The 57,671-nt window shown below is 68.9% G+C and carries 50 protein-coding genes and 1 tRNA gene (2 of these 51 cut by a window edge); 31 read left to right on the top strand and 20 right to left on the bottom strand.

The window, feature by feature from the left end; genetic code table 11:
• Both htpG and ACFXK0_RS03945 read right to left on the bottom strand, forming a co-directional pair.
• A protein-coding gene (htpG, locus tag ACFXK0_RS03950) for a molecular chaperone HtpG (protein WP_379408219.1) crosses the window boundary here: on the bottom strand, positions 1–1,412 show its 5' portion. It extends 547 nt beyond the left edge of the window; only the first 1,412 of its 1,959 coding nucleotides appear in the window; its start codon is at positions 1,410–1,412; the stop codon falls past the left edge of the window.
• A 13-nt stretch (positions 1,413–1,425) separates the two neighbouring features.
• Positions 1,426–3,099: a TM0106 family RecB-like putative nuclease gene (locus ACFXK0_RS03945; RefSeq protein ID WP_379408472.1), complete on the bottom strand. Its 1,674-nt coding sequence runs from the start codon at positions 3,097–3,099 to the stop codon at positions 1,426–1,428.
• A 239-nt stretch (positions 3,100–3,338) separates the two neighbouring features.
• Between ACFXK0_RS03945 and ACFXK0_RS03940 the strand changes: the two genes are divergently transcribed.
• From ACFXK0_RS03940 to rraA, 7 genes are all read left to right on the top strand, one after another.
• Entirely contained in the window at positions 3,339–4,013 is a 675-nt protein-coding gene (locus ACFXK0_RS03940) for a DUF6474 family protein (protein WP_379408217.1), read from the top strand.
• A gap of 8 nt (positions 4,014–4,021) precedes the next feature.
• Positions 4,022–4,576 carry a hypothetical protein gene (locus tag ACFXK0_RS03935; RefSeq protein WP_379408215.1) on the top strand — a complete coding sequence of 185 codons (555 nt, stop codon included), beginning with the start codon at positions 4,022–4,024 and terminating at the stop codon, positions 4,574–4,576.
• A gap of 40 nt (positions 4,577–4,616) precedes the next feature.
• The gene (locus ACFXK0_RS03930) at positions 4,617–5,267 is read left to right on the top strand and encodes a YcnI family protein (protein WP_379408214.1); all 651 of its coding nucleotides are present in this window, start codon (positions 4,617–4,619) and stop codon (positions 5,265–5,267) included.
• Between the two features lie 149 nt (positions 5,268–5,416).
• A complete protein-coding gene (locus tag ACFXK0_RS03925) occupies positions 5,417–5,920 on the top strand; it encodes a copper resistance protein CopC (RefSeq protein ID WP_379408471.1) in 504 nt (167 codons plus the stop codon).
• Positions 5,921–5,926: 6 nt separating this feature from the next.
• Complete coding sequence (locus ACFXK0_RS03920) at positions 5,927–6,871, top strand: CopD family protein (protein WP_379408213.1); 945 nt, start codon at positions 5,927–5,929, stop codon at positions 6,869–6,871.
• Positions 6,872–6,936: 65 nt separating this feature from the next.
• Positions 6,937–7,392: an SRPBCC family protein gene (locus tag ACFXK0_RS03915; protein WP_379408212.1), complete on the top strand. Its 456-nt coding sequence runs from the start codon at positions 6,937–6,939 to the stop codon at positions 7,390–7,392.
• 37 nt (positions 7,393–7,429) lie between these two features.
• Positions 7,430–7,918 (top strand): ribonuclease E activity regulator RraA, encoded by a 489-nt coding sequence (rraA, locus tag ACFXK0_RS03910; RefSeq protein WP_379408211.1) that lies wholly within the window; start codon positions 7,430–7,432, stop codon positions 7,916–7,918.
• A gap of 46 nt (positions 7,919–7,964) precedes the next feature.
• Here rraA and ACFXK0_RS03905 read toward each other — a convergent pair whose 3' ends face one another.
• Positions 7,965–8,186 carry an RNA-binding S4 domain-containing protein gene (locus ACFXK0_RS03905; RefSeq protein ID WP_379408210.1) on the bottom strand — a complete coding sequence of 74 codons (222 nt, stop codon included), beginning with the start codon at positions 8,184–8,186 and terminating at the stop codon, positions 7,965–7,967.
• Positions 8,187–8,301: 115 nt separating this feature from the next.
• Between ACFXK0_RS03905 and lysX the strand changes: the two genes are divergently transcribed.
• The 3 genes from lysX to ACFXK0_RS03890 all read left to right on the top strand — a co-directional run bounded on the left by lysX (position 8,302) and on the right by ACFXK0_RS03890 (position 13,220).
• On the top strand, positions 8,302–11,628 hold the full coding sequence (gene lysX, locus ACFXK0_RS03900; protein ID WP_379408470.1) for a bifunctional lysylphosphatidylglycerol synthetase/lysine--tRNA ligase LysX: 3,327 nt from the start codon (positions 8,302–8,304) through the stop codon (positions 11,626–11,628).
• Positions 11,629–11,790: 162 nt separating this feature from the next.
• On the top strand, positions 11,791–12,405 hold the full coding sequence (locus ACFXK0_RS03895; protein WP_379408209.1) for a hypothetical protein: 615 nt from the start codon (positions 11,791–11,793) through the stop codon (positions 12,403–12,405).
• 200 nt (positions 12,406–12,605) lie between these two features.
• Positions 12,606–13,220 (top strand): histidine phosphatase family protein, encoded by a 615-nt coding sequence (locus ACFXK0_RS03890; protein WP_379408208.1) that lies wholly within the window; start codon positions 12,606–12,608, stop codon positions 13,218–13,220.
• 49 nt (positions 13,221–13,269) lie between these two features.
• Here ACFXK0_RS03890 and ACFXK0_RS03885 read toward each other — a convergent pair whose 3' ends face one another.
• The 8 genes from ACFXK0_RS03885 to gltB form a co-directional block, all read right to left on the bottom strand.
• On the bottom strand, positions 13,270–14,169 hold the full coding sequence (locus tag ACFXK0_RS03885; protein WP_379408207.1) for a cutinase family protein: 900 nt from the start codon (positions 14,167–14,169) through the stop codon (positions 13,270–13,272).
• Between the two features lie 194 nt (positions 14,170–14,363).
• Positions 14,364–14,735 (bottom strand): hypothetical protein, encoded by a 372-nt coding sequence (locus ACFXK0_RS03880; RefSeq protein ID WP_379408206.1) that lies wholly within the window; start codon positions 14,733–14,735, stop codon positions 14,364–14,366.
• A gap of 10 nt (positions 14,736–14,745) precedes the next feature.
• A complete protein-coding gene (locus tag ACFXK0_RS03875) occupies positions 14,746–15,216 on the bottom strand; it encodes a roadblock/LC7 domain-containing protein (protein WP_379408205.1) in 471 nt (156 codons plus the stop codon).
• A complete protein-coding gene (locus ACFXK0_RS03870; RefSeq protein ID WP_379408204.1) occupies positions 15,213–16,130 on the bottom strand; it encodes a hypothetical protein in 918 nt (305 codons plus the stop codon). Before ACFXK0_RS03870 ends, ACFXK0_RS03875 begins: the two co-directional genes overlap by 4 nt.
• On the bottom strand, positions 16,127–16,513 hold the full coding sequence (locus ACFXK0_RS03865) for a hypothetical protein (protein WP_379408203.1): 387 nt from the start codon (positions 16,511–16,513) through the stop codon (positions 16,127–16,129). The genes ACFXK0_RS03870 and ACFXK0_RS03865 overlap by 4 nt, the downstream gene beginning before the upstream one ends.
• A gap of 262 nt (positions 16,514–16,775) precedes the next feature.
• Positions 16,776–17,420 (bottom strand): tetratricopeptide repeat protein, encoded by a 645-nt coding sequence (locus ACFXK0_RS03860; protein WP_379408202.1) that lies wholly within the window; start codon positions 17,418–17,420, stop codon positions 16,776–16,778.
• A gap of 278 nt (positions 17,421–17,698) precedes the next feature.
• Positions 17,699–19,168, bottom strand: coding sequence for a glutamate synthase subunit beta (locus tag ACFXK0_RS03855; protein WP_379408201.1), 1,470 nt, complete (start codon positions 19,166–19,168; stop codon positions 17,699–17,701).
• 56 nt (positions 19,169–19,224) lie between these two features.
• Positions 19,225–23,877: a glutamate synthase large subunit gene (gene gltB / locus ACFXK0_RS03850; protein WP_379408200.1), complete on the bottom strand. Its 4,653-nt coding sequence runs from the start codon at positions 23,875–23,877 to the stop codon at positions 19,225–19,227.
• A gap of 937 nt (positions 23,878–24,814) precedes the next feature.
• Between gltB and ACFXK0_RS03845 the strand changes: the two genes are divergently transcribed.
• On the top strand, positions 24,815–26,956 hold the full coding sequence (locus ACFXK0_RS03845; protein ID WP_379408199.1) for a DUF4407 domain-containing protein: 2,142 nt from the start codon (positions 24,815–24,817) through the stop codon (positions 26,954–26,956).
• Positions 26,957–27,303: 347 nt separating this feature from the next.
• Here ACFXK0_RS03845 and ACFXK0_RS03840 read toward each other — a convergent pair whose 3' ends face one another.
• Positions 27,304–28,815, bottom strand: a complete 1,512-nt coding sequence (locus ACFXK0_RS03840) for an MFS transporter (RefSeq protein WP_379408198.1) — start codon at positions 28,813–28,815, stop codon at positions 27,304–27,306.
• Between the two features lie 83 nt (positions 28,816–28,898).
• Between ACFXK0_RS03840 and ACFXK0_RS03835 the strand changes: the two genes are divergently transcribed.
• The 6 genes from ACFXK0_RS03835 to ACFXK0_RS03810 all read left to right on the top strand — a co-directional run bounded on the left by ACFXK0_RS03835 (position 28,899) and on the right by ACFXK0_RS03810 (position 36,220).
• Complete coding sequence (locus ACFXK0_RS03835) at positions 28,899–29,444, top strand: TetR/AcrR family transcriptional regulator (protein ID WP_379408197.1); 546 nt, start codon at positions 28,899–28,901, stop codon at positions 29,442–29,444.
• A 171-nt stretch (positions 29,445–29,615) separates the two neighbouring features.
• Complete coding sequence (locus ACFXK0_RS03830; protein ID WP_379408196.1) at positions 29,616–31,172, top strand: adenylate/guanylate cyclase domain-containing protein; 1,557 nt, start codon at positions 29,616–29,618, stop codon at positions 31,170–31,172.
• Between the two features lie 849 nt (positions 31,173–32,021).
• Complete coding sequence (locus ACFXK0_RS03825; protein ID WP_379408195.1) at positions 32,022–32,882, top strand: hypothetical protein; 861 nt, start codon at positions 32,022–32,024, stop codon at positions 32,880–32,882.
• The gene (locus ACFXK0_RS03820) at positions 32,879–33,928 is read left to right on the top strand and encodes a DUF4129 domain-containing protein (protein WP_379408194.1); all 1,050 of its coding nucleotides are present in this window, start codon (positions 32,879–32,881) and stop codon (positions 33,926–33,928) included. The genes ACFXK0_RS03825 and ACFXK0_RS03820 overlap by 4 nt, the downstream gene beginning before the upstream one ends.
• Positions 33,925–34,920, top strand: coding sequence for an AAA family ATPase (locus ACFXK0_RS03815; RefSeq protein ID WP_379408193.1), 996 nt, complete (start codon positions 33,925–33,927; stop codon positions 34,918–34,920). Before ACFXK0_RS03820 ends, ACFXK0_RS03815 begins: the two co-directional genes overlap by 4 nt.
• A 4-nt stretch (positions 34,921–34,924) precedes the next feature.
• Positions 34,925–36,220: a DUF58 domain-containing protein gene (locus tag ACFXK0_RS03810; protein WP_379408192.1), complete on the top strand. Its 1,296-nt coding sequence runs from the start codon at positions 34,925–34,927 to the stop codon at positions 36,218–36,220.
• Between the two features lie 90 nt (positions 36,221–36,310).
• Here the strand turns inward: ACFXK0_RS03810 and ACFXK0_RS03805 are convergent, their stop codons facing one another.
• A complete protein-coding gene (locus ACFXK0_RS03805) occupies positions 36,311–37,057 on the bottom strand; it encodes an RDD family protein (protein WP_379408191.1) in 747 nt (248 codons plus the stop codon).
• 18 nt (positions 37,058–37,075) lie between these two features.
• Between ACFXK0_RS03805 and ACFXK0_RS03800 the strand changes: the two genes are divergently transcribed.
• Positions 37,076–38,110 (top strand): stage II sporulation protein M, encoded by a 1,035-nt coding sequence (locus ACFXK0_RS03800; protein WP_379408190.1) that lies wholly within the window; start codon positions 37,076–37,078, stop codon positions 38,108–38,110.
• Positions 38,111–38,830: 720 nt separating this feature from the next.
• Positions 38,831–39,469: a methyltransferase domain-containing protein gene (locus tag ACFXK0_RS03795; RefSeq protein ID WP_379408189.1), complete on the top strand. Its 639-nt coding sequence runs from the start codon at positions 38,831–38,833 to the stop codon at positions 39,467–39,469.
• A gap of 54 nt (positions 39,470–39,523) precedes the next feature.
• Here ACFXK0_RS03795 and ACFXK0_RS03790 read toward each other — a convergent pair.
• Positions 39,524–39,609: transfer RNA gene (locus tag ACFXK0_RS03790), tRNA-Leu, on the bottom strand.
• Positions 39,610–39,827: 218 nt separating this feature from the next.
• Here ACFXK0_RS03790 and ACFXK0_RS03785 point away from each other — a divergent pair.
• The 8 genes from ACFXK0_RS03785 (at position 39,828) to ACFXK0_RS03750 (ending at position 50,243) form a co-directional block, all read left to right on the top strand.
• On the top strand, positions 39,828–41,255 hold the full coding sequence (locus ACFXK0_RS03785; RefSeq protein ID WP_379408188.1) for a DUF3662 and FHA domain-containing protein: 1,428 nt from the start codon (positions 39,828–39,830) through the stop codon (positions 41,253–41,255).
• 168 nt (positions 41,256–41,423) lie between these two features.
• Entirely contained in the window at positions 41,424–41,891 is a 468-nt protein-coding gene (locus ACFXK0_RS03780) for an FHA domain-containing protein (RefSeq protein WP_110037970.1), read from the top strand.
• Positions 41,888–43,339, top strand: coding sequence for a PP2C family protein-serine/threonine phosphatase (locus ACFXK0_RS03775; protein WP_379408187.1), 1,452 nt, complete (start codon positions 41,888–41,890; stop codon positions 43,337–43,339). The genes ACFXK0_RS03780 and ACFXK0_RS03775 overlap by 4 nt, the downstream gene beginning before the upstream one ends.
• On the top strand, positions 43,339–44,811 hold the full coding sequence (locus ACFXK0_RS03770) for an FtsW/RodA/SpoVE family cell cycle protein (protein WP_379408186.1): 1,473 nt from the start codon (positions 43,339–43,341) through the stop codon (positions 44,809–44,811). Before ACFXK0_RS03775 ends, ACFXK0_RS03770 begins: the two co-directional genes overlap by 1 nt.
• Positions 44,808–46,274: a peptidoglycan D,D-transpeptidase FtsI family protein gene (locus ACFXK0_RS03765; RefSeq protein ID WP_379408185.1), complete on the top strand. Its 1,467-nt coding sequence runs from the start codon at positions 44,808–44,810 to the stop codon at positions 46,272–46,274. Before ACFXK0_RS03770 ends, ACFXK0_RS03765 begins: the two co-directional genes overlap by 4 nt.
• A gap of 37 nt (positions 46,275–46,311) precedes the next feature.
• A complete protein-coding gene (locus ACFXK0_RS03760; protein ID WP_379408184.1) occupies positions 46,312–47,820 on the top strand; it encodes a protein kinase in 1,509 nt (502 codons plus the stop codon).
• Positions 47,817–49,721 carry a Stk1 family PASTA domain-containing Ser/Thr kinase gene (gene pknB, locus ACFXK0_RS03755; protein WP_379408183.1) on the top strand — a complete coding sequence of 635 codons (1,905 nt, stop codon included), beginning with the start codon at positions 47,817–47,819 and terminating at the stop codon, positions 49,719–49,721. The genes ACFXK0_RS03760 and pknB overlap by 4 nt, the downstream gene beginning before the upstream one ends.
• Positions 49,722–49,823: 102 nt before the next feature.
• Positions 49,824–50,243: a CBS domain-containing protein gene (locus ACFXK0_RS03750; RefSeq protein ID WP_379408182.1), complete on the top strand. Its 420-nt coding sequence runs from the start codon at positions 49,824–49,826 to the stop codon at positions 50,241–50,243.
• 3 nt (positions 50,244–50,246) lie between these two features.
• On the opposite strand, the gene ACFXK0_RS03745 is transcribed toward ACFXK0_RS03750, so the two are convergent.
• From ACFXK0_RS03745 to ACFXK0_RS03735, 3 genes are all read right to left on the bottom strand, one after another.
• A complete protein-coding gene (locus tag ACFXK0_RS03745; RefSeq protein WP_379408181.1) occupies positions 50,247–50,714 on the bottom strand; it encodes a deaminase in 468 nt (155 codons plus the stop codon).
• A gap of 143 nt (positions 50,715–50,857) precedes the next feature.
• Positions 50,858–51,547, bottom strand: a complete 690-nt coding sequence (locus tag ACFXK0_RS03740) for a RibD family protein (RefSeq protein ID WP_379408180.1) — start codon at positions 51,545–51,547, stop codon at positions 50,858–50,860.
• A gap of 92 nt (positions 51,548–51,639) precedes the next feature.
• Entirely contained in the window at positions 51,640–52,302 is a 663-nt protein-coding gene (locus tag ACFXK0_RS03735; RefSeq protein ID WP_379408179.1) for an aminodeoxychorismate/anthranilate synthase component II, read from the bottom strand.
• A 93-nt stretch (positions 52,303–52,395) separates the two neighbouring features.
• Between ACFXK0_RS03735 and crgA the strand changes: the two genes are divergently transcribed.
• Both crgA and ACFXK0_RS03725 read left to right on the top strand, forming a co-directional pair.
• Entirely contained in the window at positions 52,396–52,662 is a 267-nt protein-coding gene (crgA, locus tag ACFXK0_RS03730; protein WP_379408178.1) for a cell division protein CrgA, read from the top strand.
• Positions 52,663–52,756: 94 nt separating this feature from the next.
• Positions 52,757–53,212, top strand: a complete 456-nt coding sequence (locus ACFXK0_RS03725) for a PH domain-containing protein (protein WP_379408177.1) — start codon at positions 52,757–52,759, stop codon at positions 53,210–53,212.
• 194 nt (positions 53,213–53,406) lie between these two features.
• Here ACFXK0_RS03725 and ACFXK0_RS03720 read toward each other — a convergent pair whose 3' ends face one another.
• On the bottom strand, positions 53,407–53,937 hold the full coding sequence (locus ACFXK0_RS03720) for a peptidylprolyl isomerase (RefSeq protein ID WP_379408176.1): 531 nt from the start codon (positions 53,935–53,937) through the stop codon (positions 53,407–53,409).
• A 68-nt stretch (positions 53,938–54,005) separates the two neighbouring features.
• Between ACFXK0_RS03720 and ACFXK0_RS03715 the strand changes: the two genes are divergently transcribed.
• Positions 54,006–54,179, top strand: a complete 174-nt coding sequence (locus ACFXK0_RS03715) for a hypothetical protein (protein WP_379408175.1) — start codon at positions 54,006–54,008, stop codon at positions 54,177–54,179.
• A gap of 4 nt (positions 54,180–54,183) precedes the next feature.
• On the opposite strand, the gene ACFXK0_RS03710 is transcribed toward ACFXK0_RS03715, so the two are convergent.
• Together ACFXK0_RS03710 and ACFXK0_RS03705 are read right to left on the bottom strand one after the other, a co-directional pair.
• Positions 54,184–54,978 carry an ABC transporter permease gene (locus ACFXK0_RS03710; protein WP_379408469.1) on the bottom strand — a complete coding sequence of 265 codons (795 nt, stop codon included), beginning with the start codon at positions 54,976–54,978 and terminating at the stop codon, positions 54,184–54,186.
• Between the two features lie 56 nt (positions 54,979–55,034).
• Entirely contained in the window at positions 55,035–56,036 is a 1,002-nt protein-coding gene (locus tag ACFXK0_RS03705; RefSeq protein WP_379408174.1) for an ATP-binding cassette domain-containing protein, read from the bottom strand.
• 613 nt (positions 56,037–56,649) lie between these two features.
• Here ACFXK0_RS03705 and ACFXK0_RS03700 point away from each other — a divergent pair.
• On the top strand, positions 56,650–57,671 hold the 5' portion of the coding sequence (locus ACFXK0_RS03700) for a serine hydrolase (protein ID WP_379408173.1). 544 nt of this gene lie beyond the right edge of the window; only the first 1,022 of its 1,566 coding nucleotides appear in the window; the start codon lies at positions 56,650–56,652; its stop codon lies beyond the right edge, outside the window.

Here is a 57,671-nt window from a genome sequence, read left to right as displayed (position 1 = left end):
ACCTCGAGACCCTTGGCCGTGAAGGCTTCCAGGTGCGGCGAGTTCTCCACCTGCGCACGGCTTTCGCCGGTCATGTAGTAGATCGCGTCCTGGCCGTCGCGCATCCGCTCCACATACTGAGCCAGGGTGGTGAGCTCGGAGTCCGAGGCGGTGGAGGCGAAAGACGAGACGGTGAGCAGGGTTTCGCGATTGTCGGTGTCGGAGAGCAAGCCCTCCTTGAGAACCCGGCCGAACTCGGTCCAGAACGTCTGGTACTTCGTCTGGTCTTCGGCGCCCTGCATGTCCTTGACCGTGGACAGCACCTTCTTGACCAGACGCTTGCGGATCATCTGGATCTGGCGGTCCTGCTGCAGGATCTCACGCGACACATTGAGCGAGAGGTCCTGGGCGTCCACCACACCCTTGACGAACCGCAGGTACTCCGGCATCAGCTCTTCGCAGTTGTCCATGATGAACACCCGGCGCACATACAGCTGCACGCCGCGCTTGTGCTCACGGGTGAACAGGTCGAACGGCGCGGTCGACGGAATGAACAGCAGCGCCTGATATTCGAAGGTGCCCTCCGCCTTCATCGGGATGATCTCGAGCGGGGCATCCCAGGCATGGCTGACGTGGTGGTAGAACTCCTTGTACTCCTCGTCGGTCACCTCACTGCGCGGCCGCGTCCACAGCGCCTTCTGCGAATTGAGGGTCTGATCCTCGACAACGGTCTTCTCGACCTTGTCCTCGCCCTCACCCTCGGTCACCGTGCGCTCGACCTGCATACGGATCGGCCAGGCGATGAAGTCGGAGTACTTGCGGACGATCTCGCGCAGCTTCCATTCCTGCGTGTAATCGAAAAGGTGATCGTCCTCGTCGGCGGGCTTGAGCTCGAGGGTGACCGAGGTGCCCTGCGGCGCGTCGGCGAGGGTGTCGATTTCGTAGGTGGAACTGCCCGCCGCCGCGATCCAGCGGGTGCCCTCGGTCTCGCCTGCCTTACGGGTGGTCAGGGTGACCTTGTCCGCGACCATGAACGTGGAATAGAAACCGATACCGAACTGGCCGATCAGTTCCTCGGCGGCGGCATCGGACTTGGCCTCGGTGAGCTTGCGGCGCAGCTCGGCGGTGCCGGACTTGGCGAGGGTGCCGATCAGATCGATCACCTCGGCGCGGGACATGCCGATGCCGTTGTCGCGGACGGTCAGGATGCGCTTGTCGGTATCGACCTCCAGCTCGATATGCAGATCGGCGGTGTCGGCGACAAGATCCTTGTCCTGGAACGTGGCCAGTTTCAGCTTGTCCAGTGCGTCGGAAGCGTTCGAGATCAGCTCCCGCAGGAACGTGTCTTTGTTGGAGTAGACCGAATGGATCATCAGCTCCAGGAGCTGATGGGTTTCGGCCTGGAACTCGAGGGTTTCGACGTGCTGAGTCACGCGGCCAATCGTATTACCGTCCGAAATCGGTGAGTGCGGGAACCTCGTCCACGGCCTTGTGGGTCATCCAGTCGCGCAGGACCTGGGTGGCGCGCACATCGTCCTCGTTGTATTCGAGCAGGCGGGTGCGCTGGGTCAGGTCGCTGTCGGCGTCGTAGCCGACCGCGCGGCGGTACCAGCCCATCGACGCCTCACCGCTGGCTTCCGCGTCGCGCCAGTGGAAGCCGGCCACCGGGGCGATCTTCTTCAAGCCTTTGCCGTTGGGACAGATGAACTGTTCGGTGACGGCCTGGAACATGTCGACCCATTCGATCGAATCGACGAAGGCGCGCACTTCCTCGTGCGTCGGGACGCCCGGCTCACCGGCGAAGCGGCGGGCCGACTCGTAGAGCCATTTGTCCTCGGCGGTCCGCGAATAGCAGTAGGCGGCGAAGGTTTTGCCCGCGGCGTGCGCGTCGGCGCGCACCTGCATCAGCCAGGTCCAGAACTCACCGAAGGAGCGGCCCTCGTCGACGGTGGGCAGCGGTACCCAGGTGACGAACGGGCGGTAGACCCCGTCGAGCAGGGTGCCCCACAGGTAGGCGCCGTCCTCCTGGTAGCTCTCCAGGTCGACGTCGACTTCCACATCGGCGCGCCGCACACTCACCTGCTCGAACCGGCGCACCAGCGGCGCACCCGCGATCCAGGCCCTCGCCGTGACGACCGCCTCGGTGAACGGGCCGTGCTGCCAGTCCTCGGGATCGTCACCGGCCCAGGCGGCCAGCTCGTCGATGGTCTGCACGCCGTGCCCGCGCAGCACCTCGGCGCGCGAACCCGGTGCGACCAGACTCACATCCCGCAGCACCGCCAGCTGCCCCTCGCAGCTCGGTTTGGCTGTGTTCGACTGCTCCGCTCCCGAGTGCCCTGCGTGGTCACGCTCCGCTACCTCCTCCGGGCCCGCCGGTCGCTGCGCGGGGGCCCCGCGCACCCACCACGGGCACTGCCTGCATTCGGGCACCTTGGACGGCTGGGTCGGCAGGTCGCCGCGCACCACCGCGATGCGGTCGGCGTAGCGCTGGTCGTAGTCGGCGAGCACGGTGGTCAGATCGTGGATGAGGATGCGGTCGAAGGCCAGGCCGATCGCGCCGCCGACCAGGGCGGGGCTGGCCATGCCGTGCCGCTGCAACATCCGGTACAGGTGCGCGAGACGCTGCTGGTCGCGCGGCTGCGGGCGCAGCTTCACGTGCTTGTCGCGGCGCGGCGCCCACTGGAACAGTTCCGAGGTGAGCGGATGGAAATCGGCCGGGTCGGGGCGGCGCGGATCGGTGACCTTGTGGTTGACCACGATGATCGGGATATAGCCGCCGCGATCCTCGTCGCGCAGCAGGAACTCGACGCCGCCGCGACGGCCGGTGTCGGCTTCCTGGGGCAGCAGCGCGCCCCAGATGCGCGGGGCACCCGACTCGATGGCGGCCATCGTCGCCGCGACGCGTTCGCCCGCGCGCAGCTGTGGATCGATCACCACCCAGTCGGCGGGGGCGGCCGCGACCAGTTCGTCGCGCACCCTGGCCCGGTGCGCGGTGGCGGCCTCGCGGCGCTGCTGCACGCCCGGGTCCTCCCGCACCTCGGCGAGCATGCCGGGATGGGCCGCGTCCAGGTGCAGGCGGTGCCTGCAGCCGATCAGCGAGCGCGCGTCCAGGAAAGCGATACGGGATGGTTCGCCCCCGCTGTCGGCACCTCGATCGAGCGCAGCGGAAGCGGGGGCCGGGCGATGCACCGGCCCGCCGTCGAAGTCGTCCTCGGCTGCACGCACGCAAGCAGTATGGGCCCTCCCCCCGACACAATGCCCAATCGCTACCCTGATCCCACTACGCTACGAAGTACGGCAGGCCGCCGCGCGGCGGTACTGCCTCATGACTTGGCGAGCATGACGGAGGGCCTGATCTCATGGGGTTGTTCAGCAAGCGTAAGCGGCGTCCGAGCCGGCGCGCGGAGGCGAAGGCGCTCAAGCACAAGGCCGCTGTCGAGGCGAAGCTGAGCGCCAAGAACGACCGCAAGGCCGCCAAGGCGGGCGAGCGCACCACCCGGCGCGCGGCCAAGGCGCAGTCGCGCACCGAGGCCAAGGTGGCCAAGGCGCAGATCGCGACATTGCAGGCCGAGGAGAAGGCCGCCGAGAAGGTGGCCGCCAAGGCCGAGCGCGAACTGTTCAGCGCGGCCCAGATCCGCAAGTACATCGGTGTCGCGCGGGTACTCATCCCGGTGCTGGCCCCGCTGGCCTACCGTGGCGCGACCTTCGTGCGCGGGCAGCTCGACGCACGCAAGGCCCAGCAGCTGGGCGTCGGCCTCGACCAGCTGGGCGAGTTCAGCGGGCACGGCGCGCGCCTGCAGGCCCGCATCACCAATACCGAGTCCGCGCTGGACAAGATCGCCGCCGACGCCCCCGCCGACGCCGACACCAAGAAGTTCGTCGCGGCGGCCCGCTCCCGGCTGACCGACCTGAACGTCGCGGTGAACACCGCCGAGCAGATGCCCGCGCCGCGCCGCAAGGCCGTGCACGCCTCCATCTCGACCGAACTGTCCGTGCTCGAGAACGACGCGCTCGCCCGCCTCGGCGTGCGCTGATCCGCCTCGTGTCCACGCCACAGCTGTCCGCCCGCCTGCGCGGTGGCGGCTGTGGCGTTCTCGTCGGCGCGCTCGCTGTCGCCGCGCACGGTATCGGTGGTGGCGGGGTGCCGCGGTCAGCGGAAATCTCGCTGCTGCTACTGGTCTCGCTGGCGGCCGGGGCGTTCGCGCGGGGTGGGCCATCGCGCACCGGACACGCTGCGCCGCAGTCCCGTTCCGGCACGGGTACCCCGGCGGTGCGCGCGGCGCTCGCGCTGCTCGGCGGGCAGTGGGCCGGGCACTTCGCCCTCTCGGCCACCCTCGATCATCACGGCGATCTGCTCCACCTGCCCAGCACACCGATGATCGCCGCGCACCTGGTCGCCGCGTTCGTCTGTGCCGCACTGATTCTCACCGCCGAGCGGCTGTATCTCGTTGCCTCGAGCACCCTTCGGGCCGTGCTCGGCACCCCCGCCTCCCCCGTCGGCCCGCGCACCACGCGCTGGCTCGCCACCGTCGCCGCGCCGCGCGGCGCCCGTCCCAGAAGCGCGCGATGTCCGCGCGCACCGCCGCTGTTCGTCTGAGCTCCCCCACATCAGAACTCTTCGGACAGAAGGCAATTCCATGCACAACTTCATCACCCGTGGCACCGGTACCGCCGCCCTCGCGGCCGGTCTGGTGCTGGCCGCCTGCGGTTCGGCGGCCGCGCATGTGACCGTCGACGCCCCCGGCGCCGCGCAGGGCGGTTACACCGTCGCCACCTTCAAGGTGCCGACCGAATCCGACACCGCGTCCACCACCGGCCTGCGCGTCACCGTACCCAACCTGAAAAGCGTGCGCACCGAGCCGCTGGCCGGCTGGACATCCAAGGTCGAACGCAATGACAAGGGCGAGACGGTCGCCGTCGTCTGGACCGCCGAGCAGGGCAATCCGGGCGTCGGCCCCGGCCAGTTCCAGCGCTTCGTGCTCTCGCTGGGCCCGCTGCCCAGCCAGGAGACGGTGAACTTCCCGGCCCAGCAGACCTACAGCGACGGCAAGGTCGTCGCCTGGGATCAGCCCAGCACCGACGGCGCCGAGCCCGAACGCCCGGCACCGTCGATCACCCTGAGCGCCGATGGCGCGGCGCACGGCGGCGACCACCAGGTCGCCGCGGGTGACACCGCCGAATCCGGCACCGACACGGCGGCCCGCTGGCTCGGCGGCATCGGCCTGGCACTCGGCCTGTTCGCCGCAGCGCTCGGCCTCGGCCTCGTGTTCCGTTCGAGGCGGTCGTGATGCGCATCGATCTGTGCCAGTTCGAGAACGCGACGGCAGGCACCGCTCGAGCGGCGGGCGCACGACGCGACGACGATCGGTGGGAGCGGACCGTCGCAGGCATCAACCGGTCCGCGCGCCACCGGCTCCTGCGCCGGGTAGTGATCGCGATGATCGCCGGGCTGTTCGCCACGGTCTTCGCGGCGGCGGGTTTCGCGAGCGCGCATTCCGGCGCCGTGAGCAGCGTGCCCGAGAACGGCTCGACCATCGAGGTCGGGCCGGCGCGCGCCAGCGTCACCTTCAACGAGAACCTGCAGGAGAACTTCCCGTCGCTGACCGTGGTCGGCCCGGACGGTCGCCTGTGGTCGAAGGGCAAGGCCACTGTCGACGGCAAGTCGGTCAGCGTGGAGCTGGGCGAGCTGGGTCCGGTCGGTGAGTACACGATCGCCTTCCGGGTCACCTCCGCCGACGGCCATCCGGTCAGCGGTACCCGCACCTTCACGCTGAGCAAGGCGGGCACCGGCACACCAGGCCCCCGGCCGGGCGAGGACCAGGCCGACGGCGAGAACGGCGAGTCCGGCGGTATCCCCGTGTGGGTGTTCATCGCCGGTGGCGTCGTGCTGTTCGGCGGGGGCCTGGCGGTGGCGCTGCTCGGTGGCCGGCGCGCGAAGTAGCCGACGATGACGACCGGTCGCCGGGTACCCGGTACGACGCCGCGGCAGTGGCGGGTCCTGGTGCCGGTCGTCGTCACCGCCCTGGCCGGGGTGCTGCTGGCCTGGGCGCTGCGCCGCGACGGCGGCTTTCCCGGTGCGGCGAGCGCGCGGGTGCTCGCCGACGGTGCCGGTGCCGTGGTGCTCGGGCTGGCGGCACTGCCCCGGCTCAATGAGCGGCTTTCGGTCGCCTGGCGTCCGCTGGCGGCGCTGGCCGGAGTGTGGTTCGCCGCCGAGTTCACGGTGCTGGTGTGCGAGGCCGCCGAGATCGTCGGGGTGCCGGTGACCGCGCTGGGTGCCGGCGAGTTCGGCACCTTCCTCGGCCGGCTCAGCGGCGGCCAGATCGGGATCGCGATCCTGTTCTGTACCGGCGCGATCGCGAGCTACGCGGCGCTGGCGTTCCGCAGGCCGGACTCGGCCTCGGCCGATCTGGTGCTGGTGTTCGCCGCCGTCGCGCTGGCCTTGCGCCCGATCACCGGGCACATGTCCCAGCAGACCCTCGGTTCGGTGCTGGCGGCGGTGCACGCGCTGGCCGCCGCCTGCTGGTTCGGCTTGCTGGTGGCGATGGCGGTGGTGTTGCGCAGCCGCGGCGATTGGGCCGCGACGCTGCCGCGCTATTCCCGGCTGGCCGCGCCGCTGCTGCTGGCCGTGGCGCTGACCGGCCTGATCGACGGACTGGTCCGCCTCGGCGGACTCGAACCGCTGTGGTCGACCGGATACGGGCGGATCCTGCTGGCGAAGTTCGCGGTGCTGTGCGCGCTGACCGGGCTGGGCTGGTGGTGGCGGCGCGAATGGGTCGCCAGGGCGGCCGAGCATCGGGTGACCGCCGAGGTCTCGCTGCGCAATGCCGCGTTCGAGCTGACGTTGATGGCGCTGGCCTTCGGTCTGGCGGCCACGCTGGCGGTCACCGCGTAGTCGGGTCCGTCACGTTCCCGCTGTGCTCGCTTTGGACGTTGTACGAACCCGTTAGGGTTGGCGGCATGACCGAAGTGAGGATCGCCGAAGACTGTGCCGCGCCCGCCGAGACGGCTTTCGCCTTCATGAACGACTACACCAACCTGCCGAAATTCTGGTACGGCCTGGAGTCGTTCACCCCGGTCACCGCGCAGACCGACGGCCTCGGCGCGACCTTCGACGGGAAGATGAAGCTGGGCCCGGCGTCGCTGACCTCGCGCATCGAGGTCGTCGGCTGGGAAGAGGGCCGGTTGATCGCCACCAAGTCGATCAAGGGCATCGAGATCGTGACGACCTTCCGCTTCCTGCCCAAGACCGACGAGCTGTGCACGATCGACGCCGAGATCGACTTCTCGGTCGGCGGCGGGATCACCGGCAAGGTGCTGGCCAAGACCATCGAACCGTTCATCAAGATCGCCGTCCAGCACACCACCGATTCCCTGGTCCGCGAGATCGAGAAGGCTCACCGCGCCCGAGCGTGAGCCCGCGCACACGGCCTGGCCTGACACAATCACGTACATGACCGAATCCGCGAATGTTGTGGCCACCGCCGATCTGGCCGATGAGATCGGCCCCGAGATCCGCTCCTGCGATACCCAGTTCATCCAGTTCGGTGGCCGGGAAACCTTCGCAGGCCGGATCACCACGATCCGCTGCTTCCAGGACAACCTGCTGGTCAAGCAGACCCTGAGCGAGCCCGGCGAGGGCAAGGTGCTCGTGGTCGACGGTGGCGCGAGCGTGCACACCGCCCTGGTCGGCGACATCATCGCGGGCCGCGGCGTGGACAACGGCTGGGCCGGCGTGATCGTCAACGGCGCCGTGCGCGACTCGGCGATCCTGCGCACCCTCGACATCGGGGTGAAGGCGCTGGGCACCAACCCGCGCAAGAGCACCCAGACCGGCAGCGGCGAGAAGGACGTGACCGTCGAATTCGGCGGAATCACCTTCACCCCGGGCGACATGCTCTACAGCGACCACGACGGCGTCGTGGTGCGGAGCGAGGGTTAAGAGAGACTGCGGCGGTTCTCGGCCGGACAGGCCGAGAACCCAGCCACTATGACGCGGCGACGCGCACTTTGTGTCCGGCCAGCACTACGACGTCGCCGACCTGCAGTTGCCTGCCGCGGCGGAGTTCGACCTCGTCGTTGACCCGCACCAGACCCTGCGCGATCACCGTCTTGGCCTCGGAACCCGAATCGATCAGGTTGGCCAGTTTCAGGAATTGCCCGAGCTTGATGCCCTCGTCATCGATCGGCACATCGACTGGTTCCGACATGCGCTAATACTTACTCCTCCACCGAAAACCGCGCGCAACCGGCCCCGCAGCCCCGCGTGACGAACACGCCGCGATCGCGGCCGTACCCATCTGCTCCCGATGCACGCACACTGGACTGGTGACCTCCGTGCAAACCGAGCAACAACGCGCCGCAGTGCCGCCGCCGGACCGAGCGAAAGCGGCGGCCGCGCGTCGTCCACGCGGTCGGCTGACGGAGGTACCGCACATCACCGGGACGATCCTCGGTGTCTTCGCGGTCCTGTGCTTGGTGTGGAGTTTGTCGCCCGCGGTGCGGCATCTGACGCATACCCCGCGCCACTACATCGACACCTACTACTTCGACGCACCCGACACCAGCCTGGTCTGGGCGCTGGTGGTCGCCCTGATGGCGGGCGCGACCGCCGGACGCAAGCGGATCGCCTGGTGGCTACTCGTCGGCTATCTCATGTTGTTCGCGCTGGCCAATATCGCCGAGTACGCCGACACCGGCGATATCGACGCGCTGGTGGCCTGCGTGGTGCAGGCGTTCGCGATCGCGGTGCTGGTCGCCGCGCGCAAGCAGTTCTACACCCGGGTCCGGCCGGGCGCGGTGTGGAAGGCGCTGGGCGTGCTGGTGGCCGGTCTCGCGGCGGGCTGGCTGCTCGGCTGGGGGCTGGTCGAACTGTTCCCCGGCACACTGCCCGCCGACGGCTGGCAGCGGCCGCTGTGGTCGCTGTACCGGGTCACCGCGGCGGTGCTGGTCGACAACGAGAACTTCGACGGCCTGCCGCCGCACTGGGTGAACCTGCTGCTCGGGCTGTTCGGCGCGTGCGCGCTGCTGGGCGCGGTGGTCGTGCTGCTGCGCTCCCAGCGCGCCGACAACGCCATGACCGGTCGCGACGAATCGGCCATCCGCGGGCTGCTCGCCGAGGCCGATGTCGAGGACTCGCTCGGCTACTTCGCCACCCGCCGCGACAAGGCGGTCATCTTCGCGCCGAACGGCAAGGCCGCCATCACCTATCGCGTCGAGCTCGGCGTCTGCCTGGCCGGCGGCGACCCGATCGGCACCCACGACGCCTGGGCGCCCGCGGTCGCGGCGTGGCTGGACCAGGCCGACCGGTTCGGCTGGGCGCCCGCGGTGATGGGCGCGAGCGAGGCCGGCGCCACCGTCTACCGGGACGCGGGCCTGACCGCCCTGCGGCTCGGTGACGAGGCCGTGCTCGACACCCGCACGTTCTCCCTGGCCGGCCCGCACATGAAGCAGGTCCGCCAGGCCGCGAACCGTTTGCGCAAGCAAGGTTTCGAGGTGCGGGTGCGCCGCTGGCGCGATATCCCCGCCGACGAGTACGCCGATGTCGTCGCCCGCGCCGACGCCTGGCGCGACACCGAGACCGAACGCGGCTTCTCGATGGCACTGGGCCGTCTCGGCGACCCGCTCGACGGCGACTGCCTGCTGGTCGAGGCCCGCGACGGCGACGAGCGGGTGCGCGGCATGCTCTCGTTCGTCCCGTGGGGTCGCAGCGGCGTCTCACTGGAGCTGATGCGCCGCGACCCGGCCAGCCCGAACGGCGTGATGGAGCTGATGATCTCCCAGCTCGCGCTCACCGCCGATCAATACGGCGTCACCCGGATCTCGTTGAACTTCGCGGTGTTCCGCTCGGTGTTCGAGGAGGGCGGGCGGATCGGCGCCGGTCCGATCCTGCGCGCCTGGCGCGGGGTGCTGCTGTTCTTCTCGCGCTGGTGGCAGCTCGAGGCGCTGTACCGGTCGAATGTGAAGTACCAGCCGCGCTGGGTGCCGCGGTTCTTCCTGTTCGAGGAGAGCAGGCAGCTGCCGCGCGTCGCGACGGCCTGCGGTCTCGCCGAGGGGTTCCTGCCCCGGCTGGGCAAGCAACCCGACGCCGCCGTGCACACCGGCACCCGCTCGTCGGTGCCCGCCGGTATCGCGGGCCTGCACGACGACGGCAGCGCGCCCGAATCCGCAGGCGACACCGCCGAAGCCGGCCCGCGCCGCCCCGAACAGGTACGCGTGCGCCTGGACAAGCTCGACCGGCTCACCGCGGCGGGCGTGGACGCCTACCCCGTCGCCTATCCCCCGACCCACACCATCGCCGAGGCCAGACGCTGCCCCAAGGGCACCACCGTGCGCGTCGCCGGCCGGCTGCTGCGCATCCGCGACTACGGTGGCGTGATCTTCGCGGTGGTGCGCGACTGGACCGACGAGATCCAGCTGCTGATCGACCGCGACCGCGTCGGCGCCGACCGCAGCGCGGAGTTCACCGAGTTCTTCGACCTGGGCGATCTGATCGAGGTGAGCGGTCAGCTCGGCCACAGCCGCGCCGGTGAGCTCTCGCTGCTGGCCCAGGACTGGCGGATGAACGGCAAATGCCTGCATCCGCTGCCCGACAAGTGGCGCGGCCTGGCCGACGCGGAAGCCAAAGTCCGCCAGCGCTATATCGACATGGCGATCGACCCGCAGACCCGCGAGCTGATGGCCAAACGCAGCGCGGCCGTGCATTCGCTGCGCGACTCACTGTTCAACTGGGGCTTCCTCGAAGTCGAGACACCGATCCTGCAGCAGGTGCACGGCGGCGCCAACGCGACCCCGTTCCGCACCCACATCAACGCCTACGACCTGGACCTCTACCTGCGCATCGCGCCCGAGCTCTATCTCAAGCGACTGTGCGTCGGCGGGATGGAGAAGGTGTTCGAGATCGGCCGCACCTTCCGCAACGAAGGCGTCGACTTCAGTCACAATCCGGAGTTCACCATCCTGGAAGCCTATGAGGCACACAGTGATTACCTGCGGATGATGCAGTTGTGCCGCAAGCTGATCCAGGACGCGGCGATGGCGGCCAACGGTGCGGAAGTGGCGCTGCGGCCCACCGCCGACGGCGGCCTCGAAGCCGTCGATATCTCCGGTGAATGGCGGATCAAGACGGTGCACGGGGCGGTGTCGGAAGCCGTCGGCGCCGAGGTGACCCCGCGCACCGACCTCGAACGCCTGCACGAACTGTGCGACGCAGCCGGCGTGAACTACCAACACGGTTGGGACGCAGGTCAAGTGGTGCTCGAGATGTATGAGCACCTGGTGGAGGCGAAGACCGAGGAACCCACCTTCTACCTGGACTTCCCCACCTCGGTCTCCCCGCTGACCCGCTCGCACCGCAGCATCGACGGCGTCACCGAACGCTGGGATCTGGTGGCCTGGGGCGTCGAATTGGGCACGGCCTACAGCGAACTCACCGACCCGGTCGAACAGCGGCGCAGGCTCACCGAGCAGTCCATGCTCGCCGCGGGCGGTGATCCCGAGGCGATGGAACTCGACGAGGACTTCCTGCAGGCACTCGAGCACGCCATGCCGCCGACCGGCGGGCTCGGCATGGGCGTGGACCGGGTGGTCATGTTGATCACCGGGCGCAGTATCCGCGAAACTCTGCCGTTCCCGTTGGTTAAACCGCGCTGAGTGGGTACTCCGGACCGTGGCGTTAACACGTAGCGGCGCCACGACGATCTTGGAACGCTCCGTGTCGTGCGGCGTTGTGCGACTTTCGATTCGAAAGTCGCGCTGGCGGCGCTACTCTCGGAGTTTCGGCACCGGGAGGATGCCGAGGGAAACACAAACGGGATGGGACTCATGTATCTGGACCTGCTGACCACGGCCTCGCTGGTCGATCCACACCTGCTCACCAGCAGCGTGGACACCCTGGCGAGCTCGGACACGGTCAACACTGCCATCGATCTGATGGCGAAGAAGCGCGGACGCGGCAGCAAGAGCAGTGGCGGCCGAGGCGGAGTGATCTTCGGCGGTATCTGCCTGCTGGTGGTCATCGTGATCATCGTGCTCGTCATCGTCATGCTGAAAAAGAAGAAGGACAGCCAACAGCCGTACGGCCAGGGCGGTCAGCCGCCGTATGGTCAGGGCGGTCCGCAGGCATTCGGTCAGCCGGGTCCCGGTGGGCAGCTGCCGTACGGCCAGCCGGGTCAGGGTCAGCCGCCTTACGGCCAGCCCGGTCAAGGTGGTCAGCCGCCTTACGGCCAGCCAGGTCAGGGCGGTCAGCCGCCCTATGGGAACACCGGCGAACAACCTTTCGGCCAGCAGCCGTACGGTCAGCCGGGTCAGGGTGGTCAGCCGCCGTACGGTCAGCCCGGTCAGCCGCCTTACGGCCAACCGGGCCAGGGCGGTCAGCCGCCCTACGGTCAGCCAGGTCAGGGCGGTCAGCCGCCGCTCAGCAAATCCTGACCTGATCGGCGGACTCGCCGGGGATACCTTTCGATCGAGAACGAGGTATCCCCGCGAGTCGACGTCCTGGGTGCCCGGCACTCAGATGGAGTCGCCGGCACCGTCCGGGCATCACGCTCGATGGCCGACGGCTGTGGTCCAGCCGGTCGATCCGCCAGCCGTGAACCGGGCGCGCGTGGCTATACGGCAGAGTGAGTGGCGTGCAGCTGATTCTCGTGCGTCATGCCCAGCCCGACCGTGTCGTCGGCACCACCGCCGCGGCCGACCCCGCGCTGACCGAGATCGGCAGGCGCCAGGCCGAGCGGGTGCCCGCCGCGCTGGCCGCCCACGACATCGCGCGCGTCGTCAGCAGCCCACAGCGCCGCGCCCGCGACACCGCCGCCCCCACGGCCGCGGCCCGCGATCTCGGCGTGGACATCATCGACGACCTCGCCGAATACGATCGCGACCTGCCCGCCTACATCCCCATCGAGGACGCCAAAACCGATTTCGCCGACGCCTACGCGCGGATCAAAGCCGGCCTGCTCCCCGAACAGATCGACGGCCCAGCCTTCACCACCCGCGTACTCACCGCCGTCGAAACCCTGGTCGCCACCAGCACCCCCACCGACACCGTCGTCGCCTTCGCCCACGGCGGCGTCATCAATGTGCTGCTCGCCGACATCCTCGGCCTTCCCCGCCCCCTGACCTTCCCGATCGACTACTGCTCGATCACCCGAATCCTCTACTCCCGCACCGGCACCCGCACAGTAGCCACGGTGAACGAGAACGGCCACGTCTGGGAACTACTCCCCCGCAACCTCTCCCGGGCCTGAACACACCGAGGGCCCGGTGCCGACGACACCGGGCCCTCGATCAAGCGACTCAAGCCTGTTGGGCGATCCAGTTGTGCATCCAGGTGATGGCGGTCTGGCCGCCGCCCACCGGGTACGAGCCGTACAGCGTGTGGGCCTGGGAGCGGTAGAAGCGCTCCAGGTCCTTGGCGCGCTGCTGGTTGGCGGCGTCGGAGAGCTGGGCCTGGAGCGTCGGCACGCCGCCGTGCGCCATCAGGTCCTTCATGATCGCGCCCGCCTCGATCTGGTAGCGCCACAGGTTGGCCGGGTTGGCGTCCGAGCTCTGGGCCAGGAAGCCGGCGAACCGGGTGACGAAATCGTCGGTGGCGGTGGCGCAGTAGAGATCGTCGACCGCGCAGATGGTGCGCACCCGGTCGCTGATCCAGCCGAAGCCGCCGGGTCGCGCGCCGCCTGCGCCCGCGCCCTGCGCGTGCGGGCCGACCTGGATATCGGTCGGCGAACGGCGCGGGTCGGAGATCAGGCCGACGGCCGCGATCTTGTCGGGGCTGATCGTGCTGATGCCGGTGCCGATCTCGGCCGCCAGATCACCCGCGGCGTCGGCGCCCTGGCTGTAGCCGACCAGTGCGATGCGGGTGTTGCCGCAGGCGGCCAGCTTCGCGGTGATCAGGCCGCGGGCGAAGTTCACCGCTTCCTTCTTGGAATTGCCGTAGACGTCGCCTTCCCACGGGAAGGCGGTGGCGGCATAGGTGACGTAGTCGACGTCGGTATTGCGGGGTAGTCCGTTGGTGACGCCGGCCAGCATGCCCGGCTCCGGCTTCTTGTCGTGGCCGGTCTCCCAGGTACCCGGGATCGCTACGACGTACAGGCTCGGGCAGCCCGGCGCCGCCGAGGCACTCGTGCTGCCGACCATGATTCCGGTGGTCATCGCCGCGGCGGCACCCAGCGCCGCGGCAGTTTTCTTCAAACGCATGCCGCTCCAGTTCAACCTTGTCTTCCCAGACCTCGCCGCGAATCACAATAGGGGCAGACCCGCGCGGATGCCACACGACCGGATAACCATGTCCGATTTCCGACACTCACCCGGCGCTGGTGTGACGCAGCGGGTGCTGGACTGAGCTGCCGGCGGCCGCACGAGTCGCCGGCATGCTCAGCCACCGCGCGGACTCACACCTCCAGGTCTTCCTCGATGCCCTTGAGGCGGTGCCGGGCCAGCGCCAGGTTGCCGCGGGCGCGGTCGAGGGCGAGATAGAGGAACAGCCCTTTGGACTTGCGCCCGGTCATCGGCCGGATCAGGTGGTATTGGGTGCCGAGGGTGATGAGAATGTCCTCGATCTCCTCGTTGAGGCCGAGCTGTTCGATGGTGCGCATCTTCGCCCGCACCACCTCGGTGTTGCCCGCCGCAGCCACCTGCAGATCGAGTGACTTACTGCTGCTGAGCATTCCGAGCGCCATACCGGAGCTGTAGTCGACGATCGCGGCGCCGACCGCGCCGTCGATCACCATCATGTCCTTGAGCGCCAGGTCTATGTTCGACATGGTTTACCTTTCACTTGGTGTGCTTCCCCTGCTCGTTGCCAGAGGAGTGCGCCGCCGCCAGATGTTCGGCGATGGCGCGAGCCACCGGCCGCGACTCCAGGTGGAGCCGGCCGACGTTCACTTCCGGGCCGGCCAGCACGGTCAGCGAGGTGTAGCCGGCGGCGTAGATCACCACCTGCCCCTCGGTGCCGTGCACGACGACCTCGTTGAATCCGCCCCCGTGCGCGGTACTGGCCAACCGGAACGACACGCCCAGCTGTGCGGCGGCCAGGGCCGCCATGCTCGCCGGTTCGATATTCGGGGGCAGGTCGTGCTCGATGAGCAGGCCGTCGCTGGAGGCGACCACGGACCCGGTCAACCGGGGCACGCGTTCGCGCAGGGACTTCAGTTCGGCCAGTACGGCCGTGTTCCGTTCGGGCACCGTCATCGCCACCTTGGTCTTTCCCCTCCAATCACCGAGCAGCTTCTTCCGCACGGTCACGCAAGCTCCTCCAACGCCGCCTTGAGCCGGATGAGTAGCGCGCGATCCACCTGCTGCCAGCGTTCGGGCTCGTATGGCCGTGTGCCGGTGAGCTTTACGGTTCGCCGGGCGCTCAGAGTCGCTTCCTCGGCGGCCGCGTGCCTGCCCGGCTTGTCGGTCCCGGTGCGGGGGGGTACCCGTCCCGAACGGCCTGCCGGAATCCGTCGCGGCAGGACGGGGACACCGGTGGTCGGACGCGGTCCGGGGGCGGTCACCGGGTCTGGTGCGAGGCTGAGCTGCCTGCGCGGGGCCGGTGCGGGCACCTCGATCAGACCGGCGGCGGTGAGGTCGCGGACGGCGACGAGGCAGCCGTAGGTGGTGCGGCCCAGGTCGCGCGCGATCTCGGCGATGTTGCGGCGGCTGTCGACGGCGGCGAGTACCTCGGCCTGACTTCCGGTGAGCGTCACCCGCTTCCGGCTCCGCTGCCGGGTCGCGACCACCGGCTCGGTGGTGACCAGATCGGCGGGCCACGGACCGGACTCGCGCACGCCACGGCGGGCGCATTCGTGTACCACGGCGTGCGGCGCGACGCGGCAGACCGTGGCCAGCCAATGTTCCGGCGCCGGAACGAATTCCGGCTCGGCAGGCGAGGCGAACAGGAAGTACGCCGCGTCGAAGATCGACAGCAACGCGAGAGCTTCCAGCCGCGGACGGTGCAGCAGTGCGCCGGGATCACCGGCGCCGGCACGTTGCCAGTCCTCATGCGTGGCGACGCCCGCACCGACCGCCAGCCGGTCGAGTCCGATGGTGCGGCGGCAGCCCGCGGAGGCGATCGCGCCACGGACGAAATGGAATTCGCCGTCGCCGGCGCGCAGCACGCCGGTGGAGCCCGCTTCCTCGAGCCGATGTAATTCTTGCGCCAGCGCCGCGCTCATTGCTGCCCACCCGTCAGTTCGTCGAGCGCCGACCGCAGTTGGTACCGCGCCAGCCCCAGGTTCCCGGTATCACCGTCGAAGACGACATGCATGAAGAGACGACCGTCGAAATCCCCTGCGACCAGGTGCAACAGATGAAATCCGTCGGCCCGGCACACGACGATCTCGGAGAGCTCGTCGGCCTGGCGCCCACCCGCCAGCGCCGTACAGCCCAGCACGGCCCGCACCACTTCGGTGGTCCCTGCCGCGTCCTCGTGCTCGTCGACGATGCCGTGCGCACCCGCCGCCGCAATCGCCAGTCCGCTGGCCCCGTCCACCAGTGTCACGCTGCGCGCACCGGGAATATCCATGATGCGTTTCAAGCAGCCGTCGAGAGAATTCACACGCCCCGGCCCGTCATCGATCGGTTATCGAAACGAGACGCTATACCGCCCCGCAACTCCGCGCATCTCGAACGCCGGAAAATTGCTGCGCGGCACCTGGTTTGCTGAGGTTTGCTGGAAAACCGCTCGGTATCAATACTTTTCAGTAACAGCCGCGCTCATTCGCTATCCGCCCGCGAATCCGGAGGTAAATCCCCCTTTTCGTCGTCCAGCGACCACCGCGCGAACCGGCGGATTGTCCACTTCGCAAACCTCGCCACGCTCAGCCTGCGGCGCGCCGGTACCAGGCTTCGGCTTCGCGATGGGCGCCCTGGGCTTCGAGCAGGGCAGCGAGATTGGCCATGGCCCGGGGGTGGCCGAGGTCGGCGGCGCGGCGGAAGCAGCGGCGGGCCTCGGTGGCGGCGCCGCGGCGGCGCAGCAGCAGGCCGAGATTGTTGATGGCGTCGATATCGCCGTTGTCGGCGGCCTCGGCGTACCAGGACTCGGCCTCGTCGAGGTGGTCGCGCTGCTCGCAGAGGCGGGCCAGGTTGTACATGGCGTCGACATGGCCCGCCACGGCGGCGCGGTGATACCAGGCTTCAGCGTCGCTGCGGTCGCCGTACTGGTAGAGCAGGGTCGCCAGGTTGTACATGGCGTTGGCATTGCCGCCCGCCGCGGCGCGCCGGTACCAGGGCTCAGCCTCGTCGTGGTCGCCGAGCTTCTCCAGCAGCACCGCGAGATTGTTCATCGCGCGCGTGTGGCCCGCCGCGGCGGCCTGCCGGAACCAGTACTCGGCGGCCTCGAAATCGCTGTGGTCGTAGTAGATGTTGGCGAGATTGTGCATGGCGGTACCGTCACCGCGCTCGGCGGCGCGATGCAAGCTCGCCATCGTTCCCGGCGGCAACGGCACAGCTCCCCCTAGGATCACCGGTTACACCTCGACACGGAAAGTCTATGTGCTGCACCGAAGATCAGCCACGTCGTTGTTCGGCCCACCGAACTCCTTGCGCGGCACAACTGTTCACCCCCCTACGCATCTCCCCGGCAAATCCGGCAACCGCCGCCGCAGACCGTCAACCTGCGAGCGGCGTGATGTTCGTCAGGTCGTCGGCGATGGCACAGCGGGCGATGTCGGCGTCGTAGCGTCGTGCGGGAACGCCGAAGGCGCCCGTGAACGGGGTTCACGGGCGCCTCGGGTGGGGGTTGTCAGCGCTGGGCGACGGCGGTCGGCGGGATGGGCGCGGGGAGCGCGGTCTCGCCTTCCAGGAACTTGTCGACGGCGGAGGCCGCGGCGCGGCCTTCGGCGATGGCCCACACGATCAGCGACTGGCCACGGCCCATATCGCCGGCGACGAAGACGCCGGGGATGTTGGTGGCCCAGTTCTTGTCACGCTGGACATTGCCACGGCCGTCGTAGCCGACGCCGAGGTCGGTCAGCAGGCCGGGCTTCTGCGGGCCGACGAAGCCCATGGCCAGCAGCACCAGGTCGGCTTCGAGGGTGAAGTCGGTGCCTTCGACCTTCTCGAAGCGGCCGTTGGCCATCTTGACCTCGTGCGCCTCGAGCCCGGTGACCTTGCCGTCCTTGCCGACGAAACGCTCGGTGTTCACCGAGAACACCCGCTCGCCGCCCTCCTCGTGCGCCGAGGAGACCCGGTACATGAGGGGGTAGGTCGGCCACGGGGTGGAACCGGCGCGCTCCTCCGGCGGACGCGGCATGATCTCGAACTGGTGGACGCTCTCGGCACCGTGGCGGTGCGAGGTGCCCAGGCAGTCGGCGCCGGTGTCGCCACCACCGATGATGACGACCTTCTTGCCCTTCGCGTGGATGGGCGGCAGGCCGTGCTCGTCGGTGATGTCGTCGCCGAGCTGGACGCGGTTGGACAGCGGCAGGAACTCCATCGCCTGGTGGATGCCGTCGAGCTCGCGGCCCGGGATCGGCAGGTCACGGGCGATGGTGGCGCCACCGGCGAGCACGATCGCGTCGAACTGCTCGCGCAGCTGCTCGGCGGTGATGTCGACACCGACATTGACGCCGGTCTTGAAGATGGTGCCCTCGGCCTCCATCTGCGCCAGGCGACGGTCGATGACCGCCTTCTCCATCTTGAATTCCGGGATGCCGTAGCGCATCAGGCCGCCGATGCGGTCGTCACGCTCGTACACGGTCACGGTGTGACCGGCGCGGGTCAGCTGCTGGGCGGCGGCCAGACCGGCCGGGCCCGAGCCGACGACGGCGATCTTCTTGCCGGTCAGGCGGGTCGGGTAGACCGGGGTGACCCAGCCCTCGTCGAAGGCGTTCTCGACGAGCTCGACCTCGACCTGCTTGATGGTGACCGGCTGCTGGTTGATGCCGAGCACGCACGACGCCTCACACGGAGCCGGGCACAGGCGGCCGGTGAACTCCGGGAAGTTGTTGGTGGCGTGCAGCCGGTCGATGCCCTCGCGCCAGGAATCCTTGTACACCAGGTCGTTCCACTCGGGAATCAGGTTCCCGAGCGGACAGCCGTTGTGGCAGAAGGGGATACCGCAGTCCATGCAGCGGCTGGCCTGCTTCTGCAGGGTCTCGTGCGAGAACTTGTCCTCGTAGACCTCTTTCCAGTCGAGCAGTCGCAGCTCGACCGGGCGCCGGGTGGGAAGTTCCCGAGAGGTGTGCTTCAAAAATCCCTGGGGATCAGCCACGTGCGGCCCCCGAAATGTCACAGCGCCTCGTCAACGTCATCTTTAGAACTCTCGGGTTACCCACGTGCGGCCTCCATAATCGCCTCGTCAACGTCCTTGCCGCTCTTCTCAGCTTCGGAGATGGCGAGCAAAACCTTCTTGTATTCGCGGGGCATGACCTTCACGAAGTGGTTCACCTGCTGGGACCAATCGCTCAGGATGCGTTCGGCCACAGCCGAACCGGTTTCGTCGCGGTGCGCGGTGATGATGTCGCGCAGCCAGGTGAAGTCGTCACCGGAGAGCTGCTCGATCGCCTCGGACTGATCCGGGCTGACCCGTGCGGGCAGCGTGCCCTCCGGGTCGTAGACGAACGCGACACCACCGGACATACCGGCGCCGAGGTTGCGGCCGGTGCCACCGAGGATGACCACCCGGCCACCGGTCATGTACTCGAGCGCGTGGTCGCCCACACCCTCCACGACCGCGGTGGCGCCGGAGTTGCGCACGGCGAACCGCTCGCCGGCGACACCGTTGATCAGGATCCGGCCGCTGGTCGCGCCGAACATGATCACGTTGCCCGCGATGATGTTGTTCTCGGCGACGAAGCCCTGCGGCGCGTTGAGCGCGGGCCGGACCACGATGTGACCACCCGAGAGACCCTTGCCGACATAGTCGTTGGCGTCACCCTGCACGCGCAGCGTGATACCGGCCGGGACGAACGCGCCGAAGCTGTTGCCCGCCGAACCGTTGAAGGTGATGTCGATGGTGTCGTCGGGCAGGCCGGCGCCACCGTAGAGCTTGGTCACCTCGTGGCCGAGCATGGTGCCGACCGTGCGGTTCACATTGGTGATCTTGGTTTCGATCTTGACCGCCTGGCCACGCTCGAGCGCGGGGGCGCTCTGCGCGATCAGCTCGTTGTCCAGCGCCTTGTCCAGACCGTGGTCCTGGGTGCCGGTGCAGCGGGTGTTCTGGTTCATGAACGCCGTCTCCGGCATGTCCAGAATCGGCGACAGGTCCAGCTTGGCGGCCTTGAAGTGCGCCTTGGCCTTGGTGGTGTCGAGCAGGTCGACCCGGCCGATGGCCTCGTCGAGGGTGCGGAAGCCCAGCTCGGCGAGCAGCTCACGCACCTCCTCGGCGATGAACATCATGAAGTTCTCGACGAACTCCGGCTTGCCGGAGAAGCGCTCGCGCAGCACCGGGTTCTGGGTCGCGATGCCGACCGGGCAGGTGTCGAGGTGGCACACGCGCATCATGATGCAGCCCGAGACGACGAGCGGAGCGGTCGCGAAACCGAACTCCTCGGCGCCGAGCAGGGCGGCGATCATCACGTCGCGGCCGGTCTTCATCTGACCGTCGACCTGGACGACGATGCGGTCGCGCAGGCCGTTGAGCAGCAGGGTCTGCTGGGTCTCGGCCAGGCCGAGCTCCCAGGGACCACCCGCGTGCTTGAGCGAGGTCAGCGGCGAGGCGCCGGTGCCGCCGTCGTGGCCCGAGATGAGCACGACATCGGCGTGCGCCTTGGACACACCGGTGGCGACCGTGCCGACACCCGGCTCCGCGACAAGTTTCACGTGAATCCGCGCCTGCGGGTTCGCGTTCTTCAGATCGTGGATCAGCTGCGCCAGGTCCTCGATCGAGTAGATGTCATGGTGCGGCGGCGGCGAGATCAGGCCGACACCCGGCGTGGAGTGCCGCACCTCGGCGACCCACGGGTACACCTTGTGCGCGGGCAGCTGGCCGCCCTCGCCCGGCTTGGCGCCCTGGGCCATCTTGATCTGGATGTCGGTGGCGTTGGTCAGGTAGTGCGCGGTGACACCGAAGCGACCCGAGGCGACCTGCTTGATCGCCGACCGGCGCCAGTCGCCGTTCTCCTCGACCTCGAAGCGAGCGGGGCTCTCGCCACCTTCACCGGAGTTCGAGCGCGCACCCAGGCGGTTCATCGCGATCGCGAGCGTCTCGTGCGACTCGGCCGAGATGGAGCCGTAGCTCATCGCGCCGGTGGAGAACCGCTTGACGATGTCAGCGGCCGACTCGACCTCGTCGATCGAGATCGACTCGCGCGCGTCGGTCCGGAACTTGAACAGGCCACGCAGCGCCGCCAGCCGCTCGGACTGATCGTCGACCAGCTTGGTGTACTCCTTGAAGACCGAGTACTGCCCGCTGCGGGTCGCGTGCTGCAGCTTGAAGACGGTGTCCGGGTTGAACAGGTGGTACTCGCCCTCACGCCGCCACTGGTACTCACCGCCGACCTCGAGCTCGCGGTGCGCGCGCTCGTTGCGGTTCTCCAGGAAGGCGACACGGTGGCGGGCGGCGACCTCGGCGGCCAGCTCGTCGAGACCGATGCCGTCCAGCGGCGAACGCAGGCCGGTGAAGTACTCGTCGACCAGGTCCTGGGCCAGGCCGATGACCTGGTACAGCTGGGCGCCGTTGTAGGAGGCCAGGGTGGAGATGCCCATCTTCGACATCACCTTGAGCACGCCGTTGCTGGCCGCGGTGCAGTAGTTCGCGACGGCCTTGCGGAAGTCGGCGGCCCGATCGCCGGTGCTGCCCGGGATCGCCAGCGAACCGCGCTCGAGCATGTCCTCGATGGTCTCGAAGGCCATGTACGGGTTGATCGCGGCGGCACCGAAACCGACCAGCATGGCCATGTGGTGCACCTCGCGGGCGTCACCGGCCTCCACGACCAGGCCGACCATGGTGCGGGTGCGTTCGCGCACCAGGTGGTGGTGCACCGAGGAGGTGAGCAGCAGCGACGGGATCGGCGCCAGCTTCTCGTTGGACTCGCGGTCGGACAGCACGATGATCCGCGCGCCGCCGTCGATGGCGGCCGAGACCTGGGTGTTGATGGCGGATAGGGCCTTGCGCATGCCCTCGCCGCCCTCGGCGACCGGGTACAGACCACGCACGACCACTGAACGCAGCGCGCGGTGGCTGCCGTCGTCGTTGATGTGGACCAGCTTGGCCAGCTCGTCGTTGTCCAGGATCGGCTGCTCGAGCGCGATCTGGCGACAGGAGTCCGGGCCGGGGTGCAGCAGGTCGGCCTCGGGGCCGATATTGCGCTTGAGGCTGGTGACGACCTTCTCCCGGATGGCGTCCAGCGGCGGGTTGGTGACCTGCGCGAACAGCTGGGAGAAGTAGTCGAACAGCAGCCGCGACCGGTTCGACAGCACCGCGATCGGGGTGTCGGTACCCATCGAGCCCAGTGCCTCGCCGCCGGTCTTGGCCATCGGCGTGATCAGCAGGTTCAGGTCCTCGGTGGAGTAACCGAAGATCTGCTGACGGATCAGCACGCGATCGTGCGACATGTGCACGTGCGGGCGGTCGGGCAGGTCGGCCAGCCGGCTGACGCCCTCGTCGAGCCACTGCTGATACGGCTGCGCGGCGGCGAGCTCGGACTTGATCTCGGCATCGGTGACGATGCGGCCCTGCTCGGTGTCGACCAGGAACATCTTGCCGGGCTGCAGGCGGATCTTCTGGACCACGGTGGACGGGTCGATGTCGAGCACACCGACCTCCGAGGCCAGCACGACCAGGCCGTCCTCGGTGACCCAGATGCGACCGGGGCGCAGACCGTTGCGGTCGAGCACGGCGCCGATCTTCTTGCCGTCGGAGAAGCAGACGGCGGCGGGGCCGTCCCAGGGCTCCATCAGCATGGAGTGGTACTCGTAGAACGCCCGCAGCTGCGGGTCCATGTTCTCGTTGCGTTCCCACGCCTCGGGAATCATCATCAGGATGGCGTGGTGCAGGTCGCGGCCACCGAGGTGCAGCAGTTCCAGCACCTCGTCGAAGCGCGCGGTGTCACTGGCGCCCGGCGTGCAGACGGGGAAGATCTTCTCCAGGCGGTTCTTGCCCGCCTCGTCCTTGCCGAACACATCCGAACGCAGCAGCGCCTCCCGCGCGCGCATCCAGTTCTCGTTGCCGGTGACGGTGTTGATCTCACCGTTGTGGGCGACCCGGCGGAACGGGTGCGCCAGCGGCCACGAGGGGAAGGTGTTGGTGGAGAAGCGCGAGTGCACGATGCCGATGGCCGACTCGACGCGCTCGTCCTGCAAGTCCAGGTAGAACGCGCGCAGCTGCGGCGTGGTGAACATGCCCTTGTAGATGAAGGTCTCGCCGGACAGGCTCGGGAAGTACACCGACTCCTTGCCGACGGCACCCTCGCCCGGCCCGGCCTTGCCGAGCTCGTGCTCGATCCGCTTGCGGATCACGTAGGCGCGACGCTCCAGGTCAAGGCCGGAGAGCTGCTCGGCGGAGTTCTTCGGCGAACCGATGAAGATCTGCCGGAAGGTCGGCATGGCGTCGCGGGCCAGCGCGCCGAGCGAGGACTCCTCGATCGGCACCTCGCGCCAGCCGAGCACGGCCATGCCCTCTTCGACGACGATCTTCTCGATGCCGTAGGCAGCACGCGAGGCCTCGCGGCGCGACTGCGGCAGGAAGGCGATACCGGAGGCATAGGAACCGGCCGGGGGCAGCTCGAAGCCGGCCACCGCGCGGAAGAACTTGTCCGGGAGCTGGATGAGGATGCCCGCACCGTCACCGGAGTTCGGCTCTGCGCCTGCGGCACCGCGGTGTTCCAGGTTCAGCAGTGCCGTGATGGCCTTGTCGACGATGTCGCGACTGCGTCGTCCGTGCATGTCGGCGACGAACGCGACGCCGCATGCGTCGTGCTCGAATGCCGGATCGTAGAGCCCGGTGACACCGGGTGACCTGTGGCCAGGAAGTTGCGTCATGCCTCTGCCTTCAAGAAAGTCGGCTGTCGATGAATCGGCCGCCCGTTGATTGGGCCCTATCGTCGTTTCGCCTCCGTCAAGACTGCGTCCGTACGATCCGAAAACCAGCTACGGTGATGGTTTACGGCGTGCAGTCACGTCTCCAGTTGTCCACCCGCTTCATTGACGTAGTGGGTGCTCAGAGGTAACGGAACGTTGACACGTTCCTCACCTCCGCGCGGGGTTTCACCCGCTACTGTTGGCCCGGTTCACCGGACCCCGAACAGGTGGTTGTGCCGAACAGGGGTGTGTTCGGCGTAAGAGCAAACGATAAGTCAGACCGCAGACCCAACCAACTAAGGTTGTGCTAATAAACCTCTCTAGCTGGGGTTTGGCACGGCAGCTTGCTTCGTCGCGCGCGTCGTCCAGTGTAAAGCAGAGCGGGGGCGGGATCGATCCCGGACAACCCGTGCCGACCTGCGCGAACACTGTGGACGAGCAGGCTGGAATTAGCCTCCGGCACCGGACCGAAAGCCGAACTCACCTGCACCGCAGCAGGTTTCCCCTTGCGCTCGGGGATCAAACCTCTGACCTCCGCTAACCGGGGTAGGTCACGGTGAGATATATCCGACAGCGGCCGCGACATGCGGGGCAGTCAGCCAACCGTACGGTCTGGTTTTTGCAGATGTGCTTCAGCACACTTCCAGCAATCATCTGAACAGTGTTGTTCGACACATCGGGGCCGTACCGGACCGCACGGTACGGCTCGCCAGCGTCGACACGCCGAGGTCGGCGCACCAAACCGGGGGCGACGCGATGTATCAACCGTCCAGTTGTGAGGCTGACCACAAACACGCCTTCGGCGCTCGGTGTGGCGGCTGTCGGCCTGTCACGCTGACACAACGAATCCATGACAGTTTCGCCATGCCACGTGGAGCGCGAGAACCGGGGAGAACCTATGACCGGCACACTCACCTGGCTCGGCGGAGGCCTCGCCGCACCCCGGCGGGGCGCCCCGGAAACAGGTGCCGAGCAGGCCGTCAGCCAGGAACAAGCGGGATATGTCGTCACCGGAGCCGCGGTGGCGCTGTTCGGCGTGGCCACCGGGCTCGTCATCGTGGCGGCACTGGCCGCCGCCGACGGGATCAGCGCGCTCGCGATCGGCGTCCTCGCGCTGCTCGGCGCAGCCGGTGCGCTCGCACTCGGCCGGGCGCTGGCCGCTGCCCCACTCGGCGATCAGCGCGGCATCGCGGCCCTGCTCGGTGGTCAGCGTGGTGGTGCGGCCCTGCTCGGTGGTCAGCGAGGCAGCGCGGCCCTGCTCAGTGACCAGCGTGGCGGTGCGGGCCCGCTCGGCGATCAGCGAGGCAGCGCGGCCCTACTCAGTGACCAGCGTGGCGGTGCGGGCCTGCTCGGTGAGCAGCGAGGCAGCGCGGCCCTACTCAGTGACCAGCGTGGCGGTGCGGGCCCGCTCGGCGATCAGCACGGCAGCGCAGCCCCGCTCGGCGATCAGCACGGCAACGCAGCCCCGCTCAGTGACCAGCATGGCGCCGCGGCTGGGATCGGCGACCGGCGTGGCGGCATAGCCCGGATCGGTGTCGGTATCGCGGCGGGGGTGCTGGTGGCTGAGCTCGCGTCGACCGTGTTGCTCGGCGGGACCGTCGACCGGGAACTGGATGTGCGCGCGCAGGACAGCGCCGAGCAGGCGCCCGTGGTGGTGGCCGCGCGTGGTGAGCTGGATCGGGCCACGGCCGAACGGGCCGCGCTGGCGGTCAGTATCACCACGGCGCAGGCCGATATCGACAGCGCGCTGGTGATCGCGCGCTGCGAGTTCAACCCCACCCCGGAATGCCCGCAGACCCGGATCACCGGGGTACCCGGACGTGGGCCGGAAGCCCAGACCGCCAACGACATGCTCGACGACGCCCGCAAGCAGCTCGCCGCCGCCCAGGGCCGCACCGAACAACTCGACCAGGCGGTCCGCACCGAGACCGCTGACCTCGCCGCCGCCCGCACCACCGCCTTCGCCGAGGCCGACCGTGGCATCGGCGCGCGCTGGCTGGCGATGAACGGCTACACCACCGCGCACGCGGGCGCCGCCGTACTGCGCCTGCTCATCCTGGTGATCGGCGTGCTGCTCGCGCTGTCGCCGCTGCTGCTGCGCTGGTGGCGCGGGGAGACCGCGCTGGATCGCCGGATCGGCGCCGAGGAGATCGCCGACCGGGCCCGGCGCGCGGCCGACGCCGCCATCGCGGTGCGACAGGCCGAGGTCCGCACCGAGGCGGCCGCACTGCGCGCCGAACACGAGCTCACCGCGACCCGGCTGGCCGTCGAAGCCGACACCGTGATCGACCGGGAACGTCAACGCACCAGGATCATCGCCGCGATCGGCGGTTTCGAGCTCGGATTCGCCGAGCCGCATCGAAAGGACGACCCCGTGTCTCTGGAGCCGAACGTGACACCGCAACTGCCCGCCGGCTACCTCCCGAACGCGCTGCCACCGGCGAACACACCGCAGGCAGGTGCCCTGGTGCCCGCGGCCCAGCCCGCGCCGACGCCCCCGCCGACCGGTGGCGGGCTGGAGCTGCCGATCATCGGCACGGTCCCGTTCACCGATACCGCCGCCCGCTGGATCCGCCCGCTGGTGCCCTCGTTCGTGGCCAACGCGATCGACTCGGCGACCCACCCGCTGCGCACTGCCCGCCAGGCCTTCGAGGAGGTCGAAGAGGTCACCTTCACCCTGCGCCGCACCCGCAAGGTCACCGTCGACACCCAGGATTCCCAACAGCCACCGGTGCCCGCCGGCTACCAGCTCCAGCCAGGCCAGCAGGCCCAGGGCTACCTCCCACCCGGCGCCTACCCCCAGCAGCAGGCACCCCAGTACCCCTACGCCCAGCAGCTCGCCTCGAACGTCGTCGACGCACCATCACCCCGCTTCCACCCGGACCCCCGCCAATACCCGTCCGCCCCGACCTACACCGCCCTCCCGGCCGGCCAGGGCACGGGTCTACCCACCGCGGCCGTCCACCCCGAACTCCCCGCCAACGACCCCAACGCCCTCCCCGGCCCCCACGGCCCCCGAGAACTACCCCCCGCCCGCTGACCTCCTGCCGACACACCGGCCACCAGAGGACCCGGCCTTCGCGAATGACACTGATTAGAACGTGCCGTCGCGAACAGCCGGCGAGGGTCCAGGCGGCGCCGCGGAACGGCGGCCATCCGACTCGTGCCGACGTCCATGAGCGGCACGATCGACCCCGCCTTCGCTCGCAGCCACGTGCTGATCCGCTGGCTACCACCGCTGACACCCGACCTACTCGAGCGACGCCGATCGAACACGCTTTCGCAAGCAGCGGGCGAGGACCCACCCGGCGCCCGGGAACGGCGGCCATCTGATTCGTGCCGACGATCGGCCCCGAGGGGAGCCTTCCCTCAGGGCCCAGTCGCAGGTCAGGCGTTTGTAGCCTTCGTGCGGACCGCCGTGTAGGCCGCGAACAGCAGGACCGCGACGATGCCGAGCACCGTCAGGTGGATGCCGCTGACGAAGGCCTGGTTCGCTGAGGACAGGAACTCCTCGGCGACGGCGGCGGGCAGCTCGTGGGCGACCTCGATGGCGCCGCTGAGCGAGCCGGAGGCGGTGGCGACCGCGTCGTCGGGGAGCAGTGACAGGTCGAGGCCGCGGCGGAAGATGGTCATCACGGTGCTGCCGAGCAGGGCGACGCCGAGGGCGAGGCCCGTTTCGTAGGCGGTTTCCGAGATCGCCGCGGCCGCGCCCGCGCGTTCGGCGGGTGCGGCGCCGACGACCAGGTCGGCGGCCACCGTCATGGCCACGCCCGCACCGAGGCCGATGCCGACGAATCCGAGGACGAACGCCTCGGCGCCGCGCACCGCGTCGACCGCGAGGAAAGCCGTCGCGCCCACCGCAGTGACGACCAGCGCACCGCCGAGCACCGCCGCAGCCCGCCAGCGCCGCACCAGCCAGGCCGCGGCCAGCGAGCCGAACACGCTGGCCGCGAGACCGGGCAGCATCAGCAGACCCGCCGCCAGCGGCGAGCGGCCGAGCACCAGCTGCAGGTACTGCGAGCCGAAGAACAGCACACCGGCCAGCGCGAACACCGCGAGCAGATTGGACGACACCGCGACGCGGAAGCGGGGCAGCGCGAACAACCGCAGGTCGAGCATCGGATCGGCGAGGCGCCGCTGCCTGCGCACGAACAGCACACCGGCGAGCACGCCGACCAGGCCGGCCAGCAGCGGGACCGGGGCTGGCCCGTGCGCCGCGGTCTCCTTGACCGCGTAGACCACCGGCACCAGCGCCGACATCGACAGCACCGCGCTGAGCGCGTCGAACCGGCCGGGATTCGGGTCGCGCGATTCGGGGATGAGCAATGGCGCGAGGGCCAGCAGCACCAGCATGACCGGCAGGTTCACCAGAAACACCGAACCCCACCAGAAGTGCTCGAGCAGCCAGCCGCCGACCAGCGGACCGGCCGCCGCGCCGCCACCGGCCATGGCGCTCCACACGCCGATGGCCAGCGTGCGCTGCCGCGCGTCCTGGAACATCGAGCGGATCAGGCCCAGCGTGGCCGGCATGAGCGTGGCGCCGGCGACACCTTGCAGCACGCGTGCCGCGATCAGCATCGCGGGCGAGATCGCCCAGGCCGCCATGATCGAGGCGAGGCCGAAGCCGACAGCGCCGATCAGCAGTAGTTTGCGCCTGCCGATCCGGTCGCCGAGGTTGCCCATCACGACGAGCAGGCCGGCGAGCACGAACGAGTACACGTCGATGATCCAGAGCAGCTGGGGTGTGCTCGGGGCAAGGTCGGCGCTGATCGCGGGCACGGCCAGGTCGAGCACTGTCGCGTCGACGGCGAGCAGCAGCAGGGCGAGGGCCAGGACACCGAGGCCTGCCCACTCGCGCGCGGTGGCGCGCGGCGGGGCGGGTGCGGTGATGGTGTTCATCGGTCTCTCGACTTTCTGGGTTTGGTAAACCGTCCAGCCGGTACAGTAACAGGAAAACCGTCCAGCCGGTACAGTGACGAGACGTGAGCCCCGGCACCCGCGATCGCATCCTCGACGCCCTCGAGACACTGCTGCTCGAACGCGGCGCGACCCAGATGACCCTCGACAATGTCGCCGCGGCGGCCGGCGTATCGAAGGGCGGGCTGCTCTATCACTTCAAGAGCAAGGACGCGCTGCTCGCCGGCCTGGTCCACCGCCTCGGCGACCGTGCTCGCGAACAGCTCGCGCAGACCATGGCCAAGGGCACCTCGATCGCCGAGTGGTACCTGCAGACACCCGACCCGGCCACCGAGGCCGACGCCGTCGAACTCACGCTGTACCGCTCACTGCTCGCGACCATGCGCACCATCGACGCCTCGGCAGGCAGCGAACCCGACGAGGTCCAGGTGGCTCTCGACGCGGTGCTGACCGCCTGGTCGGACGGCCTCGACGCCGAAGTCGACGACCCCGTGCGCGCCGACACCATCCGCCTGGTCGGCGACGGGGTCTACCTGCGCGCACTGCTCGGCCTGCCACCCCTCGATCCGGCGCGCTACCGGGCCGTCGTCGACCGGCTGCTCGAACCATGATTTTTCAGTGAACACATGTACTCCGATCGTGGATTGTGCCAACCCCCCACGGCCAAGACCGTTTACCGCACCCGAAAACAGACCACTGACTGGTCATATAGCTGTACACGTTCAGCAGTGACCTGAACTACACCGCACCGCGCACCGCACCACTCGGTTTACAGTTCGAGGGTGATTCAGCGCGACGGACCGAAGACCAGCTCCCCCTGGGGCTCGCCGCTGCTCGGGCCGGTCGAGGAGAAATCGTCGATCCGGCGGGTCCGCGTGCAACTGCTGCTGACCGCGCCACTGCTGGTCGCCAACCTGATCGGCATCACGATGATCGTGGTACTCGCCGGGTTCGTACTGCCCGGCCCGACCGTGTTCACCAGGCAACTGCTGCTGATCAACGCCGTATTCACCCCGCTGTGCGCGGTGCTGGCACTCGCGATCGGCACCGTGTGGGGCACCGTGGCAGGCCTGCGCACCATGCGCTGGGCCACCGACCCGGATCGCGTGCCGACACCGCACGAACAAGCCGTCACCGTGTCGGCGCCGCGCTGGATGGTGCTGCAACAGGCAGTGCTGTGGACCGTGGCGCTGGCCACCCTGACCATCGTCTACGGCGTCGCCGATCCCGCGCTCATCCCCAAGGTGGCGCTCTCGATCGGCGCGGCCGGGATCGTGGTGTGCGCCAACAGCTATCTGATCGTGGAATTCGCGCTGCGGCCGGTCACCGCGCGCGTGCTGCAAGCCGACCCGCACCGCCGCCGCGGCATCGGCGTGTTCGGCCGGACCATGCTGTCGTGGCTGGTCGGCGTCGGTGTTCCGGTGGCGCTGTCGATGGTCGTCGCGGTGTGGGCGCTGGCCGATCCGGCGGTGAGCAAGGCCAGACTGGCCGTGTGCGTGCTCAGCCTCGGCGGGTCGGCGCTGCTGTTCGGGATGCTGCTGATGGCCCAGGTCGTCGCGGCGACGGTGGCGCCGATCAAGGGCGTGCGGCAGGCACTGCGCCGGGTGGAGGGCGGTGATCTCGATACCGAAATCGCCCTCTACGACGGCACCGAATTGGGCGACCTGCAAAGCGGTTTCAACCGGATGGTGCACGGCCTGCGCGAGCGCGCCATGATCGAGGACCTGTTCGGCAAGCACGTCGGGCACGACGTCGCGATGGCCGCCATCGCCTCCCAGCCCGTCCTCGGCGGCACCGAAACCGAGGCCGCCGCCCTGTTCATCGACATCATCGGCTCCACCACCATGGCCGCCACCCTGCCCGCCCCCGAGATCGTCGGCATCCTCAACCGCTTCTTCGACATCGTCGTCGACGAGGTGGAACGCCACGGCGGCCTGCTCAACAAATTCGAAGGCGACGCCGCCCTCGCCGTCTTCGGCACCCCCGCGCCCCTGGACGACCTGGCCGGCTCCGCCCTGTCCTGCGCCCGCGCCATCCAGCGCCGCCTCCGCGACGCCTCCGACCTGCACGCCGGCATCGGCGTCGCCGCGGGCCGCGTGGTCGCCGGCAACGTCGGCACCCACAACCGCTACGAATTCACCGTCATCGGTGACGCCGTCAACGAGGCCGCCCGCCTCTGCGAACTCTCCAAGAACTACGACGAACGCATCCTCAGCTCCGCCACCACCCTCACCGCCGCCGCCACCACCGAATCCACCCACTGGACCCTCGCCGAAGAAGTCACCCTCCGAGGCCGCCTGAAACCCACCCACCTGGCCCTCCCCAAAAAACCCGAGTAGTCCACACCCCACCTCCCCCACCGCTGGAGACCTGACCTCCGATCCTGATCCGCACCACCCCGCCTCACCAACGCCCGATCAGCAGCACAAGGACTGGCGAAATCGTGCAATCTGGCCTCCACGAGTCAGTTTTCTGACCAGCCATCAACAGATTGCACGAATACGCCAGCTCCACCTGCCACACAGCCGCCGACGGACCAACGCCGAGTCCCCAACTCCCGCACTCCCATCAACCCGCATCTCGCCGCTCGAGTCCGCAGCCTGCCGCACCCCCACCACCGCTCGAGTCCACCACCTCCCGCGCCCCAGCCACACCCCACGACGCGCCCAACAAGTGCTCAATGACCTGACCTGCGCTCCTGATCCGAGCCACCCATTCCGCAGTCTCCGCCGAAGCCGCGATCAGCAACACAACGACTGGCGAAATCGTGCAATCCGGCCTCCACGAGTCAGTTTTCTGACCAGCGATCAACAGATTGCACGAATACGCCAGTTCCACCTGCCACACAGCCCGCCGACGGACAACGCCGAGTCCGCAGCCTGCCGCACTCCCGCACCCACCACCGCTCGAGTCCGCCACCTCCCGCCCCAGCCACGCCTCACGACCCGAGACCGCAGCCTCCCGCGCCCAGCCACACTCACCTCTTAAGGCCGCAGCCTCCCGCACTCCCAGCCCCGCCTCACTACTTGAGGCCGCAACCTCCCGCACTCCCAGCCCCGCACATCCCGACCTCGAGGAGGGATCCGCCGCGCAGCGGCGGGTCGCGGCCGGGTCGCGACCTCGAGCGCGCCAGCGCTCCAACAAACACAGCCCCCAGCACACCAACAATTCACAGCTAGACTCGCCCCGTGCGTCCTGCCGTAGAACCGGTCGACGCCGTCGGGGCGGGCGTAGATCCGGCACGACCGCCGACGGTCCCGATCCGCCCCCTGGCTTTCCGCGAATTGCTCGATGAGCCGTTCGCCCTGATCCAGGCCCATATCCGCCCCCTGGCGATTCTCGGCGGCAGCGCGTTGGCGGTGGCCGTCCTGGTGGTCCTGGGGTTCACCGGCCTGGTCTCTCATCTCACCGACGGCTCCGACGCCGGCACCTGGTGGGCGGCGATCCTGTCGACCGCCGGCTGTGTCTGGCTGGTCCGGCTGGTCCTGCGTGGCACGACGGTCGCCTTGACCATGGCCGACTTCCGCGGCACCCGTTTCGGTCTGCGCGCGGCAATGCGGACCGCCGCGCAACATTCCGGTCCCCTGGTCGTGGCGCAGTTGATGTTCTCGCTGCTCGGGATCGGGATCCTGGTGGTCGGCAGTTTGCTGATCATCACCTATCCCCTGGCCTTGATCTGGCTGTCGTATGTCCGCGCGGGCCGGTTCGGCACCGAGCCCGCGATTGTGGGTGAGCACGCGGGTTTCGGTGTCGCCGTGGCCCGTTCCAAGCAGCTGACCCAGCACGCGGAGTGGCGTATCGCGGGCCTGTGGCTGTTGCAGCGACTGCTGTTCGCCGTGCTCGCGGTGCCCGCTTTCGGCATCCCGTTCTTCCTGTCCGACTTCTCCGGAACGCACCGCTGGGCTTTCATCGCATTGCTGGTGAGCGGTTGGCTGCTGGTGGTCGTGATCGCCGAAATCGTCGAGGCGACCAGCCGCGTGGTCTGCTATATCGACCGCCGCTGCGTCCGCGAGGGCCTCGACATCACGATTCCCGGTGAGCAACGGTGAGCGACAACCACTTCGACGCCGACCTCGACTCACCCCAGATCGTCGGTCCACCACCCCCGCCGCGCCTCGGCGCCGCCGCCGACCACCGCGCCGCCGCCGAGCACGCCGCGAGCCGACGCGATTACGACAACGCCTTGCGCGAACGGTTCCGCGCGGTCCTGCGCGCACTGGAGCAGGGCGGTACTCTCCCGGTCCGCCGTTCCCGCACCGCGCAGGAGACCGCCGACGACGCCACCACCGCGCTGCCGCTGGAACACTCCACCGAATTGCACCCGGCGGCACGCAGTTTCGACGAGGTCGTCTATGGCGGCCGGGCCGCGACCGAGGACGAGTACCGCCGCCTCGAATACGCCGACCGGTATTCCCAGTCCGCCCCACCGCCTGCTCCCGAGCCGATCGAAGTCGAGATCGCCGAACGGAAAGCCAAGCAGCGCAGGCAACTTCCCCCGCTGCCCGCGTTGCTGCGCAACCCGAAGTTCTGGGCCGCGCTGGCCGCGGGACTGGCGATCGCGCTGCTGCTGTACGCGACGTTGCAGTCCTGCGGCGCGCCCAACGCGCCTACCCCGCCGGATTTCCCGCCGCCGACCGATGTCCCCGATCCGCCCGAGGACATCGACCCCGATTTCGGCGCTGGCAAGGACTCGATCTTCAGCACCTTGCCGGGCTGGCTCGCCTTCGGCGGCCTGCAGTTCCTGCTGGCCTTCGCCGCGCTGGTCGCCTGGCGCAGCCGCAGGCGGGGCGCGCTGGTCAGCGAACCGCGCCCGGTCGAGGTGCCCGCCAACGAACTGCTCGCCGGGCAGGCGGGCCTGTACCGCCGCTCCCGCGATGTCGGGCACGTGGCGCAGATCCTGCGCGCGGCCACCCTGCGCCGCATCCGGCCGCGCCTGGGCGACCTCACCGACGACCAGCTGGTCCACACCGCGGCCGCCCGCCTCGGTGTGCCCGCCCAGCAGGTCGGCACTGTCCTGTTCGGCGAGGTGCCCGACGAGGGCACCCTCTATTACGTTGCCGCACACCTCGAATGGATCGAGACGGAGATCGGATGACCGACATCACCGAAGACACAGTCCTGCAGAAGAATCCGAGCGCGGCGGAAGCCGGTGCGGCGCTGGCCGCCTTGCGCACCGAGATCGGTAAGGCGGTGGTCGGCAACGATCAGGCCGTGCTGTATCTGGTGCTCGCGCTGCTGTGCCGTGGCCATGTGCTGCTGGAAGGTGTTCCCGGCGTGGCGAAGACGCTGCTGGTGCGCGCGCTGGCGACCTCGCTGGATCTCGAGCACGCGCGGGTGCAGTTCACGCCCGACCTGATGCCCGGCGATGTCACCGGCTCGCAGATCTACGACCCGCACTCGGCGGAGTTCACCTTCCGCCGCGGCCCGGTGTTCACCAATCTGCTGCTGGCCGACGAAATCAACCGCACGCCACCGAAAACGCAGTCCTCGCTGCTGGAATCGATGGAGGAGCGCCAGGTTTCGGTCGACGGGCAGCCGCAGCCGCTGCCCGACCCGTTCGTGGTGGTCGCCACCCAGAACCCGATCGAGCAGGAGGGCACCTACCCGCTGCCGGAGGCGCAGCTCGACCGGTTCCTGTTCAAGGTCGACATCCGGCTGCCCGAGCGCGACGACGAGTTCCGCATCCTGCAGCGGCACGCGAGCGGTTTCGATCCCCGCGATCTGGGCGCGGCCGGGCTGCGGCCGGTCGCCGGGCCCGCGCACATCGCCGCGGCCAGGAACGCGATCGCGCAGGTGACGGTGAGTCCGGAGGTGCTGGCCTACATCGTGGACCTGTGCCGCGCCACCCGCTCCTCCCCCGCCGTCGCGCACGGGGCGTCCACCCGTGGCGCGACCGCGCTGCTGGCTGCCGCGCGTGCCTTCGCCTGGCTCAACGGGCGCGCCTACGTGACCCCCGACGACGTGAAGACGGTGGCGGTTCCGGTGCTGCGGCATCGGCTGCAGTTGCGCCCGGAGGCCGAGCTGGACGGGGTGAGCACCGAGGGTGTGCTCGCGTCGTTGCTGGTCTCGGTGCCGGTGCCGGTGTAGCGACGTGGTCGTCACAGGACGGTTCGCGCTGCTCGCGACGGTCGCGGCGGCGCTGGTGATGTTCGCGGTTCCGTCGGGGTGGGGGGTGCTCGGCGCGTGCGGCCTGCTGGCCGCGCTGCTGCTGGTCGACGTCGCGCTCGCGGCACGCCCGGACGCACTCACCCTGACCCGCGACCCGCTGACCGTGGTCCGGCTCGGGCGCGCCACCGAGGTGGAGCTGGTGGTCACCAATACCGGCCCGGCGACGGTGCGCGGCATGCTGTGGGACGCCTGGCCCGACAGTACCCGCACCGAGCTGCCCACCCATCACCTCGAGCTGGCCCCGCGCACCCGGATCCGGTTGCGTACCAGCCTGACTCCGAGCTTTCGCGGTGACCGTGTCGCGGGCCCGATCACGCTGCGGCTGCTCGGCCCGCTCGGCCTGGCCGGCCGGCAACGGCGCGTGCGGGTGCCTGCCCGGGTGCGCGCGCTGCCCGCGTTCCGCAGCGAGCGGTTGCTGCGCTCGAAAGTGAAGCGGCTGCACCATCTCGAGGGCCGCAATGTCGCCAATACGCGCGGGCAGGGCACCGAGTTCGATTCGTTCCGCGAGTACGTGGCCGGCGACGATGTGCGCAGTATCGACTGGCGCGCGACCGCCCGCGCGACCGACGTGCTGGTGCGCACCTGGCGGCCGGAACGCAACCGCCACATGATGATGGTGCTCGACACCGGGCGCGCGAGTGCCGGGCGGGTGGGCGAGGGTACCCGGCTCGATGCCGCGATCGAGGCGGCGCTGCTGCTCGGTGGGCTGGCCGCGGCGGCCGGCGACACCGTCGATCTGCTGGCCTATGACCGCGCGGTGCGCGCCGAGGTCAGTGGCGTGGGCGGCAATCAGCTGCCGCTGAAACTTATGCACACCCTGGCCGGCGTCACCGCACAGCTTGTGGACAGCGATACGGCCGGGCTGGTCCGCACGGTGATCTCGCGGGTGCGCAGGCGCGCGCTGATCGTCTGGTTCACCGGTCTGGACGCGCCGACCGTCAGCGAGCATCTGCTGCCCGCGCTGCCGACGCTCACCCAGCGCCACCGGGTGTTGATCGTCTCGGTGACCGATCCCGAGATCGCCGCGGCCGCCCGTGACCGCACCACCGCCGAGGCTGTGTACAAAGCCGCGGCCGCCGAATCGGTGCTGGCAGAACGCGCGGTGGTGCAGGAATCGCTGCGCCGCCGCGGGGTCGCGGTGGTGACCGCGGCGCCGGATCGGCTGCCGGAGGCGTTGGCCGACGAGTACCTGGAACTGAAGCAGTCCGGGTCGCTGTGAGTTGGGGACAACCGAAGTTGTCCACCGTCACTCACAGTTCATGCACCGATTCGCCAACAGGTTGTCCACAGGGTGAATTCATCCACAGGTTCACCCGCGCGAAAGTTGTTGGCGCCGAGCCAGAACCGCGCCGAGGACGTGATACGGGGGATAACCCGCCGGCGGCGCGCACCGCATCGCCCGGCACACCGCCTCGACGAGAGTTGTCCCCAGGTGGTGCTGCGCGGGCGGGGTGAGGGTGGACAGCCGGGACAGGTACTGGCGCATGGCCGCGGCCAGCTCGTCGGAGACCGCACCCGGATCGAGCTGGGCGGCCCAGCCGGTCAGCCAGGGCGGGGCGACGGCGAGCGCCGGTCGCGGCAGGGTCTGGCGGGTGTGCACAACTACCGTGCCGGCCAGCACGTCGCCCACCCGCCTGCCCTCGCGTGAGCACAGCGAGGTGATCACCGCGACCGCGCCGAAGGCCCCCAGCATCCAGAAATCCACCATCGCCCCGGCCAGCCCGCGGGTGAGCGCGTGCCGGAAGTCGATCGGGCCCGCGTCGGCGCGCACCACCCGCAGGCCGAAGGCGGCCTTGCCCAGCGAGCGCCCGCGCGAGAGGGTCTCGCTGCACACCGGGTAGCCGACCAGCACGGTCACGATCGTCACGACGCCGAGCACCGAGAACCACGCCGAGTCGGCATCGGCCGCGGTCAGCACGATCACCCCCAGGTAGCCGAGCGTGAACGCGAGAAACAACTGCAGCATCAGGTCGAGCAGGAACGCGCCCGCGCGGCTGGGGATGCGCGCGATGGGCAGTTCCAGCGCCACCGCTTCGCCGGTGGTGAATTCGGCCATGTGGCTAGCATTCCCGATATGGACACCGATGCCTACAGCTGGGCGCGTCAACGGTCGTGGGTTCGGCTCGATCAGCTGGTCCGCCAGCGCAAGCTGACCGGTGCCGAGGCCGACGAACTGGTCGCGCTGTACCGCGCGACGTCCCAGCAGCTGGCGAAGGTGCAGGGCCATCATCCCGATCCGGAGCTGGTCGCCGGGCTCAGCGGGCTGCTGGCCCGGGCGCGCGGACGGGTGCTCGCCGCGCGGTCGCAGCCGTGGCGCGAGGTCGGCCGGTTCTTCACCCACCATTTTCCCGAGGCTGTGTATAGAGCGTGGCCGTGGTGGGTGGGGACAACGGTGATCTTCCTGGGGGTGGCGGGGGTCATCGGCGTGCTTGTGGACAGATCGCGGGCGACCCGCGCGGCCCTGGGGATACCCGAGGGCGACCTGTCCACAATCACTGGACCTGGGGGTTCGTTCGAGACCTACTACTCCGAACACCCCAACGACGCCTTCGCCGCACAGGTGTGGACCCACAATTCGTGGGTGTCGGCGATCGCGTTGTTCACCGGTGTACTGATCCTCCCGGCTGTGTACGCAATGTTCATGAACGCGCTGAATCTGGGGATAACCGGTGGATTGATGGCCGACGCGGGCCGGCTCGACTCGTTCTTCGGCTTCATCCTCCCGCACGGCACCCTCGAGCTCACCGCGCTGTTCGTCGCGGGCGGGGTGGGGTTGAAGCTGGGCTGGACGCTGGTCGACCCGGGACGGCGCAGCAGGGCGGCCGCGATGGCACACCAGGGCCGGGCGACCGCCACCGTGGCGCTGGGACTGGTCGTCGTACTGCTGGTGTGTGGCCTGCTCGAGGGGTTCGTGACACCGAGCCCGCTGCCCGCCCCGGTGCGGATCGCGTTCGGCTTCGCCGCCGAGGCGCTGTTCCTGGTCTATGTCTTCGGCATCGGCAGGCGAGTCGCCGAGGAGCGCGATGCCAGGTCCGCCGCCGCGCCTGCGCTCCCCGATCCGGCCGCGCAGTGGCTGGCACCTGTGGACAACACCCTCGACCGGGCGTGACCTCGCATCTGCAAGTGCATTTGTGAGGCAGGCAACTCCGAGCACACCCGACCGGAACGGCGCCGGACAATGAGCAGCTACGCGAGGTAACGAGAAGGTTTCGAACTCCCCCATTTGAGTTCCGCTGGCCGCAGCGAGTTGGACTCGAGCTGCGGCCAGCGTTGCCGTTAACTGTACACAATCGTTATGCCCATGCAACCCCCAACGCGCAGGTCCGGCGTAAGAATTGCGAACCCGCAAAGGTCTGTGAACGAACCGATATCCACACCCGCAGCAAACTTCCGGCGGCACCTCGATCGAGCGTCCGGCGGCACCGGAAATTCACCTCCCGCAAACCTCCGACAACCTTTAGCGCACCCTTACTTGCCGCGTCATCGGTTTCTGCGACGGAGTTGCCCGGATCACCCGCGGCCGCCCGGCATAGCCGATCACCTGCGGGTTCGGCAACGGAATTACGGTTTGCCCGATCCAGAGAGCGATAAAAGAGACTTCAAGTTTGTTTACAGCGCTGCAAACATGATCGAAGATCAGCAATCGAGGCGGAACTCCTCTTAGACGCCTCTAACTGAACAAATGACCGGTTGCGAACAGTCCGCCGAACGTCCGGAAATCAGCCGGGGAACACCCGGATTACAGCCCTGATCCGGCCCCTGTGATCTTCGCCTCACCAGGGCGGATCAACACTCTCCGGCGCGGTCACCGGCCCCCTACGATGAGCGCATGACCGGGGTCAAGGATCGCCTGCTCACGACCATCGCCGCCCAGCTCGGTAATCCGCACGGCGTGCTCGGCAAGGGGGTCGCCTTCTTCCTCAACCGTGGGAACAAGCGCGCCATCGCCGCCGCGATCGCCGCGGCCGGGCCGGAACCCGGCGCGACGGTCGCCGATATCGGTTTCGGTGGCGGCGTGGGACTCGGCCTGCTGCTGGACCGGGTCGGCTCCGCCGGCGTGGTGCACGGCATCGAGCCGTCGCCGGACATGCGCACCAGCGCGCACGCCCACTTCACCGCCGAGACGACGGCGGGCCGGCTCGTGCTCGCCGACGGTTCCCTGACCGCGCTGCCGCTGCCCGATGGGAGCCTCGACGCGGCAATCACCGTCAACACCATCTACTTCCTGGCCGACCTGCCCGCCGCCTGCGCCGAACTCGCGCGGGTGTTGCGCCCCGGCGGTACCGCGGTGATCGGCATCGGCGATCCCGAGGCGATGGCCAAGATGCCTTTCACCCCATACGGTTTCACGCTTCGTCCGGTGGCCGAGGTGGTCGCCGCGCTCACCGCGGCCGGCCTGCGCGTCGAGCAACGTTCGCTGCCGAACCCCCCGATTCCGCATCACCTGCTGATCGCCCGGAAGAACTGACCAGCACCCCGGAAACGACTAGAGGCCCGATCCGGATGGATCGAGCCTCTGGCCTGGTGGGCGAAGGGGGACTTGAACCCCCACGTCCTTACGGACACTGGCACCTGAAGCCAGCGCGTCTGCCATTCCGCCACTCGCCCGAGCGACTCGAAAAATCTAACATGCCCGGCGGGAGAAAATAAAATCGCGTCCCTGACCTGCGGTGATGGGATCGGTTTCGGCGCGGGAACCGGGGCGGTTCGCCGGGAGTTACAGGGGTGGAGGATCGTGGATATCATGCAAGGAACGTGGTCGCGTCCGGACACGCCGTAACCAGCGTGTCCACCGGCTGGATACGTGCACCGAAGGGAGGGCTGTGATGGGCATCGTGTCGAGATTCGAGCGTCGCCTGCAGGGCGCCGTCGGTGATGTGTTCGCGCGCGTGTTCGGCGGCAGCGTCGTCCCGCAGGAAGTCGAGGCCGCGCTACAGCGCGAAGCCGCCGATCACATCCAGGATCTGGGCGGTGGGCATCAGCTCGCGCCCAACAATTATGTGATCACGATCAACTCTTCCGATCACGGCAAGCTCGACGCCGATCACGACCTCACCACCAAGGCGTTCGCCAAACATCTGCAGGATTACATCCGCGAGCAGGGCTGGCAGACCTACGGCGAAGTACACGTGGCGTTCGAGGCATCACCTACGCTGCACACCGGACAGTTCAGAGCGAGCGGCCACGTCGACCCCGACGCTGGTCGCGGGACCGCCCCACCTCGCCCCGGACAGCCACAACGACCCGCACACCCGCAACCAGGAGCTGGCCCCATGACGCACAACTCAGGCTACGAGCCGAGCCGAGAGCCCGCGGAGTCCGATCCACGCAATCGCGGGTACGCGCCGCCACCCGCCGGCCGCGGGGCAGCTCCGGGGGGCGCCTACCCCGACGAATACGGTCAAGGCGGCGGTGGTTACGCCGCGCCCGACGCCCAGCAGGGCTACGGCGACGCCGCGTACGGCCAGCAGGGCGGCGAGTACCAGAACGGCTACGACCAGCAGGGCGGATACGGTCAGCAGGGCGGCTACGGCGGCCAGCAGGGCTACGCCGAACCGGGCTACGACCAGCAGGGCGGATACGGCCAGCAGGCCTACAGTCAGCAGGGCGGCTACGGCGGCGGCCAGCAGGGTTACGCCGAACCCGGCTACGACCAGCAGGGCGGATACGGCCAGCAGCAGGGCTACGACCAGCAAGGTGGTTACGGTCAGCAGGGCGGCTACGGCGGCCAGCAGGGCTACGCCGAACCCGGCTACGACCAGCAGGGCGGCTACGGCCAGCAGCAGGGCTACGCCGATCCCGGCTACGGCCAGCAGGGTGGCTACGGCGGCCAGCAGGGCTACGCCGAACCGGCCTACGGCCAGGAGGAGCAGGGCGGCTACGGCCAGCAGGGCGGTGGCTACGGCCAGCAGCAGGCGGGGTACGGCCAGCAGGGCGGCGCGGGCTACGGCGCCCCCGCCCAGTCGAGCTACTCGGCCACCCTGCAGCTCGACGACGGCAGCGGCCGCACCTACCAGCTGCGCGAGGGTTCCAACATCATCGGCCGCGGCCAGGACGCCCACTTCCGGCTGCCCGACACGGGGGTGTCGCGCCGCCACATCGAGGTGCGCTGGGACGGCCAGACGGCCATGCTCTCCGACCTCGGTTCCACCAATGGCACGCTGGTCAACGGCTCGCCGGTGCAGGATTGGCAGCTCGCCGACGGCGACGTCATCCGGGCCGGACATTCCGAGATCCTGATCCGGATCGTCTGATCCCGTAAGCTGCGCGGTGCACGTCACGAGTCGGCGCCGTCGGCCCTATGATGCTGCCATTACACGCACGGCCCCGACCTCGGGGCCCGCAAGCCAGCGCGCTGGTGGGGGTGGTTCGCCCCGCACCTGGCGTACCGACGTACCCGGGCGAACAGGAGGTGGAACGCCGTGCAGGGATTGATCCTGCAATTGACCCGCGCGGGGTTCCTGCTGCTGCTCTGGTTGTTCGTCTGGGCCGTTCTGCGGACCTTGCGCAGCGATATCTACGCGGCATCCGGCATCCGGATACAGCCCAGGGCCGCCCGCGGTTCCACGGTGCTGCCTTCCTTCAGCCGAGGCCAGAAGGGCGCCAAGTATCTAGTGGTGACTCATGGTTCACTCGCCGGCACTCGAATCACCCTCGGCACGCAGCCGGTCCTGATCGGCCGCGCCGACGATTCGACGCTGGTACTCACCGACGACTATGCCTCGACCAGGCACGCGCGACTCTCTCAGCGTGGTGACGACTGGTACGTGGAGGACCTCGGCTCCACCAACGGCACTTATCTAGACCGCGCGAAAGTCACCACCGCCGTCCGTGTTCCGCTCGGTACTCCTGTCCGGGTCGGCAAAACAGTGATCGAGCTGCGATCGTGACACTTGTTCTGCGCTATACAGCGCGAAGCGACCGCGGACTCGTCCGGGGCAACAATGAGGATTCGGTCTACGCGGGCGCTCGCCTGCTGGCATTGGCCGACGGCATGGGTGGCCACGCCGCCGGTGAAGTCGCCTCCCAGTTGATGATCGCCGCGCTGGCGCATCTCGACGACGACGAGCCGGGCCAGGACATCCTCGGCAAGCTCGATCGCGCCACCCGCTCCGGCAACGCCGCCATCGCCGATCATGTCGAGGCCGAACCCGAACTCGACGGCATGGGCACCACCCTGACCGCCATCCTGTTCGCCGGCGGCAAGCTCGGCATGGTGCACATCGGCGACTCGCGCGCCTACATGCTGCGCGACGGCGAACTCAGCCAGATCACCCGCGACGACACCTTCGTGCAGTCGCTGGTCGACGAGGGCCGGATCACCCCCGAGCAGGCGCACACCCATCCGCAGCGGTCGCTGATCATGCGCGCCCTCACCGGCAACGAGATCGAGCCGACGCTGATCATGCGTGAGGCCCGCGCCGGTGACCGGTATCTGCTGTGCTCGGACGGGCTGTCCGATGTGGTCAGCGACGAGACCATCGGCAACACCATGCGTGAGGGCAGCACCGACGAGTGCGCCGACCGGCTCATCGAGCTGGCGCTGCGTAGCGGTGGCCCCGACAACGTCACCGTCGTCGTCGCCGATGTGATCGACCTCGACTACGGGCAGAGTCATCCGATCGTCGCCGGGGCCGCCTCCACCGAGGAGGAGGAAGACACCCCGCCGCCGAACACCGCGGCCGGTCGCGCCGCCGCCATGCGCCCGCCGCGCGCGCAACCGCGCCGCGCCGCCGCCGCGCCACCGCCGCCGGAGACCAAGTCGCACAAGCTGCGCTGGCTGCTGCTGTCGGTGGCGTTGATCGCCGCGGTCGCGGTGGGACTCGTGGTGGGCTACAAGATGATCCGCAGCAACTACTACGTGGGCGCCGACCACGATCAGGTGGTCGTGATGCGCGGGCTGCCCGGCTCGATCCTGGGCTACTCGATCCACGATGTGGAGCTCACCGGCTGCGTCAGCGGCAAGGGTGAGCTCACCCTTGTCGACGCGGGCGCCGAGCCGCCGAGCGGGTGCAAGCCGCTGATGGTCAGCGATCTCAAGCAGACCGGCCGCGATCAGGTGCAGAAGGGCCTGCCGCCGGATTCGCTGGACAAGGCGCGCGACAGCATGAAGGTGCTGGCGGCCAAGGAACTGCTGCCGCCGTGCCCGAAGAAGGAATCGGTGCCCCAGCCCGGCGTGCTGCTGCCGACCGAGGTGCCCCCGGTGACGCCGGGCACCCCGACGCCCGGCCCCGATCAACCCGCCACCCCGACGACCACCACCGCGCCCCCGCCGACGACCACCGTCCCCCCGACAACTCCGCAGATCTCAGGGGAGAACTGCCGGGTGACGGACTGATGTCCGCACCGGCACCGCCGTCGGCTGGGGCATTCCCCAGCCCCCCTGGCGGATTCGCGCCAGCGCCACCACCGTCGACGCGGCGCAACCAGGAGTTGCTGCTGCTGGGTGGCGCCGCGGGAATCACGACGGTGTCGTTGTTCATCGTCGAGGCGAGCCAGGAGCAGTCGGTCACCTGGGACATCGCCAAGTACGGTCTGGCCTTCCTCGCCCTGTTCGGCATCGCGCATCTGGCGGTGCGGCGGTTCGCGCCGTTCGCCGATCCGCTGCTGCTACCGATCGTGGCGCTGCTCAACGGCTTGGGTCTGGTGCTGATCCATCGGCTCGACCTCGCCGACGCGCAGAAGGCGATCTACGAATCCAGCCCGATCCCCTCTCCCGACGCCAACCAGCAGATCATGTGGACCGGCCTGGGCATCGTGGTGTTCGTCAGCCTGCTCATCGTCTTGCGGGACTACCGCACGCTGGCGCGCTATACCTACACCCTAGGCCTGGTCGGGCTGGTCGCGCTGGCGATTCCGGCACTGCTGCCCAGCCGGTTCTCCGAAGTCAACGGCGCCAAGATCTGGATCCGGCTGCCCGGATTCAGTGTGCAGCCGGGCGAATTCGCGAAGATCCTGCTGATCGTGTTCTTCGCCGGTGTGCTGGTGGCCAAGCGTGACCTGTTCACCGCGGCGGGCAAGCACTTCCTCGGCATGGAGTTCCCGCGCCCACGCGATATGGGCCCGGTGCTGATCGTGTGGGTCGTCTGCATCGGTGTGCTGGTGCTGGAGAAGGACCTCGGCACCTCGCTGCTCATCTTCGGCACGGTGCTGGTGATGATCTACATCGCCACCGAACGGGTGGGCTGGCTGATCATCGGCGGCGGCCTGCTCGCGCTGGGTTTCGTGTTCGCCTATCAGCTGTTCGGGCACGTGCGCGTGCGCGTCGACACCTGGCTGCACCCGTTCGACGACTACCACAACACCGGCTATCAGATCTCGCAGTCGATGTTCGGCTTCGCCACCGGCGGGCTGGCGGGTACCGGTCTGGGCAGCGGACGGCCCGATCAGGTGCCCTTCGCCAAGACCGACTTCATCGTCACCACCATCGGCGAAGAACTCGGGCTGATCGGCCTGACCGCGGTGCTGATGCTGTTCCTGATCTTCATCGTGCGCGGCCTGCGCACCGCGCTGGCCGTGCGGGACAGCTTCGGCAAGCTGCTGGCGGCCGGCCTGTCGTTCACGATCGCGATCCAGATCTTCGTCGTGGTCGGCGGTGTCACCAAGCTGATCCCGCTCACCGGCCTCACCACCCCCTTCATCTCCTACGGCGGTTCGTCGCTGCTGGCGAACTACGCGCTGCTCGGGCTGCTGATCAAGATCTCCGATTCCGCTCGCGCGCCGGCGCCGGTCCGCAAGCGCGCGCCCGCGCCGATCGCCGACGCGGCCACCGAAATGATCAAACGGCCGGAAGGCAGGGCCAGCGAATGAACACTCCGCTTCGCCGGGTCGCCGTCGCCGTGATGGTGATGGTGGTCGCGTTGCTCGTCAACGCCACCTACCTGCAGGTGGTCAAGGCCGACGATCTGCGCAGCGATCCCCGCAACTCCCGGGTGCTGCTCGACGAGTACTCGCGCCAGCGCGGTCAGATCTCCGCGGGCGGCTCGGTGCTGGCCGGCTCGGTCGCCACCGACGATCGGTACAAGTACCAGCGCCAGTACCCGTCACTGCCGGAGGCGTACGCGCCGGTCACCGGCTTCTACTCGATGCAGTACGGCAAGACCGGGCTGGAACTGGCCGAGGACCCGCTGCTGTCGGGCAACGACTCGAGCCTGTTCGGCACCCGCCTTGTCGACATGTTCTCCGGGCGCGACCCGCGCGGCGGCAATGTGCTGACCACGCTGAATCCGCTGATGCAGCAGGTCGCCTACGAGCAGATGACGTCCAAGGGCTACACCGGCGCGGTCGTCGCGATCGAGCCGAGCACCGGCAAGATCCTGACCATGGTGTCCACCCCGAGCTACGACCCCAACCGGCTCTCCGGCCACGACGGCGCGGCCGGGCGGGCGGCCTGGGAGGAGCTGAGCACCGACGAGAGCCAGCCGATGCTCAATCGCGCCGTCTCGCAGACCTACCCGCCGGGGTCGACGTTCAAGACCATCGTCACCGCGGCCGCGCTGTCCAACGGGATCGCGACCCCGGACGACCAGTTCACCGCCGCGCCGCGGATCACCCTGCCCGGCACCAGCACCACGCTGGAGAACTACAACGGCACCACCTGCGGTGACCAGCCGACCGCCAGCCTGTACGAGGCGTTCCGGCGCTCCTGCAACACCGCGTTCGTCGAACTGGGTGTGAAGGTCGGCGCGAGCAAGCTCAAGGACGAGGCCGCCGCGTTCGGCATCGGCCCGCACCGTGGCGTCCCGATCCCGGTCGCCGAATCGACCGTCGGCTCGATCCCGGACAACGCCGCCCTCGGCCAGTCCAGCATCGGCCAGCGCGATGTCGCGGTGACCCCGCTCGATGTCGCGGTGATCGCGGCGACCATCGCCAACGGCGGTACCCGGATGCAGCCGTACCTGGTCGATTCCACCCAGGCGCCCGATCTGTCCGAGCTGAGCACGACCGAACCGGTCTCGGTCGGACAAGCCGTGACCGGGCCGGTAGCGTCGACACTGAAGGACCTGATGATCGCCTCGGAGAGCAATACCGTAGGCGGCGGCCGATCGGCGTACCAGATCGCGTCCAAGACCGGTACGGCCGAACACGGCAGCAATCCCCGTAATACCCCGCCACACGCCTGGTATATGGCCTTTGCGCCCGCGCAGAACCCGAAGATCGCCATCGCGGTGATCGTCGAGAACGGCGGCGACCGGGCGCTGGCGGCGACCGGCGGCTCGGTGGCCGCTCCGATCGCCAGGTCGGTACTGGACGCGGGCCTGGCAGGGGGCTGAACGAAATGAGTGTGCGAGTGACAACACGGGGGCCCCGATGCTGAACAACGGCGCCATGATCGCTGACCGCTACCGCCTGCAACGGCTCATCGCCACCGGCGGCATGGGTCAGGTGTGGGAAGCGATGGACACCCGGCTCGACCGCCGGGTGGCGGTCAAGGTCCTCAAGACCGAGTTCTCCGCCGACCCGACCTTCCGTCAGCGGTTCCGGGTCGAGGCGCGCACCACCGCCCAGCTCAACGCCCCCGGCATCGCGGGCATCTACGACTACGGCGAGACCACCGACCCCTCCGGTGGCGAGACCGCGTACCTGGTGATGGAGCTGGTCCAGGGCGAGCCGCTCAACGCGGTGCTCAACCGGATGGGCCGGCTCTCGGTCGTGCAGGGTCTGGACATGCTCGAGCAGACCGGTCGCGCACTCGAGGTCGCGCACGCGGCGGGCGTGGTGCACCGTGACGTCAAGCCGGGCAATATCCTCGTCACCCCGACCGGTCAGGTGAAGATCACCGACTTCGGCATCGCCAAGGCGGTCGACGCCTCGCCGGTGACCAAGACCGGCATGGTGATGGGCACCGCCCAGTACATCGCGCCCGAACAGGCCGTCGGCGAGGACGCCACCGCGGCCAGCGATGTGTACTCCCTCGGCATCGTCGGCTACGAGGCCCTGGCCGGCATGCGCCCGTTCACCGGTGAGGGCGCGATCACCGTCGCGATGAAGCACGTGCGCGACGCGCCGCCGCCGATGCCGGCCGATCTGCCGTCGAACGTGCACGAACTCATCGCGATCACCATGGCCAAGGACCCCGCGCAGCGCTACAGCAGCGGCGGCGAGTTCGCCGACGCCGTGGCCGCGGTGCGCGCCGGGCACATGCCGCCCCCGCCCAGTGGTTACGGCCAGCCGATGACCGGCGCGACCCGGGTGCTGCCGCCCGGCCCCACCATGGCCATTCCGGCCGGCGGAGCCGATTACGACGGCGCGACCATGCGCTTCGGCAACCAGCCGGGCACCCCGCCCGGCGGTTACGGTGGCCCGCCCACCCAGGCGGCCGCGCCCGCCGCCGTGGAGCCGGCGAACAACAGCAAGAACAACCAGAAGTGGCTGATCGCCCTCGGCGTCGGCGCGTTGCTGCTCGGCGGCGGCGTGGTGTGGTTGCTGTTCGGCGGCGAGCCGAACCGTGGCAGCACCACGACCACCACCACGGTGCAGACCACCCAGCCGCTGCCGCCGCCGGTGACCACCAGATCGGCGCCGCCGGTGATCGAGCCGCCGTCGGAGGCGCCGACCACCACCCGGACACCGGAACCGACCACCACCACCGAGGCGCCGACGACCACGCCGGAACCGACCACCACCACGTCGGTACCGCCGACGACGACCACCACGAAGACGACCACCACCACCAAACCGACCACCACCAAACCGACGACGACCAAACCCGAGGGTGGCACCACCACTGTGCGCGGGCCGCGCCTGCCCACGTTCGACCTGCCGTTCCCGGATGGCGATGACGGCAATGTCGTCGAACCGAACAGAGGACGGCCATGACCACCCCGAAGAATCTCTCCTCGCGGTACGAGCTGGGCGAGATCATCGGGTTCGGCGGCATGTCGGAGGTGCACAAGGCCAGCGACGTGCGCCTCTCGCGCGATGTCGCGATCAAGGTGCTGCGGGCCGACCTGGCCCGCGATCCTACGTTCTACCTGCGCTTCAAGCGCGAAGCGCAGAACGCGGCGGCGCTGAATCATCCGGCGATCGTCGCCGTCTACGACACCGGTGAGGCCACCGTCGACGGCGGCCCGCTGCCCTACATCGTGATGGAGTACGTCGAGGGCGACACCCTGCGCGACATCGTGCGCGGCAAGGGCCCGCTCGCGCCGCGCAAGGCGATGGAGGTCGTCGCCGACGTGTGCGCCGCGCTCGATTTCAGCCACAAGGCCGGGATCGTGCACCGCGACATGAAGCCGGCCAACATCATGATCAACCGCGCCGGCGCGGTGAAGGTGATGGACTTCGGCATCGCGCGCGCGATGGCCGACAGCTCCAACCCGATGACCCAGACCGCCGCGGTGATCGGCACCGCGCAGTACCTCTCGCCCGAGCAGGCGCGCGGTGAGACCGTGGACGCGCGCTCGGATGTGTACTCGGTGGGCTGTGTGCTCTTCGAGATCCTCACCGGGCAGCCGCCGTTCATCGGTGACTCGCCGCTCGCGGTGGCGTATCAGCACGTCAAGGAGGACCCGCCGCTGCCGTCGTCGGTGAATCCCGGCGTGCCGCGCGAACTCGACTCGGTGATCCTCAAGGCGATGGCCAAGAACCCGGCCAACCGCTACCAGACGGCCGCGGAGATGCGCGCCGATCTGATCCGGGTGCTCGGCGGGCAGAAGCCGAGCGCGCCGATGGTGATGAACGACGAAGATCGCACCACCATCATGGATTACGAGGACGAGCCCGCCCCGCGCAGCTTCCGTGATCGCCGCGACGACACCTCCGAGCAGGCCGCGGTCGGCCCGCCCGCCGAGGGGCGCAACCGCACCGGTCTGCTGGCGCTCGGCGTGGCCGCGGCGCTGGCGGTGGCGTTCGGCCTGTTCTGGGTGCTGCTCGGGCCGGGCAGCAAGCCCGACCAGGTCGCGGTGCCCGATGTGTCGGGCCAGTCCAAGCAGCAGGCGCAGACAGCGCTGGTCAAAGCTGGTTTCCAGGTGGCGACCGAGGACAAGCCGGACAGCCGGGTGATGCCGGGCAATGTCATCGCGACCCAGCCGCTGGGTGGTTCACGCATCGACGAGGGCAGCACCGTCACGGTGCAGGTCTCGACCGGTCCGGCGCAGGTCCAGGTGCCCAAGGTCGAGGGCATGTCGCAGGCCGACGCCGAGCAGGCGCTCAACGCGATCGGCCTGAGCATCGACCCGCAGGTGCGCAAGAAAGCCTCCAGCATCGCCGAGACCGACAAGGTCGTCGAGACCGAGCCGCGGCTCGGCACCTGGGTGAGCATCGATCTGCCGATCACCTTGATCATCGGCAGCGGTCCCGAGCAGGTCAGGGTGCCCGACGTGGTCGGCCAGGACATCTCGGTCGCGCAGCCGAACCTGGTGGACGGCGCCGGTTTCAAGGTGACGATCCAGAACGTCAAGTCCGCGCAGCCCAAGGGCACGGTCCTGTCGACCAGCCCGTCCGGCGGCAGCAATGCCGACAAGGGCTCGACGATCACCGTCCAGGTCTCCGACGGCGACCGGATCGATGTCCCCGACCTGAGCGGGCTCACCCCGGTGCAGGCGCAGGAGAAGCTGCGCGCGCTGGGCTGGTCCGGTCAGCTGAGCCAGACCACGGTGATCACCCTCGACGGCAACGCCTCGGGCAAGATCGTCGGGCAGAGTCCGGCCCCGGGCGGCACCGTCACGGTCAACGGCAATGTCGTGCTGCAGGTGGGTGCGTCACCGATCCCGCGCTAGCGAGGTCTCGATTGCGTGGAGAATCTGTCTGCCGCGCCGCGGCGAGCGCAGAATGAGGCTGCTTCATCCGACCCAGCAACGCTGACTCAGGAGGGTAGCTTTATGACCACAGCCAGGGACATCATGAAGCCGGGCGCGCAGTGGATCACTCGTGGCGACACCGTGGCAACCGCGGCGGCGGCGATGGCCGATCTCGGTGTCGGCTCGCTGGTCGTCGCCGACGACAACGAGCGCATGTGCGGCATCATCACCGACCGCGACATCGTCGTGAAGTGCGTCGCGCTCGGGTTGTCCCCCGAGACCACGACCGCGGCCGAGCTCTGCGAGTCGACCCCGCGCTGGGTCAGCGCGGACGCCGATGTGGAGGAAGTGCTCGACCAGATGGAAGGGCACCGGGTCAAGCGGATGCCGGTGATCGAGGACAAGCGGCTGGTCGGGATGATCAGCGAGGCCGATCTGGCCCGCCACCTCGACGACAACCAGCTCGGCGAGTTCGTGACCGCCATCTACGGGCGGCCCTGAGCCTCAGCTCAGATCGAGGTGGGAGTTCATCGACTTGGCCGCCGCGGCCAGGTCGGTCAACTCCACCACCCGCACACCGTGCGCGCGGAGTTTGTCCACACCCTCGCAGGCCGCGACGAACAGGCTCGGTTCGCGCCAGGCGATGACCACGGTGGGGATGCCCGCGGCCAGGATCCGGTCGGTGCAGGGCGGCCGGGTCGCGGTGGCGCGCGTCGAGCACGGTTCGAGCGTGCTGTAGATCGTCGCCCTGGTCAGCCGGGGGTCGTCGGGGTCCAGCTTGTTCAGTGCCGACTCCTCGGCGTGTACCTTCTCGTCGGTCTCGCGTGAGTAGCCGGTGGCGATCTCCACCCCGTCGGCGACGATGACCGCGCCCACCGAATAGGCCGTCGAGCTGGGCGGGCATTCGCGCGCGAGGTCGATCGCCCTGTGCATGAATCGGTGGTCGGTGTCGGTCGCGTCGCCATCGCTCATTCGAAATCCCCTGGTGTCGAAGTTATCCACAGCTTTCGCCCGTTGTGGAGTCTGTCATGTTCAGGTGTGCAGCGATTTCGCGGACAATGTGTGAACAGCCACATATTCGCAGGTCGGAGCAGGTATTTCGCACACAGGGGCGGTTAGCGGATCGCGTTGTCCCCAGGGTTGACCAGGTAGTTCAGCACGGCGACATCCCCAAGTTGTTCCACACCCGTCAACAGCAGTCTGCGCTGTGCGCCACCAGGGAACAGCGCTGGGCCGACGAAGCGTGGCGCCGCCGGGTCACCGACCAGGATCGGCGCGATCGCCAGCCGGATCTCGTCCACCAGATCGGCGGCCAGGAAGCCGGTGTGCATCCCGGTACCGCCCTCGACCATCAACCTGTGGATACCGCGGGCGCCGAGATCGTCGAGGAGAGCGGGCAGCGTGGGTCGGTCACCGAGCGCGATCACCTCGGCCAGGCCGGCCAGCCGGCCACCGAGCCGCGCCGCGCTCGCAGCGCCGGTGTAGACCAGTTTCGCGCCGCCGGTGTGCCAGAACCGCAGTTCCGGATCGAGATCGCCGGACTCGGTGACGGTCACCTTCACCGGATACTCCGGCTTGCCCGCCGCCACCCGCGCGGCCCGGCGCTCGGCACTGTTCACCAGCAGGCGCGGATTGTCCGTCCGCAAGGTCTGCGCGCCCACCAGGATGGCGTCGGATTCGGCCCGCACCTGATCGACCGCGTCGAAGTCCGCGCTGTTGGACAACAGCAGCCGCTGCGCGCTCGCGTCGTCGATATAGCCGTCGAGACTGGCGGCCACCGATAGCCGCACCCGGGGCCTGCTCACTCGCTGCGCTCCTTCTCGGTGTCAGTCCAGTATCGCGGCGGCCGCTGCTCGGACATCAGCGGCCGGCGCACACGTCGCGGCCCGGTGAGCCGCTACATCGTCACCAGCGCGGCCACTTCGGCCTCGAGCGCCGAGACCAGCGCCTCGGACGGTCGTTCACCGCAGACCTCGAGCCAGTTGGCCAGCATCCGGTGCCCGCCCTGGGTGAGCACCGACTCCGGGTGGAACTGCACGCCGTGGATCGGCAGCGTGCGGTGACGCATCGCCATCACGATGCCGCTCTCGGTGTGGCCGACCACCTCGAGTTCGGCGGGCATGGTCTCCGGGAGCACGGTCAGCGAGTGGTAGCGGGTGGCGGTGAACGGGTCGGGCAGGCCGGCCAGGACGCCGGAGCCCAGGTGATAGACCGAGCTGGTCTTGCCGTGCAGCAGTTCCGGGGCCCGGTCGACGGTGCCGCCGAAGGCCTCGCCGATGGCCTGGTGCCCCAGGCACACACCGAGCAGCGGGGTGCCGTGCCCGGCGGCGGCGCGCACCAGTGGAATGCTCGCGCCCGCACGATCGGGACTGCCGGGACCGGGGCTGACCAACACGCCGTCGAACGAACCGCCTTCGTCGCCGCGGGTGAGCAGGGTGTCCAGGTCGTCGAGGCGGGGATCGTCGTTACGCCAGACCACGGCCTCGGCACCAAGCTGGCCCAGGTACTGCACCAGGTTGAACACGAAGCTGTCGTAGTTGTCGACGACCAATACACGCATGCGTCGAGGGTACGTGCCGACCCCGTAGGTCGTCGCATCCATTACCTGGTGGGATAGCCTAGAGGTTACTTATACGCCGAATTCGAGGACGTCATGCCCAAGTCCAAGGTCCGCAAGAAGGCCGATTACACCCCGAGCCCCGCCAGCCGCACGCCGGTGAAGGTGAAAGCGGTGGGTCCCTCCCCGGTCTGGTACGTCGCGATCATGCTCGGCTTCATGCTCGCCGGCCTGGCCTGGCTCATCGTCTACTACCTGGCACAGGAGCACATCGGCTGGATGTACGACCTGGGCGCCTGGAACTTCCTGGTCGGCTTCGGTCTGATGGTCATCGGCCTGATCATGACCATGCGGTGGCGCTGATCATCCCCCGCGATGTGGATTACACCTGTGTAATTCATGCACACCTGTGGATGAAGCTGTGGACAACTCGAGGAGCAAGGGGGGAACACACCGCGTGAGCGCAGGTCAATCCACCGAGGGCACCTCGTGGACCACTCCCCTGGCGGGACTGCTCGTGGTGACCGGCGGCGGCCTGGTGCTGGTGGTGGCCGCGATCCTGGCCTCCGACGGCCCCAGCCGGCTGCTCATCGGCCTGGCCGCGGTCGCCATGCTCGGCATGGCGGTACTCGGCATCCGGCAGCGACCCCGCCTGACCATGGTCCCGGGCCCCGCACCCCGCCTGGTGGTCGGCACCCTCACCGGCCCGCAGGCCTATCCGCTCGACCGGATCGACCGCATCCGGATGGTGTCCTACCGCCGCCTCGGCCGCAAGAGCGCGATGCTCGAGGTCGACGTCCGGCACAACGACACCGAGCGCCTGCTGATCTTCGGCCGCTGGGACCTCGGCACCAACCCCCACGACGTCTACGACGCCCTGGTGGTCAACGGCTTCGCGTCAGTATCGGACTAGCGCAACGTTTCACGTGAAGCATTCGCCGCTCCGCACTCCCAGCCCCGCACATCCCGACCTCGAGGAGGGATCGCCGCGCAGCGGCGGTTCGCGGCCGGGTCACCGGTCAGCCGCCGTTTCGTAGGCGACGAAGGAGCAAGAAACGGTGGCTGACCGGTGGCCCGTGGTGGCCGCGAACTCGAGCGCGCCAGCGCTCAGACAAGCACGGTGACCGAAGAGATCACCACGGGATCTTCGGGGCGATCGTTGCGGTCGGTCTTCACCTCGGCGATCGCGTCCACGACCTTGCGCGAATCCGGATCGACCACCTCGCCGAAAATGGTGTGCTTGCGGTTCAGATGCGGCTGCGCGCTGGCCGTGATGAAGAACTGCGAGCCGTTGGTGGCTGGCCCGCCGTTGGCCATCGCGACCAGATAGCCCCGGTCGAAGCGCAGGTCCGGATGGAACTCGTCACCGAACTCGTAGCCGGGCCCGCCGCGTCCGGTACCGGTCGGGTCGCCGCCCTGGATCATGAAGCCCGGCATCACCCGATGGAACAGAGCGCCATCGTAGAACGGACCCGATCCCGTACCACCGGCATTGACGGTGGTGTAGGGCGCGGTGCCGTCGACGAGACCGACGAAATTGCGCACCGTCTTGGGTGCGTGATTACCGAAGAGCGCGATCCTGATATCGCCGTGGTTGGTGTGCAGCGTCGCCACGGCCGTCTGGTTGGGTGAGGTCACGCAGTTATGGTGCCACGCAGGCGGCGTGAGGCCAGGGACCTCGCTGGAGCGTCTCGTACAGTGGTCGCATGAAGCTTCGTAACCCGCTCATCGCCTCGCTCGCGATCGCCAGCGCGGGCGCGCTGGCCTGGGTCGCCCGCAGCAAGCGTCCCCAGTTGCCCGAGCCCGCCGCCGAGCCGCCGCGCCTGGGCTATTCGCGCAACGGCTCGGCGCCCGCCGCTGCGGAGACCGGCGCGCACTGACCCGTCAGCGGCTCACCGACTTCTTGTACTGCATCTGCGCCAGCGGCACGAACACCACCAGGATCACCACGATCCAGACCAGTGAGGTGATCACCGGGTGCTGCATCGGCCAGGCCTGCGAGGGCGGTGCCAGCGGACTGGTGTTGCCGAACAGGTCACGCACCGCCTGGGTGAGCGCCGACATGGGGTTCCATTCGGCGAACACCCGCAGCGGGCCGGGCAGATCGTCCATCGGGACGAAGGCGTTGGACAAGAACGTCAGCGGGAAGATCACCATGAAGCTGGCGTTGTTGAACACCTCCGGCGCCCGGACCAGCAGCCCGACCACCGCCATCATCCAGGACAGCGCGTAGGCGAACAGCAGCATGAGCAGGTAGGCCAGCACCGCGTCGACGAACGAGCCGCGGATACGCCAGCCGACGACAAGGCCGGTCAGCGACATCACCACCAGGCTCACCACATTGATCACCACATCGCTGATCGTGCGGCCGACCAGCACCGCCGAGGGCGCCATCGGCAGCGAGCGGAACCGGTCGATGATGCCCTTCTGCATGTCCTCGGCCAGGCCGGCACCGGTGAACGAGGCGCCGAACACCACGGTCTGCACGAAGATGCCCGCGATCAGGAATTCGCGGTAGCCGCCCTCCATGCCGGGGATCTTGATCGCCGTGCCGAAGACGTAGGCGAACAGCAGCACGAACATGATCGGCGACAACGTGGTGAAGATCAGCACGTCGGGCACGCGCTTGATCTTGATGACATTGCGCTTGGCGATCGTCACGCTGTCGCTGACAACCATCCGCAGCCGCTCCCCCAACCCGGGCGCGGCGGGCTGGACGGTCTCGATCGTGGCACTCATCGGTTCTTCCCTTCCATGGCGCCCGCGGGCTCGACCTCGGCGTTACCACCGACCAGTTCCTCGGCCTCGTGTCCGGTGAGGGTGAGGAAGACATCGTCGAGCGAGGGACGGCGCAGGGCGACGTCGTTGATGGTCACCTTGTGCTCGGTGAGCCTGCCGATCGCGGTGACCAGGTCCTGGGATCCTTCGGCCACCGGGACGGTGAGCCTGCGCAGGCCGGGTTCGAGGTGGATCTCGCCGTCGGCCAGGCCGGTCAGCACCTGCTGGGCGGCGGCCAGTTCGTCGACGTGGGCGACGGTGAGTTCGATCCGGTCGCCGCCGACGAGGGCCTTGAGTTCGTCGGCGGTTCCGCGGGCGATCACCGTGCCGTGGTCGATCACCGCGATGGAGTCGGCGAGCCGGTCGGCCTCGTCCATGTACTGGGTGGTGAGCAGCAGGGTGGTGCCGCCGGCCACCAGCTCCTCGATGACGTCCCACAGGTCGAGCCGGGCACGCGGGTCGAGCCCGGTGGTCGGCTCGTCGAGGAACAGCACCGGCGGATTGGCGACCAGCGCGCCCGCGAGGTCCAGGCGCCTGCGCATGCCGCCGGAGTAGCCCTTGACCGGCCGGTCGGCGGCATCGCTGAGCCGGAACCGGTCGAGCAGTTCACGCGCGCGTTCTTTACTGCGCTGCGTGCCGAGGTGATAGAGCCTGCCGACCATCTCGAGGTTCTCGAAGCCGGTGAGGTACTCGTCGACCGCGGCGTACTGCCCGGAGGCGCCGATATGGGAGCGCAGCGCCTGTGGATTGTTGATGACATCGATCCCGGCGACGGTGGCGCGGCCTTCGTCGGGGACCAGCAGGGTGGTGAGTACGCGAACGGTCGTGGTCTTCCCCGCGCCGTTCGGGCCGAGCAGCGCGGTGACGGTACCTTCGGGCACGGACAGGTCGAGTCCGTCCAGGGCGATCAGTTGCCCGTACCGTTTGACCAGACCCTCGGCGACGATTGCGTCGGGCATGATTCTCCTGGTGTCGTAGGGGTTCGCATGCTGTTCGCCCCAGTATTGCGGTACCCACCGACAAGTCGCATCCGAAATTCCGGCGCGCCACCACGGCAGACGTACACCGATGTTCGACATGCCGAGCGCTCGCGACACGCGGCGAATCGGACTGATTTTTCCGGGGCGAAGGCCGGCTGTGCGCTACCGCGTCGCCCGGCGCGACCACCCGGCAAACAAGAACCCGTTCACCGCGTTCGGCCCGTAAAACCTTGCGTACCAGCCAATTCGGGTGCCGATAACACAATCGCAGGACGACCGGCGAAACCTACTGCCGAGTACCCAGCGCCCGTCCGGCACTCACCGCACCGGCCTGCGCCGAAAAATATCGGAAACTCCTCCGTTGCGCGTACGCGAATTCCGCACATATCGCGTAGGATCGTTCACGTCGGCCCCTCCCCCCCGGGCCGACCCTACGCGGGCCTCGGCTAACTCCCCCCCTTCGCCGAGGCCCGCTCCCCATTTTCCGGCAAGGTTGCAGCTCGGCCATTCGGCTACGGCGCACCGGCGCACCCACCGTCACAGTCCAGCGACGATCCCGCGATCGGCGGGCAACCGGGACTATCGTCGCCCCATGGTGCCTGCCCGGGGTGCGATCGCGGCGGTCGTCGTCTCGATGACGATCCTGGTGGGCTGCGCCGATTCCGACGACGACCACGCCGCCACGACCACCAGCACCGCCGCGCTCCCGCCGAACCAGGTCGCCGGCATCCCGCTGCCCGACGACGCGGTCGACAACGCCGTCGGCGAACTCGACGAGCTGGTCGAGTCGATCATGGACAGCACCCACATCCCCGGCATGGCCGTGGCCGTCGTGCACGGTGGAAAGACCGTGTACGCCAAGGGCTTCGGCGTGCGGCAGGCGGGTACCGACGACAAGGTCGACACCGACACCGTCTTCCAGCTGGCCTCGGTGTCGAAGTCGGTGGCCGCGACCGTCGTCGCCAGCCAGGTCGGCGCTGGCCGGGTCGACTGGACCACCCCTGTGGTCACCCACCTGCCGGATTTCGCGCTGGCCGACCCCGCGACCACCGCCGAACTCACGGTCGGCGATCTGCTCGCGCACCGCAGCGGCCTGCCCGATCACGCCGGCGACCGGCTAGAGGACATCGGCTTCGACCAGGCCGCGATCCTGGAGAAACTGCGCCTGGAACCCCTTTCCCCGTTCCGGATCACCTACGAGTACACCAACTTCGGGTTCACCGCTGGCGCGGAGGCAGTGGCCGCCGCGGCGGGCAAGGACTGGGCCCAGCTCTCGGCCGACGCGCTCTACACCCCGCTGGGCATGGGATCGACCAGCTCCCGCTTCGACGACTTCCTGGCCAGGCCCGATCGCGCGGTCGGCCACGTGAACATCGACGGCCGCTGGGTGGCGCGCTCGGTCCGCAATCCCGACGCCCAGTCCCCCGCGGGCGGGGTGAGCTCCTCGGTCGACGACATGGCCCGCTGGCTGACGATGCTGCTCGCCGACGGCGCGCCGATCGCCCCCGCCGAGGCCCTGCTGCCCGCGATCACCCCGCAGATCATCTCGGCGCCCGCAGCCACGCCGGATGCCCGCGCGGGCGCCTACGGATTCGGCTTCAACTCCTCGACCGC

Source organism: Nocardia sp. NPDC059177, from assembly GCF_042755165.1.
Taxonomy (GTDB): Bacteria; Actinomycetota; Actinomycetes; order Mycobacteriales; family Mycobacteriaceae; genus Nocardia.
Note: the sequence above shows the minus strand (reverse complement) of the source record. Positions and strands in the feature narration are given on the sequence as shown.

Excerpts from the sequence above, each read along its gene's own strand:
- ACFXK0_RS03880 (WP_379408206.1), bottom strand. The coding sequence starts at position 14,735 with ATGTCGAACATAGACCTGGCGCTCAAGGACATGATGGTGATCGACGGC.
- ACFXK0_RS03785 (WP_379408188.1), top strand. The coding sequence starts at position 39,828 with ATGGGCATCGTGTCGAGATTCGAGCGTCGCCTGCAGGGCGCCGTCGGT.
- ACFXK0_RS03915 (WP_379408212.1), top strand. The coding sequence starts at position 6,937 with ATGACCGAAGTGAGGATCGCCGAAGACTGTGCCGCGCCCGCCGAGACG.
- ACFXK0_RS03715 (WP_379408175.1), top strand. The coding sequence starts at position 54,006 with ATGAAGCTTCGTAACCCGCTCATCGCCTCGCTCGCGATCGCCAGCGCG.
- rraA (WP_379408211.1), top strand. The coding sequence starts at position 7,430 with ATGACCGAATCCGCGAATGTTGTGGCCACCGCCGATCTGGCCGATGAG.
- ACFXK0_RS03705 (WP_379408174.1), bottom strand. The coding sequence starts at position 56,036 with ATGCCCGACGCAATCGTCGCCGAGGGTCTGGTCAAACGGTACGGGCAA.
- gltB (WP_379408200.1), bottom strand. The coding sequence starts at position 23,877 with ATGACGCAACTTCCTGGCCACAGGTCACCCGGTGTCACCGGGCTCTAC.
- ACFXK0_RS03920 (WP_379408213.1), top strand. The coding sequence starts at position 5,927 with ATGACGACCGGTCGCCGGGTACCCGGTACGACGCCGCGGCAGTGGCGG.
- ACFXK0_RS03750 (WP_379408182.1), top strand. The coding sequence starts at position 49,824 with ATGACCACAGCCAGGGACATCATGAAGCCGGGCGCGCAGTGGATCACT.
- ACFXK0_RS03760 (WP_379408184.1), top strand. The coding sequence starts at position 46,312 with ATGCTGAACAACGGCGCCATGATCGCTGACCGCTACCGCCTGCAACGG.
- ACFXK0_RS03940 (WP_379408217.1), top strand. The coding sequence starts at position 3,339 with ATGGGGTTGTTCAGCAAGCGTAAGCGGCGTCCGAGCCGGCGCGCGGAG.
- ACFXK0_RS03885 (WP_379408207.1), bottom strand. The coding sequence starts at position 14,169 with ATGCGTTTGAAGAAAACTGCCGCGGCGCTGGGTGCCGCCGCGGCGATG.
- ACFXK0_RS03870 (WP_379408204.1), bottom strand. The coding sequence starts at position 16,130 with ATGAGCGCGGCGCTGGCGCAAGAATTACATCGGCTCGAGGAAGCGGGC.
- ACFXK0_RS03895 (WP_379408209.1), top strand. The coding sequence starts at position 11,791 with ATGGGACTCATGTATCTGGACCTGCTGACCACGGCCTCGCTGGTCGAT.
- ACFXK0_RS03930 (WP_379408214.1), top strand. The coding sequence starts at position 4,617 with ATGCACAACTTCATCACCCGTGGCACCGGTACCGCCGCCCTCGCGGCC.
- ACFXK0_RS03905 (WP_379408210.1), bottom strand. The coding sequence starts at position 8,186 with ATGTCGGAACCAGTCGATGTGCCGATCGATGACGAGGGCATCAAGCTC.
- ACFXK0_RS03735 (WP_379408179.1), bottom strand. The coding sequence starts at position 52,302 with ATGCGTGTATTGGTCGTCGACAACTACGACAGCTTCGTGTTCAACCTG.
- ACFXK0_RS03800 (WP_379408190.1), top strand. The coding sequence starts at position 37,076 with ATGGACACCGATGCCTACAGCTGGGCGCGTCAACGGTCGTGGGTTCGG.
- ACFXK0_RS03795 (WP_379408189.1), top strand. The coding sequence starts at position 38,831 with ATGACCGGGGTCAAGGATCGCCTGCTCACGACCATCGCCGCCCAGCTC.
- ACFXK0_RS03805 (WP_379408191.1), bottom strand. The coding sequence starts at position 37,057 with ATGGCCGAATTCACCACCGGCGAAGCGGTGGCGCTGGAACTGCCCATC.
- ACFXK0_RS03925 (WP_379408471.1), top strand. The coding sequence starts at position 5,417 with ATGATCGCCGGGCTGTTCGCCACGGTCTTCGCGGCGGCGGGTTTCGCG.
- ACFXK0_RS03710 (WP_379408469.1), bottom strand. The coding sequence starts at position 54,978 with ATGGTTGTCAGCGACAGCGTGACGATCGCCAAGCGCAATGTCATCAAG.
- pknB (WP_379408183.1), top strand. The coding sequence starts at position 47,817 with ATGACCACCCCGAAGAATCTCTCCTCGCGGTACGAGCTGGGCGAGATC.
- ACFXK0_RS03845 (WP_379408199.1), top strand. The coding sequence starts at position 24,815 with ATGACCGGCACACTCACCTGGCTCGGCGGAGGCCTCGCCGCACCCCGG.
- ACFXK0_RS03840 (WP_379408198.1), bottom strand. The coding sequence starts at position 28,815 with ATGAACACCATCACCGCACCCGCCCCGCCGCGCGCCACCGCGCGCGAG.
- ACFXK0_RS03815 (WP_379408193.1), top strand. The coding sequence starts at position 33,925 with ATGACCGACATCACCGAAGACACAGTCCTGCAGAAGAATCCGAGCGCG.
- crgA (WP_379408178.1), top strand. The coding sequence starts at position 52,396 with ATGCCCAAGTCCAAGGTCCGCAAGAAGGCCGATTACACCCCGAGCCCC.
- ACFXK0_RS03765 (WP_379408185.1), top strand. The coding sequence starts at position 44,808 with ATGAACACTCCGCTTCGCCGGGTCGCCGTCGCCGTGATGGTGATGGTG.
- ACFXK0_RS03770 (WP_379408186.1), top strand. The coding sequence starts at position 43,339 with ATGTCCGCACCGGCACCGCCGTCGGCTGGGGCATTCCCCAGCCCCCCT.
- ACFXK0_RS03745 (WP_379408181.1), bottom strand. The coding sequence starts at position 50,714 with ATGAGCGATGGCGACGCGACCGACACCGACCACCGATTCATGCACAGG.